This window comes from Tepidimonas fonticaldi, from assembly GCF_001675355.1.
Lineage (GTDB): Bacteria > Pseudomonadota > Gammaproteobacteria > Burkholderiales > Burkholderiaceae_C > Tepidimonas > Tepidimonas fonticaldi.
Genome location: NZ_LZDH01000023.1, coordinates 1 through 55,015 on the forward strand (window position 1 = coordinate 1; position 55,015 = coordinate 55,015).

A 55,015-nucleotide genomic window follows, 5' to 3' on the forward strand; every position below is an offset into this window, starting at 1 on the left:
ACAAAACGCTGCAGTGGGTGCACTGGTTTAACCACGAGCGATTGCTGGAACCCATCGGCCACATTCCGCCCGCCGAGGCTGAGGCAAACTACTGGCGGCAGCTCCAGCACAAGCCGGAGACCGCCTGATACTCAAACCCAATCGCCTCTCAGATTCCCGGGGCGGTTCAGTGACAGTCCATGCCGTTGAGATAGCCTTAAGAACGGCTGACATGCCAAGCGCCGCACCCAGACCGTCCAAATTGGTGCAACCCGGTCCAGATTGGGGCGTCAGGGTAAACGACGGCTTGGCCGCACCCATATTTGGTGCTCAAGGCTTGCATACAAGCCTTGTGTTCGATTGGCACGATTCTGGCTTGGACAACGTCGAGGGCCACCATGACATCCAAAGACATTGCCGACCGCATCGTTGAAGCCATCCTGGCTCAAAAGCTTGCGCCAGGTATTCGCTTGGGTGAGCAGGCTTTGTCCATGCTGTTTGATTGCAGTCGTACGCTAGTACGCGAAGCCATGATGCAGTTGGCCGCCCGCGGCATTGTCACGGTCAGCGCGCGGCGCGGTTGGTATGTCGTCCAACCCTCCCAAGTGGAGGCCAGAGAGGCTTTCGAGGCTCGCCGTGTCATCGAAACCGGTCTTATTCGGATGGCTGCGCCCATGGACAAGGTCAAGCTGGGCAAGCTCAAGCGCCACATACAGCAGGAAAAAGCAGCGCTCAAGGACCGAGACGTGGGCCGCCGCAGTTACCTCCTGGGGGACTTCCACGTCTGTCTCGCAGAATGCCTTGGCAACCAATTGCTCGCGGACACGTTGCGCGACCTCACGGCACGGACCACCTTGATTGCCATGCTCTACCAATCCACGCATGACGCAGAGCAGTCATGCCAGGACCATGTGGACATCGTAGATGCGCTGGCCCGAGGAGATATTGCAGACGCTGAGGCGCTCATGGCCAAGCACATTGGCGATGTCCAGGAGGCACTCACCCTGGACAGCGCCAAGGCCGATCCCTTGGCTGAACTGAGGCAAGCCCTTTTACCGGTCATCGGTGATGCGAAGGGCGCGAGCAGCCTTCCGTCACGCAGCCGCAAGAAGCCCGTACTACCAGATTCCCCGCAGCCAGCAACCTACCTAGGAGCTCTTCTATGAACATCGCCAAGCGTCACCTGCTCACCCTTTCTCTGGGCGCCTCCCTGATGGCCATAACCGGCGCATCACATGCCCAAACGGCACTTGAGAACATCGAAAAGACCAAGCTCATCAAGATTGCAATTCCGACCGATTTCCCGCCGTACGGATTCGTTGGCATCGACCTCAAGCCTCAAGGGCTCGATGTGGAAATGGCGAACTACCTGGCCGACAAGATGGGCGTCAAAGTGGAGCTTGTGCCCGTGACCAGTGCCAACCGCATTCCCTACTTGCAAAGCAAAAAGGCCGACCTGGTCATTTCAACCCTGGGCAAGAACCCGGAACGAGAGAAGGTGATCGACTTCACCGCCGCTTACTCGCCGTTCTTCCAGGCCATCTTCGGACCGAAGGGCGTCGAATTGAAGTCCTTTCAAGACTTGTCTGGTAAAAGCATAGCGGTCACGCGTGGCGCCATAGAAGACCAGGAACTGACCAAGGTGGCACCGGCTGGGGCGGACATCAAGCGCTTTGAGGACAACAACGCCACGGTCTCGGCTTTCGTGTCTCGCCAGACGCAGCTGATTGCAACTGGTGTGTCGGTCGCCGAGAACATGATGCAACGCAACCCACAGTTGGGCACCGAGTACAAGCTGCTGCTGAAGGACAGCCCCAACTTCATTGGTGTGGCCAAGGGTGAAGATGCCTTGCGTCAAAAGGTCAACGGCATCATCGCCCAGGCGAAGTCGAACGGCGACCTCGACAAGATGGCTATGAAGTGGCTCAAGCGGCCCGCCGGCAATCTTCCGCAATAACCGGGGCCACACGCGATGTCGATCGAACTCGACTTCTGGGCGGTGCTGGCCGAGTGGCCACTCCTGCTCAAGGGCTTGGTCTGGACGCTGGGACTGACGACCGTGTCAGCCATCGTCGGCGTGCTGGTCGGCATTGCCTGTGCGTGGGCTCGCACCGAAGGCCCGACCGTCTTGAAATGGGTGGTCGGGGCCTACGTGGAGCTCATTCGGAACACACCCTTCATCGTTCAGCTGTTTTTCATCTTTTTTGGATTGCCCGCGATGGGTGTTCGGCTCACCCCCGAGCTGGCGAGCGTGATTGCCATGGTGGTCAATCTCGGTGCGTATGCCGCTGAGATCGTGCGCGCAGGTGTTCAGGCGACGCCTCGAGGACAGATTGAAGCAGCCATCAGCTTGGCCTTGACACCATTGCAGACGTTCATCCGTGTGGTGCTGCCCCCAGCACTGCGTCGCGTCTGGCCGGCGCTGGTCTCCCAGATCATCATCGTCATGCTGGGATCGGCCGTCTGTGGACAAATTGCCACCGAAGAACTCAGTTATGCCGCCAACTTGATTCAGAGCCGGAACTTCCGCGCGTTTGAGGCTTTCATTGTCGCCACGGTTATGTACCTGTTAATGGCCATCGCGATTCGCCATGTCCTCAATCGACTTGGTGACCGTCTGCTATTTGGGGGGCGCCGTGGTTGATTTCTCTCTTTGGGACATTTTGCGCAACCTCTTGCTGGCCGCCAGATGGACTGTTGCGCTGTCGTTGATTGCGTTTGTAGGCGGCGGGCTGCTGGGATTGATCCTCTTGATTTTGAGGACGACCCACTCAGTGGCCTTGCAACGTGTGGTCGCGGGCTATGTACAACTTTTCCAGGGCACGCCGCTGCTGATGCAGTTATTCCTCGCCTATTTCGGACTCGCCTTATTCGGGGTCGAAACCTCGGCGTGGTTCGCCGCGGCGGCAGCGCTGACCTTATACAGCAGCGCGTTCCTGGTGGAAATCTGGCACGGTTGCGTTCGATCGGTGCACAAAGGTCAGTGGGAAGCTGCGCAAAGTCTGGCCTTGAGTTTTGGTGAACAACTCCGCTACGTCATCCTGCCGCAGGCGTCTCGGGTTGCCGTTGCGCCGACGGTTGGTTTTCTGGTGCAGGTGGTCAAGGGTACAGCGTTGGCCTCGGTGATCGGCTTCATCGAACTGACCAAGGCCGGCACCATGATCACCAACGCGACGTTTCAACCCTTCCTTGTCTACAGCATGGTGGCCATTCTGTACTTCGCCATCTGCTACCCCATCAGCCTGTACTCGCGTGTTCTGGAAAGAAAATTGAATGTCAAACACTGAATCAGCATCTACGCCTGCGGTCCGGATTGAGGGTTTGCGCAAGTCCTTCGGACAGAACGAAGTGCTCAAAGGAATCGACCTGGAGGTCCAACCGGGCGAGGTCATTGCCATCATCGGGAAAAGCGGATCGGGCAAGAGTACGCTGCTGCGATGCATCAACGGCCTGGAGGTCTTCCAACACGGAACGCTGCATGTGCAGGGGCAGCCGCTGGTCTACAAAGACGCAGCAGCCATGCGAGCCTTGCGTCAAAAGGTGGGCATGATCTTTCAGTCTTTTAATTTGTTTCCCCACCTCAGCGTGGGCAAGAACGTAATGCTTGCCCCAGGCCTCGTGAAACAGACTGCAACAGAAGAGTTGGAGAGAAGCGCGCATGCTTTGCTGGCACGCGTGGGCTTGTCAGACAAGTTTGCAGCCTATCCCGACCAGTTGTCTGGGGGGCAGCAACAGCGCGTTGCGATTGCGCGTGCGCTGGCCATGCAGCCCAGCATCCTTTTGTGCGACGAGATCACCTCGGCACTCGACCCGGAACTGGTGGGCGAGGTGCTTGCGGTTGTTGAAAGTCTGGCCCAGGAGGGCATGACGCTGCTGATGGTGACGCACGAAATGAACTTCGCACGCAAAGTGAGCGACCGAGTCATCTTCATGCACATGGGCCGCGTGCATGAGATGGGCCCCCCCGACCAGTTGTTCGCCCATCCGCAAACACCCGAGTTAAAGCAGTTTCTTTCCTCGATTCACTGAAGCGCAGATGCGATCAAAACGACACTTTGATCGCCGCCCGATTCGCCACGGTGTTCGCTCGGCTGGGTTCGACGCTCTGATCGGCGGACCCAGATCTGGTGGCACGGGCTATGAATGCCCACATTTCTGTTGGCGGCGATTTGCAAGACGCAAGTGTTAAGGGTATTCCATTCGGTGACCGCTTCGGGTCGATAGCTGCCTTTGACTCGGATGCAGCCTGAGGTCCGCTTTCAGCCTACCGCCGACGGTCAGGCGTTCTGCTTGGGTCAAAAAGTCAGGTCGTCCCGACAGGGAGTATTCCAAGCCCGACAGGATCTATTCCTGACGATCAATACCCCCCATCGCCCGCCGGTCACTCCACCGTCACGCTCTTGGCCAGGTTGCGCGGCTTGTCCACATCGGTACCGCGCAGGCAGGCGGTGTGGTAGGCCAGCAGCTGCAGCGGCACCGCGTGCAGGATCGGGCTCAGGTCCCCGTAGTGCTCCGGCATGCGGATGACGTGCAGGCCCTCGCCGCTGGCGATGCGCGTGTCGGCATCCGCCAGCACATAGAGCACCCCGCCGCGCGCGCGCACCTCCTGCATGTTGCTCTTGAGCTTTTCCAGCAGCGCGTCGTTGGGCGCCACCGTCACCACCGGCATCGCGCCGGTCACCAGCGCCAGCGGCCCGTGCTTGAGTTCGCCGGCCGGGTAGCCTTCGGCATGGATGTAGCTGATTTCCTTGAGCTTGAGCGCCCCCTCCAGCGCGATCGGGTAGTGCGGCCCGCGGCCGAGGAACAGCGCGTGCTCCTTGCCGGCGAAGTCCTCGGCCCAGCGGATGACCTGCGGCTCCAGCGCCAGCACCGCCTGCAGCGCCGCCGGCAGGTGGCGCAGCGCGCGCAGGTGGCGCGCCTCGTCCTCGGCCGTCAGGCGCCCCTTGGCCTGCGCCAGCACCAGCGTCAGCAGGAACAGCGCCGCCAGCTGCGTCGTGAACGCCTTGGTGCTGGCCACGCCGATTTCCGCCCCGGCGCGCGTGACGTAGGCCAGCTCGCACTCGCGCACCATGGCGCTGGTGGCGACGTTGCAGATCGCCAGCGTCTGGCGCATGCCCAGCGCCTGCGCGTGGCGCAGCGCGGCGAGCGTATCGGCGGTCTCGCCGCTTTGGCTGACCACCACCACCAGCGTGCGCGGGTCGGCCACGCTCGTGCGGTAGCGGTATTCGCTGGCGATCTCCACCACCGTCGGCACGCCGGCGATCGCCTCCAGCCAGTAGCGCGCCACGCAGCCCGCGTAGTGGCTGGTGCCGCAGGCCAGGATCAGCACGCGGTCGATCTCCGCAAACACGCGCCAGGCGGCGCGCGAGCGGATGCCGTGGTCGTCGAACAGCTCCGGCACGATGCCCGCCACGCCCTCCAGCGTATCGGCCAGCGCACGCGGCTGCTCGAAGATCTCCTTCTGCATGTAGTGGCGGTAGGGGCCCAGCGCCACGTCCTGGCTGCCCACCTGCACGGTCCTGACCGGGCGTGCGGCGCTGTCCAGGGCGCGGCCGTCCGCCCCCACGATGCGGTAGCGCCCCAGCGCCACATCGACCAGATCCCCCTCGGCCAAGAACACGATGCGGTCGGTGACGCCCGCCAGCGCCAGCGCATCGCTGGCCACGTAATGGGCCGCCGGGCCATCCGCCGCGGTGCCCAGCCCCAGCACCAGCGGCGAGCCGGCGCGTGCCCCCACCAGGCGCTGCGGCTCGTCGTGGTGCAGCACCGCAATCGCATACGCGCCGTGCAGGCGGGCCGTGGCCGCGCGCACCGCCTCCAGCAAATCGCCGTCGTACAGGCTGTCGATCAGGTGCGCGATGACCTCGGTGTCGGTCTGGCTCTCGAACACATAGCCGCGTGCCTGCAGCTCGGCGCGCAGGGCTTCGTGGTTTTCGATGATGCCGTTGTGCACCAGCGCCACGCGCGCTGGCCGCTCGCCCGCGCGCACCCCGGGCCCGTGGCTGACGTGCGGATGGGCATTGGCCGTGGTGGGCGCACCATGCGTCGCCCAGCGCGTGTGGGCAATGCCCGTGGCCGCGCGCAGCCCCTCCGCCTGCACCTGCGCGCGCAGCTCGGCCACGCGTGCCGTGCTGCGCGCGCGCGCCAGCCCGCGGGCCGCTGCCTCGACCGGAGCCATCCGCCCCGCGGCGTCGGCCAGCGGCGCCCCCTGGTGCACGGCCAGCCCGCACGAGTCATACCCCCGGTACTCCAGCCGCTGCAGGCCTTGCACCAGCACCCCCACCACGTCCGTGGTGCCCACCGCCCCGACGATTCCGCACATCGATCAGTCCTCCGCATCGTGTCATGCCAAGCCGGTAGGGTACGGATTCGGTCGAGTCACGGGTTTACATTTTTCACTCAATAGAGTAATTTTTTTGCAGTCTTTGGTCTTGATGGAATAATTTTCCATGAATAACATTTTTTCGACCAATTTTTCCATTGACGAACGGGACCTGCACCTGCTGGATGCGCTGCAAACCGACGCGGCGCAACCCCTCAACGCCCTGGCCGCGCGCTGCGGCGTCTCCGCGCCCACGGTGCTGCGGCGCGTGCGCCGGCTGGAGGCGGCGGGCCTGATCGAGCGCCGCGTCGCCATCCTGCAGCCCGAGCGGCTGGCAGCCGTGCTGGGCGAGGGCCTGACCGCCATCGTCGAAATCGGCCTGGAGCGCCAGGGCGATGAGCATCTGCGCGCCTTCGAGGCCCGCGCCGTGGCCGAGCCCGCGGTGCAACAGTGCTACCGCGTCAGCGCGGGCCCGGACTTCGTGCTGGTGGTGGCGGCGCGCGACATGGCCGACTACCATGCGCTGGTGCAGCGCCTGTTCACCGAGCAGGGCAATGTGCGCCAGGTCAAGGCCTACTTCAGCGTGCGACGCAGCAAGTTCGATCCGCGGCTGCCGCTGCCCACCGTGCCTCCCCACAGGGGGGCAGACAAGCCACCGGCCGCTGGCGTATGATTTTTTCGTCGCCCCTTCGTCACGAGAGGAACCGCCGCATGGTCCCCGTCCCCCCTGCCGTCGCGCGTGTCCTGGCGCTGCTGACTCTGGCGGCCTGCGCCCTGGGTGCCCAGGCCCAGGAGCTGGTCAGCGTGCGCAGCCCGGTGGTCAATCTGCGCGCCACCCCCAGCACCGAGGGCGAAGTCCTCTGGCAACTGCGGCGCGGCTACCCCCTGCAGGTGCTGCAGCGCCAGGGCGACTGGATCCGGGTGCGCGACTTCGAGGGCGACGAAGGCTGGGTGGCGGCGCGCGTGACCGGCGACGAGCGCCACCACGTGGTTCGGGCCCGCACCCTCAACCTGCGCAGCGGCCCGGGGCTGGAGTGGCAGGTGGTGGGCACGGCGCGCTACGGCGATGTGCTGGCCACCGTCCGGCGACAGGGCGACTGGGTGCAGTTGCGCGCACCGGACGGCAGCGGCACCGTCTGGGCCGCGAGCGATCACCTCTGGGGCTGGTGAGCCGCCAGGGGGCCCTTCACCGTTGCCCCCTTCAGTCGGCCGATTTGGTCGGCCGCCGCCAGTTGGGCACCGTCACCGCCTTGGCGCGGACCACCGTCAGCGCGCCCGCAGGCGTGTCCTTGGTCACCGTGCTGCCCGCACCCACCGTGCCACCCGCCCCCAGCGTGACCGGGGCAACCAGCACGCAATTGCTGCCGACGTGCACATCCGCCTCGATGACCGTGCGGTGTTTGCGCGCGCCGTCGTAGTTGGCGGTGATGCTGCCCGCCCCGTAGTTGACCCGCTCGCCCACCGTCGCATCGCCCAGATAGGCCAGATGGTTGGCCTTGGCGCCGGCGGCCAGGGTGGAGTTTTTCACCTCCACGAAGTTGCCGATGTGCACCTCGGGCCCCAGCCAGGCGCCCGGACGCAGCCGCGCAAACGGCCCCACCCGGGCCTGCGCCCCGACCACGACACCCGCGCCCGCGCCGTCGATGTGCGTAAAGGGCTCGATGACGGCACCCGCGTCCACCGTGGCGTGGGCGATCACGCAGTTGGCACCCACCCGCACCCCGTCGCCCAGCACGACGCGGCCCTCGAACACGCAGTTGACGTCGATCTCCACATCCTGGCCACAGACCAGCTCGCCGCGCACATCCAGCCGGGCCGGGTCCGCCAGCCGCACGCCCTGCGCCATCAGCGCCTGGGCCACGCGGTGCTGGTGGGCGCGCTCCAGCGCCGCCAATTGGGCCGGGCTGTTGACGCCCGCCACCTGCAGCGCGTCGTCGATGCGGTGCGCCACCACGGGCACGCCATCGGCCACCGCGTGGCGCACCACGTCGGTCAGGTAGAACTCGCCCTGGGCGTTGCAGTCGTCCAGGCGGGCCAGCCAGGCGCGCAGGCGCGCCGTCGGTGCGGCCAGAATGCCGCTGTACACCTCGGTGATGCGGCGCTGCGCATCGCTGGCGTCCTTTTCCTCGACGATGGCGCGCACGGCCCCCGACTCGTCGCGCACGACACGGCCATAGCCGTGCGGATCGGCCAGATCCACCGTGAGCAGCGCCAGCGCATCGGGGCCGCCCGCGCACTGGGCCGCCAGCAGTGCCGCCAGGGTGTCCGGATGCGTCAGCGGCACGTCGCCGGACAGCACCAGCGTGACGCCGTCGTCCGCCAGCAGCGGGATGGCCTGCTGCACGGCGTGCCCGGTGCCCCGTTGCGGCTCCTGCCGCACCGCCTGCCACGGCTGCCCGTCGGCCAGCGCGGGCAGGGCGGCGTCGACCGCCTCGGCCCCATGGCCGGTCACCACCACCGTGTGGCGCGCCGACAGCCCCCGCGCCATCCCCAGCACATGGGCCAGCAACGGGCGGCCGGCCAAGCGCTGCAGCACCTTGGGCAGGGCGCTCTTCATGCGTGTGCCCTTGCCAGCGGCCAGAATGACGACGTCCACGGGACAGTGCATGGGTTCCTCCTGAAGGGTCATGGGGTGTCGGGCGCCGATTATCCGCCCCCGCGGTGCTACGCTACGGGCGGCCGCCGCGCCGCGCGCAACGGCGCCCATCCCACCCATGGCCACCCGTGCGATGCCCCATGACGACCCTAGCCCCCACTGAGCCCCTTCCCCGCTTTGCCGTCTTTGGCGCCGGTGCCGTTGGCAGTTACTACGGTGCCATGCTGGCGCGCGCGGGCGTGCCGGTGGTGCTGATCGGCCGCCCGGCCCACGTCCAGGCCATGCGCGCGCACGGCCTGCGGCTGCAGACCGCCGACTTCGACGAGCGCATCGCCGTGCACGCCGACACGGACGCTGCGGCTGTGGCGGGCGCGGACGTGGTGTTGGTGTGCGTCAAATCCGGCGACACCGAAGCGGCCGGGGCCGCGCTGCACCCCCACCTGGGCCCGCAAACCGCGGTGCTCAGCCTGCAAAACGGCGTGGACAACGCCGAGCGGCTGGCGCGTGTGCTGGGGCGGCCCGTGGTGCCGGTGGTGGTGTATGTGGCCGCAGGGCTGGAAGGCCCGGGCCATGTGCGCCACCACGGCCGCGGGGATCTGGTGCTGGCGCCGTTTCCGCAGGCCGCGCGCGTGCAGGCGGCGCTGGCGCGGGCCGGGGTGCCGACCACCGTCTCCGACGCGGTACCGCAGGCGCTGTGGACCAAGCTGGTGGTCAATTGCGCCTTCAATGCCCTGTCCGCAATCACCGCGCGGCCCTATGGGTGGCTGTGGGCGCAGGCGGGCGTGCCAGAGATGCTGCGCCAAGTGGTGCGCGAATGCGTGGCGGTGGCGGCGGCCGATGGCATCGCGCTGGATGCGGCCGCCCTGGATGCGGACGTCGAGCGAATTGCGCACAGCATGGCCACCCAAATGTCGTCCACCGCGCGCGACCTGCTGCGCGGCCACCCGACCGAGGTGGACCACCTCAATGGCCATGTGGTCGCGCGTGCCCACGCCCACGGCCTGCAGGCACCGGTCAACCACGCGCTGCAAACGCTGGTGCACCTGCTGGAGCAGGGACGCGGCGCTTGAGCACCCAGGCCCGCCCGCGTGGCGACGGTGGCCAAACTGCGACAATCCGCGACCATGCAAGACACCTACGTACTCACCCTGTCCTGTCAGGACAAGCCCGGCATCGTGCACGCCGTCTCGGGCTTTCTGCTGGAGCAGGGCGGCAACATCGAGGAGGCGGCCCAGTTCAACGACCGCGACAGCGGCCGCTTTTTCATGCGCGTGCAATTCACCTGCCCGGGCCACGACGCACCCACCTTGCGCGGCGCGGTGCAGGCATTCGGCCAGCAGCACGGCATGGCGTGCAGCCTGCACCCCTGGCACGAGCCGATGCGCACCGTCATCTTCGTCAGCCAGCAGGGCCACTGCCTGAATGACCTGCTGTTCCGCTGGAAGAGCGGCCTGCTGCGGCTGGACATCCGCGCCATCGTCAGCAACCACCGCGACTTTTACCAACTGGCCGCCGGCTACAACGTGCCGTTCCACCACATCCCGGTGACGGCCGCCACCAAGGCGCAGGCCGAGGCGCGCCAGCTCGACATCATCGAGCAGGAAGGCGCCGAACTCGTCGTGCTGGCGCGCTACATGCAAATCCTGTCGGACGGCATGTGCCAGCAGCTCGCCGGCCGCGCGATCAACATCCACCACAGCTTCCTGCCCAGCTTCAAGGGCGCCAAGCCGTACTACCAGGCGCACGAGCGCGGCGTCAAGCTGATCGGCGCCACCGCGCACTACGTCACTGCCGATCTGGACGAAGGCCCGATCATCGAGCAGGACGTGGCGCGCGTGGACCATGCGATGACGGTGGAAGACCTGACCGCCATCGGCCGCGACACCGAAAGCCAAGTGCTGGCGCGCGCAGTCAAGTGGCACAGCGAGCACCGCGTGCTGCTCAACGGCCAGCGCACGGTGGTCTTCCGCTGAGCAGGCACGGGCGATGTCCACGCGCATTCCCCCCATCCAGTGCCTGCTGACCTTCGAGGCGCTGGCGCGCCTGCGCAGCGTCACGCAGGCGGCCGACGAGCTGTGCGTGACCCCCAGCGCGGTCAGCCACCGCATCCGGCAGTTGGAAGAGCAGCTCGGCGTCAAGCTGTTCGGACGGGCGGACTTCTCCCTGACCACGGAGGGCAGCGAATACCTGGCCCAGGTGCGCGAGGGGCTGACGGCGCTGCAGCGTTTCCCCAGCCGCAACGCCACCCCCGGGCGGCGCAAGCTGCGGTTGGCAGTCACGCCCACCTTCGCCCGTTCGATCGTCATGCCGCGGCTCAAGCACTTTGCCGAGGCCTATCCGGAAATCGACCTGATGCTGCAGGTCAGCATCCCGCTGCTGGACGTGGTAGCGGAGGACGCCGACCTGACCATCCGCTACGGCACCGGCCGCTACCAGGACGTGGAGTTCACCTGCATCCTGAAGGACGAGGTCACGCCCCTGGCATCGCCCGCGTTCGCGCGCGAGCACGGGCCGTTCGAGCGGCCGGAGGATCTGGAAGGCGTGCCCCTGCTGCGCAGCCCGCTGGAGCCGTGGCGCACCTGGTTTGCCGCGCACCACCTGGACTGGCCGGAGCCAACCGATGGCTCGCAGTTCAACGACATCGGGCTGATGTGCGACGGCGCCGCCGCCGGCATGGGGGTGGCGCTGGTGCGCCTGAAGCTCGGCGCGCCGTGGCTGGACAACGGCACGCTGGTGCGGCTGTATCCGCACAACGTGCCCAGCCCCCACGCGCACTATCTGTGTTGGCGCGCAGGGGCGATGGAGCGCTGGGAGTGCGCGACGTTTGCCGCCTGGCTCAAGCAGGTGGTGGCCTAACGGCCACCCCCCGCCCAGGTCCATCCAGCGACGGCCGCGCCGGGCCGCGTCACTCGATGCGGATGCGCTTGCCGGCCACCGCCGCCTTCTTCGGCAGGGTCAGCGTCAGCACGCCGTTGTCGTACTTGGCGCTGGCGGTCGACTCGTCGACATCGCCCGGCAGGGCAAAGCTGCGCGAGACGGCTCCGTAGTAGCGCTCGCTGTGCAGCACCTTGTCGCCGTCGCGCCGGGCGTCCTCTTGCTTGACCTCTGCCGCGATGGTGACCAGGTTGTTCTCGACGGACACATGGATGTTGTCCTTGCCGACACCGGGCATCTCGGCCGAGATGACGTAGGCCTGGTCGTTTTCCTTCACATCCACCTTGATCTGCTGCGGCAGCGGCTCGCCGTGCAGCGGTCGCACATAAAACGCCGGGGCCATGTCCCGGAAAAACTCGTCGAACAGGCTCATGCGGCGCGGAATCAGGTTGCTCATGCGCTGTCTCCTTGACCGTGGAGGGCTTCGACATCCATCGGGCCCGCCAGCGCCTCCACACCGCCGGCGCAAGCCCATTGCTCACACCGCCAAACATAGGGGCAGCGCGCCGGAACTTCAAGCCCCCCGCCGCAGGCCGATTCACGCGATGCTCAAGGATTTTTCAGCCGCGCCGGCGTGTCCTGACCTACACTGCGGCGACACGTTTGCCGCCCCCTGCCATGACCGCCCACGACACCCCCGAATCCCGCGCCGTCCGGCGCGCCGACCGCCAGGCCGAGGTGGTGCGCGCCCTGTCGCTGGTGCTGCCGCCCCACGCGCTGCTGTGGACCCCCGAGGACACCACGCCCTACGAGTGCGACGGCCTGACCGCCTACCGCGAGCGGCCGCTGGCGGTGGCGCTGCCCGAGACCGAGGAGCAGGTGCAGGCCGTCCTGCGCACCTGCCACCTGCTCAAAGTACCGGTGGTGGCCCGCGGCGCCGGCACCGGCCTGTCCGGCGGCGCGCTGCCCCACCCGCTGGGGGTGACCTTGTCGCTGGCCAAGTTCAACCGCATTGTGGCCATCGACCCGCTGTCGCAGACCGCGGTCGTGCAGGCGGGTGTGCGCAACCTGGCGATCAGCGAGGCCGCCGCGCCGCACGGGCTGTACTACGCCCCCGACCCGAGCAGCCAGATCGCCTGCACCATCGGCGGCAACGTGGCGGAAAACTCCGGCGGCGTGCACTGCCTCAAGTACGGCCTGACGCTGCACAACGTGCTGAAGGTGCGCGGCTACACCGTCGAGGGCGAGCCGGTCACATTTGGCGCGGATGCGCTGGACACCCCGGGGCTCGATCTGCTGCCGCTGATCGTGGGCTCGGAAGGGATGCTCGCCGTCACGCTGGAGGTAACGGTGCGGCTGACGCCGACGCCGCAACTCGCGCGCTGCATCATGGCCAGCTTCGACGACGTGCGCAAGGCCGGCGACGCGGTGGCCGCGGTGATCGCGGCCGGCATCATCCCGGCGGGGCTGGAAATGATGGACAAGCCGATGACCGCGGCGGTGGAGGACTTCGTCCACGCGGGGTATGACTTGGACGCCGAGGCCATCCTGCTGTGCGAGTCCGACGGCACGCCCGAGGAGGTGGCCGAGGAGATCGAGCGCATGAGCGCGGTGCTGCGCGAAGCCGGCGCCACCCGCATCGCCGTCAGCCGCGACGAGGCCGAGCGGCTGCGCTTCTGGAGCGGGCGCAAGAACGCCTTTCCGGCCAGCGGGCGCATCAGCCCCGACTACATGTGCATGGACTCCACCATCCCGCGCAAGCGCCTCGCGGACATCCTGGAGGCGATCGCGGCCATGGAGGACAAGTACGGGCTGCGCTGCGTCAACGTGTTCCACGCCGGCGACGGCAACCTGCACCCGCTGATCCTGTTCGACGCCAACGACCCCGACCAGCTGCGCCGCGCCGAGGCGTTCGGCGCCGACATTCTGGAGACCAGCGTCGCCATGGGCGGCACCGTGACCGGCGAGCACGGCGTCGGCGTGGAAAAGCTCAACAGCATGTGCGTGCAGTTCAGCCCCGAAGAACGCGAGCAGATGTTCGCCATCAAGCGCGCGTTCGACCCCCACGAACTGCTCAACCCCGGCAAGGTCATCCCGACCCTGCAGCGCTGCGCCGAATACGGCAAGATGCTGGTGCGCGGCGGACGGCTGTCGCATCCCGATCTGCCGCGCTTCTGAACGCGCACGGGACGGGAGCGCCCGGCATGCCCGGCCGGGCGCCCGAACGCGCTCCGGCGGCACAGGGGCTTGCGCTACAGTTCACGTCATGCAGCCGCTGCCGCGCGACCCTTGGCCCACGCACCTGCCGCCGTCGTTCTTCACGGCGCTGGCGGCCGGTTCGGCCAGCGATGCGGATGCGCACGACGAGGCCGGTACCCCGCCCCCGTCGGATGCCCTACTGCGCCTGCTGCACGCCCTGCCCGACGGCGTGCTGAGCCTGGATGCCGACCTGCGCTGCCGCCACGCCAACCCCGCCGCGCAGCCCCTGCTGCGCCCCCACCTGACCTGGGATCAGATCGACGGCCTGTCCTGGCACGAGGCCGTGGACGACGACTGGATCGACACCCTGTTGCCCTGGATGGCGCCGGCGCTGCGCGGCGAAGGTGGGCGCATCGCCGTGCAGCGCGACCGCGAGGGCAGCACCACCCACTGGGAGCTGACGCTGCTGCCCGACCACGGCGACGCGGGCGTGGTCGGCGTGTTCGTGCTGCTGCGCGACGAGACGGCGCTGCAGCGGCGTCAGGCCGCCCTGCAGGACCAGCAGCACGATCTGCAGCAGCGACTGCAGCGGCAGGACGCCCACCTGGCGCTGCAGCAGGCCCGCTGGCAGGCGCTGTCCGACGGACTGCGGGATGCGGCGATCTTCTTTTTGGATGCGCACGGCGCCATCCAGGATTGGCCGGCCAGCGCCGAGCGGCTGCTGGGCTACGCCGCCGAGGATGTGATCGGCACGCACGGCCCCGACACCCCGCAGCGGCCGCACCCCTTGCCCGCGGATGCGGCCCAGGCGCTGGAGCGCGCCAGCCTGCTGGGCCAGAGCGAATCGACCGGCTGGCAACGCCGTGCCGATGGCTCGCGGCTGTGGGCGCACATGGTATACACGACGCTCACGGGCCTGGACGGCGAGGCGCTGGGCACCGCCTGCCTGGTGCGCGACATGACCGAAATCCACCGGCTCGAAGAGTTGCTGCGCGACCTCAACCAGGCGCTGGAGCGCAAGGTGGAGGAGCGCACCCGGCAGTTGCAGGCGGCCAATCAGGACCTGGAGGCGTTTTCGTACTCGGTCTCGCACGACCTGCGCGCCCCGCTGCGGCACATCACCGCCTATGTGCAGTTGCTGCGCGAGGACCTGGGCCAGCCGCTCACCCCCGACGTGGCGGAAGACCTGCACACCATCGAGGACGCCGCCGCGCACATGGGGCGACTGATCGAGGGGCTGCTGGCCTTTGCCCGGCTGGGCCGCGCCGAGGTGCAACGGCAGCCCGTGGACATGCTCGACCTGCTGCGCAGCAGCCTCAACCGCGTGCAGCACGACCCGGCCCTGCGCCGCGCCGAGGGGGAGTGCGAGCTGCACCTGCCCGACGCACTGCCCACGGTGGAGGGCGACCCGCTGCTGCTGTCGCAGGTCTGGGACAACCTGTTGGGCAACGCCTTCAAATACAGCCGCCCGCGCCGGCCGGCCATCATCGCCATCGGTGCCGAACGGCGGCCCGGCCCGGACGGCGCCCCGGAGGCCGTGTTCTGGGTGCGCGACAACGGCGTGGGCTTCGACGCCGCGCGGGCCGAGCGGCTGTTCGGCGTCTTTCAGCGCCTGCACCGCGCGCAGGACTTCGAGGGCACGGGCATTGGCCTGGCCCTGTGCCGGCGCATCGTCGAGCGCCACGGCGGGCGCATCTGGGCCGATGGCCGCGCCGGCGAAGGGGCCACCTTCGCCTTCGCCCTGCCGCTGCAGCGCCCCGCCGCGGCCCCCGACCACGGCCCGGGAGACTCCCCTGACGCGCCAGCCACCGACACCCCGCCGGCCGCCTGATCCGCGCGCCCCCGCTAACGCTCGCCCGCCCATTCGCCGCACCATGCCCCCGCCCACCGCGCTCGACGCCGCTGCCACCGCGGCCGCGCTGCCTTACCCCGCGCTGGCCGACGCCATCAAGGCGCTGCTGCGCAATGACACCGTGACCGTGCCGCCGCGGCTGGTGCAGCCGCTGCCGGGCGGCGGCAGCCTGTTCGTCATGCCCGCCGCCGACGCGGCCGTGGCCATCACCAAGCTGATCACCTTCGTGCCGGACAACCCCGCCCACGGCCGGCCCGCCATCCAGGGCGATGTCGTCGTCTTCGACGCGCGCAGCGGCGAGCGCCGCGCCGTGCTGGACGGCCCCACCGTCACCGCGCGGCGCACGGCGGCGGTGTCGCTGCTGGCGGCGCGGCTTCTGGCGCCACGCCCGCAGGGGCCGCTGCTGATCGTCGGCGCCGGCGTGCAGGGCCGCGCGCACCTGGAGGCCTTCGCGGCGGGGCTCGGCGTGCGCGCGGTGCGCGTGGCCTCGCGCCGCGCCGCCAGCGCCGACGCGCTCGTGGCCCACGCGCGCGGGCTGGGACTGGACGCGCAGCGCGTGGACGACGCCAACGCCGCGCTGGCCGACTGCCCGCTGGTGGTCAGCTGCACCCCCGCGCAGGCGGTGGCGCTGCGCGCGCGGCCACGGGACGACGCCTTCGTCGCTGCGGTGGGTGCCTTCACCCCCCACATGGTGGAGTGGGCGCCTGACGTGTGCCGGCATCTGGCCGACACCGGTACGCTGGTGGTGGACACCCGCGACGCCGACCACGAGGCCGGCGACCTGCTGCAGGCCGGGCTGGACGTGGCGGCGCTGCCGACGCTGGCGGACGTGGTGCGCGACACGCCGGTCTGGCGGCGCACCCGCCGCACGGCCGGGCCGGTGTTGTTCAAGAGCTGCGGCTGGGCCGGCTGGGACCTGGCCGCAGCCCGCTGCGCGCTGGCCGCCGCGGCCGGCTGACCTTTCCCCCGCTTACTCAGGAGAACGCATCATGGTGCAACGCTTCGACGTCGGACCGCGCCTGTCCGAGATGGCCATCCACAACGGCACGGTCTACCTGGCCGGGCAGGTGCCCGACGACGCCACGCAGGACATCGAGGGCCAGACGCGCCAGGTGCTCGGCATGATCGACGCGCTGCTGGCGCGCGCCGGCACCGACAAGACCCGGCTGCTGATGGTGCAGATCTTCCTCGCCGATCTGGCCGACTTCGACGGCATGAACGAGGTCTGGGACGCATGGGTGCCGGCCGGCCACACACCGCCGCGCGCCACCGTGCAGGCCCGGCTGGCGCGGCCGGAGTGGAAGATCGAAATCGTTGCCACTGCCGCCGTCTGACGGACGCTCAGCGGTAGGTGCGCAGGTGGATGCTGGTCTCGGTGCTGTGGATGCCCTTGATCAGCCGGATGCGCTCCGGCTCGGACTCCGGGCGCAGCCGCACGGTATAGCCCAGAATCACCTGCGCATCCTCCAGCCGGCGCAGGCGGTTGGTCACCGTGCCGCGCGACACCTTCAGCTTGTGCGCCACATCGGCGACGCTCAGGCGCGCATTGCGCCGCAGCAAGGCTATCAGGGCCTGATCCAGTTCGTCCATCCGAGCCCCCTATCGATATGTTCATCCACCACTGACATTTCGTCAGACGTTGCCCATATCGCCAACATTTTGACGTTTTACATTGTCGCGCGCCGCGTCCACACTTCCGGCTCTCGCCATTGACATTGACCAGACCGGAGACTTGGACATGACGACTTCCCGCCGCCCCCGCACCGCCACCCGTTACCTGAGCGCGCCGACCCTGGTGCGCCTGGTGCAGACGCTGGGCGTGGAGGCCTGCCTGCGCGGCATCGCCGAGCACATCCGCGAGGACTTCTGCCGCTGGCCCGACTTCGACAAAAGCGCGCGCGTGGCCAACCATTCGCGCGACGGCGTCATCGAGCTGATGCCCATCGCGGACGACACGCTCTACAGCTTCAAATACGTCAACGGCCACCCCAAGAACACCCGCGTCGGGCTGCCCACGGTGATGGCGTTCGGCGTGCTGGCCGACGTGGACACGGGCACCCCGCTGCTGCTCAGCGAACTGACGTTGACCACCGCGCTGCGCACGGCCGCCATGTCGGCGGTCGCCGCGCAGGCCCTGGCCTGCCCGGGCAGCCGCGTCATGGCCCTGATCGGCAACGGCGCGCAGGCGGAGTTCCAGGCGCTGGCCTTTGCGCACCTGCTCGGTATTCGCGAACTGCGCCTGTTCGACACCGATCCCGCCGCGACCGACAAGCTCGTGGCCAACCTGCGCGACAGCGGCTTGACCCTGACGCGCTGCGCCAGCACCGCCGAGGCCGTGCGCGGCGCGGACATCGTGACCACCGTCACCGCCGACAAGACCAACGCCACCATCCTGACGCCCGAGATGCTCGCGCCGGGCATGCACATCAATGCGGTGGGCGGCGACTGCCCCGGCAAGACCGAGCTGCATGCGGACGTGCTGCGTGCCGCGCGCGTGTTCGTGGAGTACGAGCCCCAGACCCGCATCGAGGGCGACATCCAGCAACTGCCGGCCGACTTTCCGGTGACGGAGCTGTGGCAGGTGCTGACCGGCCAAACCCCCGGCCGCCGCGACGACGCCGAGGTGACGGTGTTCGACTCGGTCGGCTTCGCGCTGGAGGATTACGCCGCGCTGCGCTTCGTCCATGCCGCGGCCGAGCGACTGGGCCTGGGGGAGGCGCTCGACCTGATCCCGGACCTGGACGACCCCAAGAACCTGTTCGGCCTGCTGCGTCCGCGCGCCGCGTCGCTGCGCCGCGCGGCCTGATCCCCACCCGCCAGCACCACCGCCTGCCCCGTCAAAACAGGGGCAGGCGGTGGGTGTGCTTGACCTCTTCCATCACGGCGTAGGTGCGCGTCTCGCGCACCCCCGGCAGCTGCCACAGCACATCACCGGCAAAACGCCGGTAATCGGCCATGTCGGCCACGCGCGTCTTGACCAGGTAGTCAAAACCGCCGGCCACCATGTGGCACTCCAGCACCTGCGGCGCGGCCTGCACCGCGGCCTTGAACTGCTCGAACACATTGGGCGTGGTGCGGTCCAGCAGCACCTCCACGAACACCAGCAACCCGCCGCCCAGCTTGGCGGGGTTCAGCCGCGCCTCGTAGCCCAGGATGTAGCCCGCCCGCGTCAGGCGCTGCACCCGCGCCAGCACCGCCGTCGGGGACAAGGCCACCGCTTCGGCCAGCTTCAGGTTGGTGATGCGTCCATCGCGCTGCAGCACGTCGAGGATGCGCAGGTCGATGCGGTCGAGGTCGTCCATGGCCCAGTTTGTAAAACGTCATTGACGCAGATATTTTGACTATTTTTTTGAATGAAAACCGAATTTCATTTTCTTGAAAAGACCACAGACTTCGCGAATCGACATCGCTTTTGGCTGCCTGCGTCATGAACGCCCCACTCCCCACCCCCTGGCCGCCCGCCGAGGCCTCTGCCCCCACCGCCCGTGCGCCGTTTGCGGACGCTCCGCACGCGCGCACCGCCACGATGACGGCGCTGCCGGCGCTGCAGCGCGCGCCGGAGCCGGAACTGCTGCCTGCCCTGCTGGAACGGGCTCGCCTGCCGGAAGGACCACGCGCCCGTGTCGCCGCGCTGGCCCAGCGGCTGGCCGAGGCGCTGCGCCAACGCGCGCCGCAGCGTGGCCGCGAGGGGCTGGTGCAGGCGCTGCTGCAGGAGTACGCCCTGTCGTCGCAGGAGGGCGTGGCGCTGATGTGCCTAGCCGAGGCGCTGCTGCGCATTCCGGACGCCGCCACGCGCGACGCGCTGATCCGCGACAAGATCGGCCGCGGCGACTGGCGCGCCCACCTGGGCCGCAGCCCGTCGGCCTTCGTCAACGCCGCCACCTGGGGCCTGCTGCTGACCGGGCGCCTGACCGCCACCCACAGCGAGGAGGGGCTGGGCGCGGCGCTGACCGGCCTGCTGCGCAAGGGCGGCGAGCCGCTGATCCGCCGCGCGGTGGACATGGCGATGCGGCTGCTTGGCGAGCAGTTCGTCACCGGCCAGACGATCGCGGAGGCGCTCGAACGCGCCCGCGCGCGCGAGGCGCAGGGCTTTCGCTACTCCTACGACATGCTCGGCGAGGCGGCGCTGACCGAGGAGGACGCGCAGCGCTACTTCGACGCCTACCGCACCGCAATCGAGGCGATCGGCGCGGCCAACGCCGGCCGCGGCGTGATCGACGGTCCGGGCGTGTCGATCAAACTGTCGGCGCTGCACCCGCGCTACGGCCGCGCCCAGTACGCGCGCGTGATGGAGGAGCTCTACCCGCGGCTGCGCGCGCTGGCAGAGGCGGCCCGCGCAGTCGACATCGGCCTGCACATCGACGCCGAGGAGAGCGAGCGGCTGGAACTGTCGCTCGACCTGCTGGAGCGCCTGGCGCACGAGCCGTCGCTGGCCGGCTGGGCGGGCCTGGGCTTCGTCATCCAGGCGTATCAAAAGCGCGCGCCGGCGGTGGTCGACCATGTGATCGCGCTGGCGCGGCGCAGTGGGCGGCGGCTGCTGGTGCGGCTGGTCAAGGGCGCCTACTGGGACAGCGAGATCAAGCGCGCCCAGCTCGACGGGCTGGACTACCCGGTTTACACCCGCAAGGCTTACACCGACGTGTCGTACCTGGCCTGCGCGCGGCGGCTGCTGGCTGCGCCGGAGGCGGTGTTCCCGCAGTTTGCCACCCACAACGCGCAGACGCTGGCGGCGATTTACGAGATGGCCGACCCCGCCACGTGGCATCCGCATCAGTACGAGTTTCAGTGCCTGCACGGCATGGGCGAGCCGCTCTACGAACAGGTGGTGGCGCCGGTCGAAGCCGGGGGACTTGGCCGCCCCTGCCGCATCTACGCGCCGGTCGGCACGCACGAGACGCTGCTGGCCTACCTGGTGCGCCGCCTGCTGGAAAACGGCGCCAACACCTCGTTCGTACACCGCATCGCCGACGCCAGCGTGCCGCTGGAAGCGCTGGTGGAAGACCCCGTGGCCACCGTCGAGGGCTGGGCGCGCGCGGAAGGCGCGCTGGGCCTGCCGCACCCGCGCATCCCGGCCCCGGCGGCGCTGTATGGGGATGCCCGCGTCAACAGCGCCGGGCTGGATCTGACCGACGAGGGGACGCTGGCGACCCTGCAGCGCGCGCTGGAGGCGAGCCGCGCCGCGCCGCTGCACGCGGCGCCGCGGCTGGCCGAGGGCCTCGCGCCCGCCAATGGCGGCGCGACGCAGCCCATCGTCAACCCGGCTGATCATGGGGACGTGGTCGGCACGGTGGTGGAGGCCTGCCCCGACGACGTGGCCGCCGCCGTGACGGCGGCGCAGGCCGCAGCCATGCGCTGGGCCGCCACCCCGCCCGAGGCGCGCGCCGCCGTCCTACACCGCGCGGCGGATGCGCTGCAGGCGCAGCTGCCGGCGTTCGTCGCGCTGCTGATGCGCGAGGCCGGCAAGACCGCCGCCAACGCGGTGGCCGAGGTGCGCGAGGCGATCGACTTCCTGCGCTTCCACGCCGCGCAGATCACCGGCGCGCACTGGCCGCGCGCGGCCCGGCCGCTCGGGCCGGTGGCATGCATCAGCCCGTGGAACTTTCCGCTGGCCATCTTCACCGGGCAGATCGCCGCCGCGCTGGCCGCCGGCAACCCGGTGCTGGCCAAGCCGGCGGAGCAGACGCCGCTGGTGGCCGCGCGCATGACCGCGCTGCTGCACGAGGCCGGCGTGCCGCGCGACGCGCTGCAGCTGCTGCCCGGCCCCGGCGAGACGGTCGGCGCGGCGCTGGTGGCCGACGCGCGCATCGCCGGCGTGGTGTTCACCGGCTCCACCGAGGTGGCGCGGCTGCTGCAGCGGGCGCTGGCGGGCCGCACGCGCATTGGCACCGACGGCCATGCGCAGCCGGTGCCGCTGATCGCCGAGACCGGCGGCCAGAACGCCATGGTGGTGGACACCTCGGCGCTGCCGGAGCAGGTGGTGCAGGACGTGCTCGCCTCGGCCTTCGACAGCGCCGGGCAGCGCTGCTCGGCGCTGCGCGTGCTGTGCGTGCAGGAGGAGGCCGCGCCGCGGCTGCTGGCCATGCTGCGCGGCGCGATGCGCGAGCTGCGCCTGGGCGCGCCGACGCGGCTGGCCACCGACGTCGGCCCGGTGATCGACGCGGCGGCGCGCGCCGGCATCGTCGAGCACATCGAGGCGATGCGCGCGCGCGGCTGCGCCGTCTGGCAGCTGCCGCTGCCGCCGGAGGCGCAGGCCGGCACCTTCGTGCCGCCGACGCTGATCGAGCTGGACGGTCTGCGCCTGCCGGAGCGCGAGGTGTTCGGCCCCGTGCTGCACGTGGTTCGCTGGCGGCGCGAGCAGCTGCCGGCGCTGATCGAGGCCATCCACGCCACCGGCTACGGGCTGACGTTCGGCGTACACAGCCGCATCGACGAGACCATCGACGCCCTGACGCAGCGGGTGCGCGCCGGCAACCACTACGTCAACCGCAACATGATCGGTGCGGTCGTCGGCGTGCAGCCGTTCGGCGGCGAGGGGCTGTCGGGCACCGGGCCGAAGGCCGGCGGGCCGCTCTACCTCTACCGCCTGCTGGCCGACCCGCCCGCCGACGCGGTGGCGCGCGCGCGCGCCTTCGCGGGGGCGGCCGAGCCGGCGGACTGGCGCGCGCCGGTGGTGCTGCGCGGCCCCACGGGGCAGCGCGACACCTGGGCCCTGGGGCCGCGCCACCACGTGCTGTGCGTGGCGCGCGACGCCGCCAAGCGCCGCGCGATGGCCGACGTGGTGCGGGCGCTGGGCGGGCAGCCGCTGGAACTGGCCGACGGCGCCCCGGTCGAGGCGGCGCTCGCGGCCCTGCCGGCAGCGCCGGAGGTGGCGTGGTTCGACGGCGACGCCGCGCAGCTCGTGGCGCTGCAGCGGGCGCTGGCGGCCCGGCCCGGGCCGGTGGTGCCGGTCGTCACCGGCGCGCCCGACGCGGCGCAGCCGCCCGCGGGGCTGCTGACCGAGCGCAGCGTCAGCGTCAACACCGCGGCCGCCGGCGGCAACGCCACGCTGATGGTGCTGGACTAAGCCGAGGCGGCATACGCCCGCCGCCCGAAGATCGCGCTGCCCACGCGCACCAGCGTGCTGCCCTCGGCGATGGCCAGCTCCAGGTCGTCGCTCATGCCCATCGAAAGGGTATCGAAGTCCTCGGGTGCGCCGAGCTGCGCGCGCAGCTGGTGGAACAGCTGCGCGGCCTGCGCGAACACGCGCCGCATCGCCGCCGCGTCCGGCTGCGGGTCGGGGATGCACATCAGCCCCCGCAGCCGCAGCCGCGGCAGCGCCGCCACCGCCTGCGCCTGCGCCAGCGCCTCGGCCGGTGCCACGCCCGCCTTGGTCGGCGCGCCATCGACGTTGACCTGCAGGCACACCTGCAGCGGCGGCAGGTGCGCCGGGCGCTGCTCGCTCAGGCGCTGCGCGATCTTGAGCCGGTCGACCGACTGCACCCAGTCGAAGTGCTCGGCCACCAGCCGCGTCTTGTTGCTCTGCAGCGGCCCGATGCAGTGCCACTCCAGGCCGGCCACGCCGGCCTCGCGCAGCGCGGCGATCTTCTCCACGCCCTCCTGCACGTAGTTCTCGCCGAAGGCGCACTGGCCGGCCGCGGCGGCCTCGGCCACCGCCACCGGGCCGAAGGTCTTGGACACCGCCAGCAGCCGCACCGCGCCCGGGTCGCGCCCGTGGCGCGCGCACACTTGTTGGATGCGCGCACGAACGCCTTGGAGATTGTTCGCGATCGTTGCCATAATGGTCAGAAATGGACGTCACACAGCTGCTGGCCTTCGCGGTCAAGAACAAGGCTTCGGACCTGCATCTGTCGGCGGGGCTGCCGCCGATGATACGGGTGCATGGTGACGTGCGACGCATCAATGTCGAGCCACTGGACCACAAGCAGGTCCACGCGATGGTCTACGACATCATGACCGACGCGCAGCGCAAGGCGTACGAGGAGTTCCTGGAGGTGGACTTCTCGTTCGAGATTACCGGTCTGTCGCGTTTTCGCGTCAACGCCTTCACCCAGCACCGTGGGTCGGCGGCGGTGTTTCGCACCATCCCGTCCAAGGTGCTGACGCTGGAGGACCTGGCCTGCCCGCGCATCTTTGCCGACCTGGCGATGAAGCCGCGCGGGCTGGTGCTGGTCACCGGCCCCACCGGCTCGGGCAAATCCACGACGCTGGCGGCGATGGTCAACCACCGCAACGAAAACGACGCCGGGCACATCCTGACCATCGAGGACCCGATTGAGTTCGTGCACGAGTCCAAGAAGAGCCTGGTCAACCAGCGCGAGGTCGGGCCGATGACGCACTCGTTCGCCGCGGCGCTGCGCTCGGCGCTGCGCGAGGACCCGGACGTGATCCTGGTCGGCGAGATGCGGGACCTGGAGACCATTCGCCTCGCCATGACCGCGGCCGAGACCGGCCACCTGGTGTTCGGCACGCTGCACACGTCGAGTGCCGCCAAGACCATCGACCGCATCGTGGACGTCTTCCCGACCGAGGAAAAAGAGATGATCCGCGCCATGCTGTCGGAGTCGCTGGTGGCCGTGATCTCGCAGACGCTGCTCAAGACCGCCGACGGCAAAGGGCGCGTCGCCGCGCACGAGATCATGATCGGCACGCCGGCCATCCGCAACCTGATCCGCGAGAACAAGGTCGCGCAGATGTACTCCGCGATCCAGACCGGCCAGCAGTACGGCATGCAGACGCTGGACCAGTCGCTGATCGATCTGGTCCGGCGCAACGCCGTCACGGCCGCCGAGGCGCGCAGCAAGGCCAAAATCCCCGAAAACTTCCCCGTCTGACGGCGGGCTGCCCCGCAGGAGCGCGCGATGGAACGCGATCAAGCCAGCAACTTCATCCACGAGCTGCTGCGACTGCTGGTCAGCCGCAACGGCAGCGACCTGTTCCTCACCGCCGACTTTCCGCCCGCCATCAAGGTCGATGGCGTCATCACCAAGGTGTCGCCGCAGCCCTTGACCGGCCAGCACACCCAGGCGCTGGCGCGCGCGATCATGAACGACAAGCAGGCCGCCGAGTTCGAGCGCACCAAGGAGTGCAACTTCGCCATCAGTCCTGCCGGCATCGGGCGCTTCCGTGTCAACGCCTTTGTGCAGATGGGCAAAGTGGGCCTGGTGCTGCGCACCATTCCGTCCAAAATCCCCACCATCGACGAGCTGGGGCTGCCGCAGATCCTCAAGCAGTTGGCGCTGGCCAAGCGCGGCATCTGCATCGTCGTGGGCGGCACCGGCACCGGCAAGTCGACCACACTGGCCGCGATGGTGGACTGGCGCAACGAGCACACGCACGACCACATCGTCACCATCGAAGACCCGGTGGAGTTCGTGCACCAGCACAAAAACTGCATCGTCACCCAGCGCGAGGTCGGCATCGACACCGACAACTGGGAAATCGCGCTGAAAAACTCGCTGCGCCAGGCGCCCAACGTCATCCTGATGGGCGAGATCCGCGACCGCGAAACGATGGAGCACGCGATCGCCTTCTCCGAGACCGGGCACCTGTGCCTGGCCACGCTGCACGCCAACAGCGCCAACCAGGCGATGGAGCGCATCATCAACTTCTTCCCGCACGACCGGCATCCGCAGTTGCTCAAGGACGTGTCGCTCAATCTGCGCGGCATGGTCGCGCAGCGCCTGCTGCCACGCGAGGACGGCAAGGGGCGCGTGGCCATCGTCGAGGTGCTGCTCAACAGCGCGCTGATCGCCGACCTGATCATGAAGGGCGAGGTCCAGGAGATCAAGGAGGTCATGAAACGCAGCACCGAAATCGGCATGCAGACCTTCGACCAGGCGCTGTTCGACGCCTTCGAAGCGCGCCAGATCTCCTACGAAGACGCGGTGCGCAACGCCGACTCGCAAAACGACATCAAGCTGCGCATCAAACTCGAGAGCCAGCGCGCACGCAACAGCGACCTGGCCGCCGGCACCGAACACCTGCAAATCGTCTGATCCTAGAGCCCCATGCCCCAAGTCAACCCCAAAGCGTCGTACGAACCCACCTCCCCGCAGCGCGTGGCCTTTTTGGGCCTGGGCGTGATGGGCTGGCCGATGGCCGCGCACCTGGCGCTGGCCGGCCACACCGTCACCGTCTACAACCGCACCACCGCCAAGGCGCAAGCACTGGTGCAAGCCATGGCCGAGCGCGGCATCGACCGCGTGCAGGCTGCCGCCACGCCGCGCGCCGCCGCCGAGGGCGCCGCGTTCGTCATGGCCTGTGTCGGCAACGACGACGACCTGCGCAGCGTCGTGCTCGGGCCGGACGGGGCGCTGGCCGGCATGGCGGCCGATGCGGTGTTCGTCGACCACACCACCACCTCGGCCGAGGTGGCGCGCGAGCTCTACGCCGCCGCGCGGCAGCAGAGCTGCCACTTCATCGACGCGCCGGTCTCCGGCGGGCAGGCCGGTGCCGAAAACGGCCAGCTCACCATCATGTGCGGCGGCGACGAGGTGCCGTTCGCGCGCGCGCAGCCGGTGATGGCCGCCTACGCGCGCGCCGTCACCCGCCTGGGCGACAGTGGGGCCGGGCAGTTGGCCAAAATGGTCAACCAGATCTGCATCGCCGGCTTGGTGCAGGGCTTGTCGGAGGCGATCGCCTTTGGCCAGCGCGCCGGGCTGGACATGAAACTGGTGCTGGACGTGATCGGCAAGGGCGCGGCGCAGAGCTGGCAGATGGACAACCGCGGCAAGACGATGGTCGAGGACCGCTTCGACTTCGGCTTCGCGGTGGACTGGATGCGCAAGGACCTGGGCCTGGTGCTGCAGGAGGCGCGGCGCAACGGCGCGCGCCTGCCGGTGACGGCGCTGGTGGACCAGTTCTACGCCGACGTGCAGGCCATGGGCGGCGGGCGCTGGGACACCTCCAGCCTGATCCGCCGCCTGCGCTGAAGCGTCCGTCCCGGCCCGCGATGGATGGCGGCGCGGGGCCTCAGCGGCCGCCGGCCGGCGCGGCCTGATCGGACTTCGGCGGGGCCGGCTGCAGGCGCGCCAGATCCGCCTCGCTGATGATCTCGAACACGCGCACGACGCGCTGCACGCCCGGCACGGTGCGCGCGATGTCGGCGGCGCGCTGCGCCTCGCGCGCCGTCACCAGCCCCATCAGGTACACCGTGCCGCGCTCGGTGGTGACCTTGATCGCGTTGGCCGACAGGTCCTTGGCGTCGACGAAGGCGGCCTTGACGCGCGCCGTCACCAGCGCATCCGACGAGCGCGCCGTCAGCGACGGCGAGCCCATCACCGCCAGCTCGTCGACCACGCCGGCGACGTTTTCCACGCCCTGCACAATGCGCAGCACGGTCTGGCGGTCGGCCTCGGAGGCGACCTCGCCGGTCAGCAGCACCTTGCGGTTGAAACTCGTGGGGTTGACGCGCGCGCGCGCGCCGAGCTGTTCGCGCACGCGGTTCGACACCTTGAGCTCGATGGACTGGTCCTCGAGCTGGGTGCCGCTCGTGCGGCGGTCGGTGGCGACGAGCATCGTGCCGCCGACGGCCGCACCCGCCACGAGGGGGGCGCAGCCGCTCAGGGACGTCATCAGCGTGGTCGCCGCGACGGCCGTCATGACAGCCGTCACCCAGGTGGGCCGTCCAGCACGCCGGGTGCCCCGGTCGGTCAGGGAAGGGATGGGGGTCATGGTTCGATGATCTCCGTTTCGGTGTCTTCGCCCAGCAACTGCACGTCGATGGCATCGCAAATGGCATGCAGGGCGACCAATTGGGCCTCGTGCACACGCGCCGGCCGCTCGGTGGGCAAGGCGACCAGCACGTCGGTGTCCTTGAGCACGTCCGGCAGCTCGCCGGGGCGCGCGCCCGTCAGGGCCACCACCACCATCTCGCGCTCGTGCGCGGCGGCGATGGCGGCCAGCGCATCCGCCCCGGGCGGTGCGGCCGCCATGAGCAGCAGCACATCCCCCGGCAGCCCCAGCGCGCGCAACTGCCGCACCATGGGCCAGGTCGCCGCATCCAGGCCCGGCAAGGCGCCCGTGGTGATGGCGGGATTGATCCCCAGGGCCAGCGCAGCCAGCTCGGGGCGCTCGCGCTCGAAGCGGCCCACCAGTTGCGCCACGAACGACTGCGCCAGCGCAGCCGACACCCCGCTGCCCCAGACCAGCACCTTGCCGCCGCCGGTCAGCCCGGACAGCATCGCGCCGACCGCGGCCTCCAGCGCCGGCCCCACGGCCTGGGCGCACTGGTACTGCAGGTCGGCGCCATCGACGAAGTGCTGCTGAATCCGGTGCAAAAGCATGGGCGCAATCTTATCGGCTCGTCAATCCCAGGCGCCGGCCTCGAACGCGCCGCGCAGCCACTCGATCCGAGGCGGCGCTGTCGCCCCAAGTTCCCCGTCCACCACCACGGCGTCGAAACGGCAGGGCGGCACCTGCGGCAGCCGCGCCAGAAAGTGCCGCGCCGCAAACACGATGCGGCGCTGCTTGGTGCGGCCGATGCTGGCCGCCGCCCCGCCGTGCTCGCCGCGGCTGCGCTGACGCACCTCCACGAAGACGAGCGTGCCATCGGACTCCGCCATAATCAAATCGACCTCGCCACCCCCGCGCCCGGGGCTGCGCACATTGCGCCGCACCAAGCGCAGGCCACGGGCTTGCAGATACTGCAGGGCCAAGGCCTCCGCCGCGTCGCCGCGCGCCTTCGTGCCCGGCCGCGGATCGCGGGGCCCGCTCGCTTTGTCATCCATCGCCATCGTGAACACGCCTCCCTTGTCCGCCAGCGCTGCCCCTGGGGCCCCCGACGACGGGGGGCTGGCGGCACGCCTGGCCGGCGGACAGCATTATCCGGCCGGGGCGCTGTACGTCGTGGCCACCCCGATCGGCAATCTGGCCGACATCACCCTGCGCGCGCTGCATGTGCTGCGCACGGTCGATGCCGTGGCCTGCGAGGACACCCGCCACACCGCGCGGCTGTTGCAGGCCTATGGGCTGCACGCCGAGCTGCTGGCCGTGCACGAGCACAACGAAAGCCGCATGGCCCAAACCATCGTCGAGCGCCTGCGGCGCGGCGAGCGCATTGCCTGCGTCAGCGACGCCGGCACCCCTGGCATCAGCGACCCGGGCGGGCGGCTGTGCGCCGCGGTGCGGGCTGCGGGCCTGCGGCTCATCCCCGTGCCGGGGGCGAGCAGCGTCACCGCGTTGCTCAGCGTGGCCGGCATCGCCGAAGGGGCGGTCACGGTCGTGGGTTTTTTGCCCGCGCGCGGCGCGGCCCGCGAGCGGGCGTGGCAACACTGGCGCCAGGCCGACACCGGGTTGGTGCTGCTGGAGGCGCCCCACCGCATCGAGGCACTGGCGGCCGAGCTGTCGGCCCTGGGCGAGCGGCCCGTGACCCTGGGGCGGGAGCTGACCAAACAGTTCGAGGACATCGTCACCCTGCCCTGCGTGGCAGTGGCCGGCTGGCTGGCCGCCGACCCCCACCGCCGGCGCGGCGAGTTCACGCTGGTGATCCACCCCCGCCCCACCGCGCCGCCCCCCGGGGGCCCTGGCGAGGCCGCTGCGGCCGGCGACGCGCTACCCGCCGAGGCCCGGCGCGTGCTGGGCCTGCTGCTCGAGGAGCTGCCTGTCAAATCCGCGGCCCGGCTGGCCAGCGCCATCACCGGGCTGCCCAAGGGGGCGCTGTACCAGGCCGCGCTGGCCCTGTGCGCGCCGTCGCACGATTGACACCCGCCCCGGCTACACCTGCGCCATGAAACGCCTGTCCCAGTACTTTCTGCGCGGCCTGCTGGCCGTGCTGCCCACCGGCATCACGCTGTACCTGCTGTACGCGCTGGTGGTGTGGTCCGAGCAACTGGCGCTGACGCTGCTGCGGCCGCTGATCGGAGACTTCTACGTCCCCGGGCTGGGCCTGCTGCTGGCGGCGGCGCTGGTCGTGCTGGCGGGCTTTCTGGTGTCCACCCAGGCCACGGCCCGGCTGCTCAACTGGGTGGAACTGCCCTTTACCAACCTGCCGGTGGTCAAGAGCATCTACACCTCCCTCAAGAGCTTTGCCGACTACTTCGCCCCCCACCGGCGGGAGGAGACGAGCCAGCAGGTCGTCATCCTGCGCCCCCCCGGCGCCGAATGGGAGGCGGTCGGCCTGGTCACCCGCCACCACCTCGCGGGGCTGCCGCCGGGGTTTCTGCCGGGCGAGCGGGTCGCGGTCTATCTGCCCATGGGCTACATGATCGGGGGCTACACCCTCTTCGTGCCGCGCACCTGGATCACGCCCATCGACATGTCCGTGGAGGAGGCGATGCGCTCCTCCCTGATCGCCTGGATGGCCGCCGGTGCCGCCCCCCGGCCCGGCACCGGCGCCCCTGCGCCCACCCCCACCGCCACGGAGCCCCCACCGCGATGAGCATCCGCAACCTCGAATTTTTGTTCGCCCCCCGCCGTGTGGCGGTGTTCGGTGCGTCCGACCGGCCGCACAGCGTCGGCGGCACGGTCTGGCGCAACCTGTCCCGCGGTTTTCAGGGGGAGCTGTTTGCGGTCAACCCGCGCCAGCCCGACCTGGGCGTACCCGTGGCGCGCGATCTGGCCGATCTGCCGGTCGCCCCGGACCTGGCCGTCATCTGCACCCCGCCCGCCACCGTCCCTGGCCTGATCGCCCGCCTGGGCGAGCGCGGCACGCGGGCCGCGGTGGTGGTCACCGCCGGGCTGGATGCCGCGCACAAACAGGCCATGCTCGACGCCGCGCGCCGCCACACGCTGCGCATCCTGGGGTCCAACTGCATCGGCATGCTGGTGCCCCACCTGGGGCTCAACGCCAGCTTCGCCCACGCCGATGCCCAGCCCGGCAACATCGCCTTCGTCTCGCAGTCGGGCGCACTGGTCACGGCGGTGTTGGACTGGGCCAACGACCGGGGCATCGGCTTCTCGCACTTCGTCTCGCTGGGCGAGCACGCCGATGTGGACTTCGGCGACATGCTCGACTACCTGGGCAGCGACGCGCGCACCCGCGCCATTCTGATGTATGTGGAGTCGGTCACGGCGCCGCGCAAGTTCATGTCCGCGGCCCGGGCCGCGGCCCGCAACAAACCGGTGATCCTGGTCAAGGCCGGCCGCTCGGCGCAGGGCAGCCGCGCGGCCGCCTCGCATACCGGGGCGCTGGCGGGGTCCGACGACGTGTTCGATGCCGCCATCTCGCGCGCGGGCATGCTGCGCGTCAACACCCTGCACCAGCTCTTTCTGGCGGTGGAGCTGCTGGCGCGCTTCCGCGACAACCGCAGCGAGCGGCTGCTGGTGCTGACCAACGGCGGCGGCGCGGGCGTGATGGCGGCCGATGCCGCCGCGCACATGGGCGTGGAGCTGGCGAGCCTGAGCCCCGACACCGTCGCGCGGCTGGACGCCGTGCTGCCCGGCAACTGGTCGCGCGCCAACCCGGTGGACATCATCGGCGATGCGCCCGCCCAACGCTATGTGGATGCGCTGCGCATCCTGCGCGAGGACCGCGACAGCGCCATCCTGTTCATCCAGGCCCCCACCGCCATCGTCCCCAGCGACACCATCGCCGAAGCCTTGCTGCCGCTGGCCACCGAACGCCCCCCGCGCGTGCTGGGCTGCTGGCTGGGCCACGGCGCCGTGGCGGCGGCGCGGGCGCGTTTTCGCGCCGCGGGCATCCCCGACTACCCCACGCCCGAAGAGGCGGTGCGCGCCTTCTCGTTCCTGCGGCAGTACCACCGCCACCAGGCGGAGCTGATGGAAACCCCGCCCGCCCTGCCCGAGGGGCTGGCGCCCGATCTGGACGGCATCCGCCAACTGGTGCGCGAGGCGCTGGCCGCCGGCAGCGAGTGGCTGACCGAGCCCCAGGCCAAGGAGCTGCTGCGGCGCGCGGGCGTGCCCGTCACCCCGCTGCGCAGCGTCCCCGCCGACCCCCAGGCCGCCGTCGCCGCGGCCGATGCGCTCGGCTACCCGGTGGTGCTCAAAATCCTGTCCACCGACATCACCCACAAGTCCGACGTCGGCGGGGTGAGGCTCAATCTGCACGACGCGCAAGAGGTGCTCGAGGCCGCCCGCGCCATGCTCGAGCGGGTGGCCCAGCGCCGGCCCGACGCCCGCATCGAGGGCTTCACCGTGCAACCCATGGTCCGGCGGCGCCATGCGCACGAGCTGATCATCGGCGCCAGCATCGACCCGCTGTTCGGCCCGGTGATTCTGTTCGGCCAGGGCGGCACGGCCGTCGAGGTACTGGCCGACCGCGCGCTGGCGCTGCCCCCGCTCAACGTCGCGCTGGCCGAATCCCTGATCGAGCGCACCCGCGTCGCGCGGCTGCTGCGCGGCTACCGCGACGTGCCCCCGGCCCACCGGCCCTCCATCCACGCCGCGCTGCTGGCCGTCTCGCAACTGCTGGCCGACGTGCCGGAAATCGCCGAGATCGACATCAACCCGCTGGTCGTGGACGCGGACGGCGCGGTCGCGCTGGATGCCCGGGTGCGCATCAGCGCCGAGCGCCCCGCCGGCGCGGCGCGCTTTGCCATCCGCCCCTACCCGCAAGAGCTGGTCGAAACCCTGGACTGGCACGGCCAGACCCTGACCGTGCGCCCCATCCGTCCCGAGGACGAAGCCCAGCACCTGGCCTTCCTGGAGCGGGTGGACCCCGAGGACATCCGCCTGCGCATCTTCTACAGCCGGCGCAGCATCGAGCACAGCGAACTTGCCCGCCTGACCCAGATCGACTACGACCGCGAGATGGCCTTCATCGCCACCCGCGTCGGGCCCGACGGCACGCCGGAGACCATTGGCGTGGTGCGCGGCATCTGCGACCCCGACAACGACACGGCCGAATACGGCATCCTGGTGCGCTCCGACCTCAAGGGCATGGGCCTGGGGCGGCTGCTGATGGAGCGGCTGATCCGCTACCTGCGCGGCCACGGTACGCGCCGCATCGTCGGCACCGTGCTGCGCGAGAACAAGGGCATGCTCGGCCTGGTGGAGCGACTGGGCTTTGCCATCACCCCCCACCCGGAGGACCCGGACCTGCGGCATGTGGAGCTGCCGCTGCAACGGTGAGCGGTGAGCGGCGGGCGCGTCGGGTGACCGCTCGTCGCTTTTTTTGCTGCAGCGCAACAAAAACGCTTGCATTTCCGGCTCGCCCCCCTATACTAAGGGTCATGTTGCAGCGCAGCATAAACCGCCGGACACCCATCACCGGACGGACGCCCTTCAGGCAGGTTGCGCGCCATGGCCGATTGCCCATTCACCCGCTCAAAAGGAGTCCCACCATGATGACCATCGAACAAATCGTCGCCCTGCACAAGAAGAACGCCGCCACCGCGTTCGACCTGGGCGAAAAGGCGCTGGCCGGCGTCGAAAAGCTGACCGAGCTGAACCTGCAAACCGCCAAGACGCTGATGGCCGAAACGGCCGAGCACACCCAGGCCGTCCTGGGCGTGAAGGACATGCAGGATCTGGTCGCCCTGCAAAACGCCATGCTGCAGCCCGTCGGCGAAAAGGTCGCCGCCTACAACCGCCATGTGTACGACATCGCCTCCAGCCTGAGCGCCGAGTTCGCCAAGGTCGCCGAGGCCCAGGCCGCCGAAGCGCAAAAGCAGTTCGTCAGCGCGCTGGACAGCGCCGTCAAGAACGCGCCGCAGGGCAGCGAACCGGCCGTGGCCGCCGTCAAGAACGCCGTGTCCACCGCCGCCGCGGCGATGGAGTCGGTGCAAAAGGCCGTCAAGCAAGCCACCGAACTGGCCGAAGCCAACCTGAAGGCCGTGGCCACCACCGCGGTCAACGCCACCAAGTCGCCGCGCGCGGCCAAGGCCTGATCGAGACCGGGGCCCGTTCCCAAGGAACCGGCCCTTCGTCTGCGCGACACCCCGCGGCCTGCGCCGCGGGGTGTTCGTTTTGGGGCACCGCATAATCGATGCTTTGCATTCCACCCCGAGAGGAGCTATCGATATGTCCATCGACACCATCGGCATCGTCGGCGCCGGCACCATGGGCAACGGCATCGCGCAGGCTTGCGCGACCAGCGGCCTGAACGTCGTCATGATCGACGTCAGCGACGCCGCGCTGGCCAAGGGCCTGGCCACCATCGCCGGCAGCCTGGACCGCCTGATCAAGAAAGAAAAAATCACCACCGCCGACAAGGACGCGGCGCTGGCGCGCATCCGCACCTCGACCCGCTACGACGACCTCCAGGGCGCGCAGCTTGTCATCGAGGCCGCCACCGAGAACCTGGAGCTCAAGCTCAAGATCCTGCGCCAGCTCGACGGCCTGCTGGCGCCCGAGGCCATCGTCGCCACCAACACCAGCTCGATCAGCATCACGCAACTGGCCGCCGTCACCGGGCGCGCCGACCGCTTCATCGGCATGCACTTCTTCAACCCGGTGCCGATGATGGCGCTGGTGGAAATCATCCGCGGCCTGCAGACCAGCGACACCACGCACGACGCCGTGCGCGACCTGGCGCTCCAGCTCGGCAAGACGCCGATCACGGTGAAAAACTCGCCCGGCTTCGTCGTCAACCGCATCCTCGTGCCGATGATCAACGAGGCCTTCTTCGTGCTGGCCGAGGGGCTGGCCAGCCCCGAGGACATCGACGCCGGCATGAAGCTCGGCTGCAACCACCCGATCGGGCCGCTGGCGCTGGCCGACATGATCGGGCTGGACGTCTGCCTGGCGGTGATGAACGTGTACTTTGCCGAGTTCAACGACAGCAAGTACCGCCCCTGCCCGCTGCTCAAGGAGATGGTGGCCGCCGGCTACCTGGGCCGCAAGACCGGGCGCGGCGTCTACCGCTACTGACCCCCGGTGCCGGAGCCGGCCGCCACCCGCGGGCGGCCGGCTCCGGCGTGTTTGGCGTCGTACAGCGCCTCGTCCGCGGCCTGCATCAGCGCTTCCAGCGTCTGGGCCGAATCCGGATACAGCGCGATGCCCACGCTGGTCGAAACCGCCGGCTCCACGCCGGGATACGGGGCGGAGAGCGACTCGATCAGGCGCTGCGCCAAGTCCAGCGCCGCATCCACGTCGGCCGGTCCCATCAGCACCAAAAACTCGTCGCCTCCCAGGCGGGCAACGACATCGGCGCTGCGCACGCAGGACTGCAAGCGTGCCGCCACCTCGCGCAGCAACTGATCGCCGGCGGCGTGGCCGTGCGTGTCGTTGACCGCCTTGAAGTGGTCCAGATCCAGCGCCAGCAGGGCCACCCGAGCGCCGCTGCGCTGGGCCTGGGCCAGTTGTTGCTGCGCCATCTCGGTGAACAGGCGGCGGTTGGGCAGGCCGGTCAGGGCGTCGTGGTAGGCGGCGTTTTGCACCTGCCCCATGGCCTCGGCCGCGCGCGTCAGGGCCGTGGCCACCGCCTGCGCCTCGCGAAAAACGACGGGCGGCAACGCCACGGGCTGGCCTTTTTCGATGGCCTGGGCCGCGGCATTGAGCCCCTGAGCAGCGGCCAGCACGCGCCGCGTGATGCGAAAGGCCAGCCACAGTCCCACCGCCAGCACCCCGCCGCCGACGGCCAGCACGGTCGCCAACCCCCGCCGCAAGGGCTGCTCGATGACGTCGCGGTGCACCCCCACGGCCACCGTCCACCCCCAGCGGGGGATGCGGTGGTGCGATGACACCGCCGCGATACCCTCCTTGGTCACGGTCTCGATGCTGCCCTCGGGCAGGCGGTGAATCGCCTCCAAAACGGCGGGGACGGCGGGCTGCCCCATGAACTGGTCGGCCGCCCGGGAATGCGCAATGATGGTGCCTTTGCGGTCCAGCACCGCCATCAGCCACCCCGACGGCAGGGGCTGTTGCTGCAGCAGCATGTTGAGGGCGTCGGTATCCAGCCCGATGTTGAGGCTGTAGCGCACCCGGTCGTCCTGCCAAACCGGCACCCCCATGGCCAGCACGGGGCGTCGCACGACGGAACCGGTGAACAGATCGGTCAGCACCGTCTCGCCGGTACGGAACACCCGCGCGATCTCCGGCGGGGTGCCGCGCGATAGCAGGGGCGTGCCCCAGGGCACGACGGTGTTGAGCACCTGCCGCCCCTGCTCATCGGTCAGGACATAGTTGTAGACGATCTGCGTCGGCACCGCCTGACGGGCCTGGGCATGAAAGCGCGCCAAATCGCCCTGCTCGAGAAACTGCGAGGTGGACAGAATCTTGAGCCCCGACTCGATGGCCGTCAGCTCGCGGTCCAGATCGGCCGCCACCTAGCGTGCCAGCATCAGCGACTGGGCGTAGACCCGCTCGCGCTCCAGCCGGTAGTTGGCGACGGCCAGATAGGCCGCCAACCCGACGGTCGGCAACACGCACACCCACACCAGCGCGTACAGACTGGCCCGCAGCGACGGCAGGCGCACCCCCGCCGCCGGCCCTAGGGTCGGGGTTGGAGACGGCGCCTGCCCGTCAGGATGGGCTGGCATCGCGGCCCCCATCGCGTCGCAGCCGACGCCGCCACCACGCGGCCCAATCGTCCAGATAGCAGTAGATGACCGGTACCACCACCAGCGTCAGCAGCGACGAGGTCACCACACCCCCGATGACGGCCTGCCCCATGGGGGCGCGCTGCTCCGAGCCTTCCGACAGCGCAAACGCCAGCGGCACCATGCCGAACACCATGGCCAGCGTCGTCATCAGGATGGGGCGCAGCCGCACCCGTGCCGCCAGCAGCAGGGCCGCTTCGCGGTCCAGCTTCTCGCCGGCCAGCCCCTCGCCGCTGGCACCGGCACGCGCGCGGTTGGCAAAGTCCACCAGCAGGATGGCGTTCTTGGTGACCAGCCCCATCAGCATGATCACGCCGATGATGGAAAACAGGTTGAGCGTGGAGCCGAACATCAGCAGGATAAGCACCACGCCGATCAGCGTCAACGGCAGCGACGACATCAGCGCGATCGGCTGCAGGAAGCTCTTGAACTGCGAGGCCAGGATCATGTAGATGAAGATCACCGCCAGCGCCAGCGCCGACAGCGCGTAGCCAAAGGACTCCTGCATGTCCTTGGTGGAGCCGCCGAACTTGGCGCGGTAGCCGGGCGGAAAGTCGGTGCTGTCGAGCACGCGCCGGATGTCGGCCGAAACCTCGCCGAGCGAGCGGCCGGCGACGTTGGCGGTGATTTCCACCTCGCGCGCCAGATCGCGCCGGTTGATCTGGTTGGGCCCGGTCGAGGGCCGAATGTCCGCGATCTGCGCCAGCCGGATGGCGCGCGGCGTGCCGTCGGGGCCGGTGACGGTCAGCGTCAGGCGCTGCAGCGTCTCGACCGACTCGCGCGCCTGCGGCGCCAGGCGGACCTTGACGTCGTAGTTCTGGTCATCCGCCGCGCGCCAGTTGCCCACGGTCTGGCCGGCGATCAGGCCGCGCAGCGCCTGGGTGACGCTGCCCACGCTCAACCCCAGGTCGGAGGCGGCGTCGCGCCGCACCACGATGTCCACCGTGGGCTTGTTCGGCTTCATGCTGGTGTCCAGATCGACCAGCCCGGGAATGTGCCGCAGCCGCTCGGTGACCTGATCGGTCAGGCGCTGCAGCGCCTGCAAATCGGCGCCCTGCAGCGACACCGAAATCGGCTTGCTGCCCCCCACCGGGTCCAGCAGGCCCACGTGCGTGACGGTGATGCCGGGCACGCGCGCCAGCCGCTCGCGCAGCACGGCCGACATTTGGTCCACGCTGCGCTGGCGGGCCTTGCGGTCGACCAGGCGCACATAGACGGTGGCCACATTGCGCCCCTGGGCCGATCCGGTGTTGATCGTGGTCAGGGTGTATTGCACCTCCGGAAATTCGCGCAGGATGGCGTCCACCTGCCGGGCCTTGGCCTCGGTCACCTCGATGGACGAGCCGGTGGGGGTGTAGAAGCTGAGCGTCGTCTCGGAAAAATCGGCCTTGGGCACGAACTCCGTGCCCATCACCGGCACCAGCGCAAAACTCGCCACCAGACTGCCGGCGGCCACGGCCAGCGTGGTGCGCCGGTGCGCCAGCGACCAGGCCAGCAGGGCCTGGTACCCCTGCCCCAGCCGGTGGGTGAAACGCTCGACCGCCGCGGTCAGCCGCCCCAGCGTGCGGTCGTACAGGGTGCGGCGCGACGCCGGCTGCCCCTCGGCGTGGATGGCCGGGTCGTGCCAGACGCTGGAGAGCATGGGGTCGAGGGTGAAGCTGACGAACATCGAGATCAGCACCGCCGCCACGATGGTGATGCCGAACTCGTGGAAGAACTTGCCGATGATGCCGCCCATGAAGCCGATGGGCAGGAACACCGCGACGATGGACAGCGTCGTGGCCAGCACGGCCAGACCGATTTCGTGCGTGCCGTCGAGGGCGGCGCGGTGCGCGTCCTTGCCCATTTGCACATGGCGCACGATGTTCTCGCGCACGACGATGGCGTCGTCGATCAGCAGGCCCACGCACAGGCTCAGCGCCATCAGCGTGATCATGTTGATCGAGAAGCCAAACCCGTACATGAACAAGAAGGTGCCGATCAGCGCAATGGGCAGCGTCAACCCGGTGATGACCGTCGAGCGCCACGAGTTGAGAAACAAAAACACGATGGCCACCGTGAGCACCGCGCCCTCGATGAGCGTCTGGCGCACGTTGGTGACCGCCACGCGGATGGGGCGGGCGTTGTCGCGCACCACGTCGATGGCCATCCCGGCGGGCAGTTCGGCGCGCAGTTGCGACGCCACGCGGTCGAGGCCGTCCACCACGTCGATGGTGTTTTCGCCCTGGGCCTTTTGCACATCCAGCGCCAGCGTGCGGCGGCCGTCGAACAGCGCCAGGCTCTCCACCTCCTGCGGGCCATCGACGACATCGGCAATCTGCCCCAGCCGCACCGGCACCGTGCTGCCGCCCGTCCCCCGGCGCGCCACGATCAGGTCGCGAAAGGCCTCGGGCTCGGGCAAGCGCCCCTTGACCTGCACCACCCGTTCCGCCTCGCGAGAGTGCAGCGAGCCGGCGGGCAGGTCCTGGTTTTCGGTGCGCACGGCCTGCAGCACCTGCTCCACGCCAATGCCGTAGGCCTCCATCGCCTCGGGCTTGAGGTAGAGGTTGATCTCGCGCGCCACCCCGCCCACCAGCGTCACCGAGCCCACGCCGCGCACATTCTCCAGCCGCTTCTTGACCACCTGGTCGGCGTAGGTGGTCAGCTCCACCGGGCTGCGGCTGCCGTCGGGCGAGGTCAGCGCCAGCGTGTAGATCGGCCGCGAGGCCGGGTCGAAGCGCAGCACCCGCGGCTCGCGGACCTCGTCGCGCAACTGGGCGCGGATGCCGGCCACCTTTTCGCGCACATCCTCGGCGGCCTGGCGGCCGTTGACGTCCAGATTGAACTGCACGATCACGACCGACTGGCTGTCGTAGCTGCGCGAGAAAAGCTGGTTGATGCCCGCGATCGAGTTGACCGCCTCCTCGATCTTCTTGGTGACTTCGGTCTCGACGATCTCGGGCGAGGCACCGGGATACTCGACCTGCACCACGACGACGGGAAACTCCACGTCCGGGAACTGATCGACCTTGAGCCGCTGCAGCGAAAACAGCCCCAGCACCACGAAGGCCAGCATGACCATCGTGGCCAACACCGGGTTGGCGATGGAGACGCGGGTGAACCACATGGACGCGCGCCCTCACTGGCCGGCGGGGGCCGCACTCAGGCGCACGGCCGTGCCATCGCGCACGCCCCCGATGGTGCCCGCCAGCACCCGGTCACCGTCGGCCAGCCCGCTGCGGATGATGCGCACCGGCTCCCCATCGGCTTCGGCGCTGGCCTCCACCTCGACCGTGCGGCGCACCAGGCGATCCGTCTGCAGCAGCCACACATAGGGCTGGGGCGCATCCAGCCGGACGGCCGACTCGGGCAGCGCCAGGGCCGTCTCGCGCGCCACCTCGATGCGGCCGGTGGCAAACAGCCCGTGGCGCAGGCCGTCGCGCGCCTGGAGCGCCAGATAGACCGGCACCGCCCGGGTGCCCGCCTGCACGCTGGGGTTGAGGCGCACCACGCGCGCGGGCACCGGCTCGGGCAGACCGTCCACCCGCAGCGTCGCGGGGGCGCCCACGCGCACCGCCCCCACCTGTTCGGGCGGCAACACGGCGCGCAGTTCCAGCGCGCTCAGGTCCACGATTTCCAGCACCCGCGCATCCACCGCCACGCGCTCGCCGGGCTGCACGAAGCGCTGCGACACCCAGCCGTCGATGGGCGCGCGCAGCACCGTGTCGTCCAGCGCCTTGCGCGCCACGTCCGCCGCGGCCTCGGCCGCCAGCAGGCCGGCGCGCGCCCCGGCCGCATTCGACACCGCCGTGTCCAGCGCGTTGCGCGAGATGAAGCCCTGCTCCACCAAGGCCCGGTTGTTCTGCAGCGTGCGCTCGGCAATCTCCAGCTGGGCGCGGGCCGACTCCGCCTGCTGCCGCGCCTGGCGCACGCGGGCCTCGAACTCGGTGGCATCCAGCCGCCCAAGCACCTGCCCCGCCCGCACGGCCTGGCCTTCGCGCACCGTCAGCTCGCGCAGCTCCGCCGCCACCTTGGCCTTGACCAGGGCGGTGCGCACCGCCTCCACCGTGCCGCTGACCGGCAGCGTGCGCAGCACCGGCCGGCGCTGCGCCGTCACCAGATCGGCAGGGGCCAGCTCCAGCGCCGCAGGGGCGGTGGACACCGCCACCTCGGTCGATGCGCGGCGCTGCATCACCCCCCGCACGGACAGGCCCACGATCAGCGCCACCACGGCCAGCGGCAGGCCCCATCGGACGATTCGCTTCATCCTGCAACCCTCATCGGACGGTCCGCCACAGCCATCACCGGTTGACGAAGGAGCCGGACTTGCCGCCGTGCTTTTCCAGCAGGCGAACGTCCGTGATCACCATGCCCCGATCGGCCGCCTTGCACATGTCGTAAATGGTCAGCAGCGCCACCTGCACGGCGGTCAGGGCCTCCATCTCCACCCCGGTCGGTCCGACGGTCTCCGCCGTGGCCTGCACGCGCACGGCGGCGGTGTCGGGCTCGACGGCGAACTCGAGCGCCACGCGCGTCAGCGCGATCGGATGGCACAGCGGAATCAGATCGCTGGTGCGCTTGGCCGCCATGATGCCCGCGATGCGCGCCACCCCCAACACGTCGCCCTTCTTGGCGCTGCCTTGCTGGATGAGGGCCAGCGTCGCCGGCTGCATGCGGATGCGCCCCTCGGCCACGGCCGTGCGGTGGGTGGCGGCTTTGGCGCCGACGTCCACCATGTGGGCCTGGCCCTGGGCGTCGAAATGGGTGAGTGGCGAAGCGGTCTCGGGGGCGAGGGAGGAGGCGGTCATGGCTGGCAGGGAATTCACGGCACCGACGCGGCATCATACGGGGATGAGCGAGTCCCTTCACCGCACGACGCCAGCCATGCCCGATGACGACGCTCCGCCGCGCCTGGCGCCGCTGGGTTGCCGGCGACGCGACTGGCTGGCGGGTGCCCTGCGGGGCGCATTTGCCGGGGCCACCGCCCGCGCGCTGCTGCCCTGGCTGGGCGTGGCCGGCGCGGCCGTACCGGTGGGCGCTGGTGCAGCCACGGGTCTGCCGGCGCTGGGCGATGGCGGGGATCTGACGCTGTCGGAGGAGCGGCGCATCGGCGACCAGATCGCGCGAGCCATCTACCGCGACCCCGCCTACCTGGACGACCCGGTGTTGGGCGACTACCTGCAGCGCATCTGGGGGCCGCTGTTCCAGGCCGCGCGGCGCCGGGGCGAGCTGTCGGACGAGTTGGCCGAGCGCTACGCCTGGCAATTGCTGCTGGCCCGCGACCGCACGGTCAACGCCTTTGCACTGCCCGGGGGCTACCTGGGCGTGCACCTGGGGCTGATCGGCGTGACCGGCAGCGCGGACGAGCTGGCCTCGGTCCTCGCGCACGAGCTGTGCCACGTCACGCAGCGCCACATCGCCCGGCTGCTGAGCCGGCAAAGCCAGCAGGCCCCCCTGGTGCTGGCGGCGATGGTGCTGGGGGCGCTGGCCGCCAGCGCGGCCCGCAACGCCGACATCGCCAGCGCGGCGATCGCGGGCGGCCAGGCGGTGGCGATGCAGGGACAGCTCAACTTCTCGCGCGACATGGAGCGCGAGGCCGACCGCATCGGCCTGACCGTGTTGCAGGCGGCGGGCTTCGACGGCCACGGCTTCATCGGCATGTTCGACCGGCTGCAACAGTCGGCCCGCCTGAACGACGACGGCAGCTACCCCTACTTGCGCAGCCACCCGCTGACCACCGAGCGCGTGGCCGACATGCGGGCACGCCTGCCGTTGGAGGCGGCGGCCCGCACGCCGGGTGCGGCGGCCGGCCCCGTGTCGCCCACCGGCCACGCCTTCATGGCGGCGCGCGCGCGGGTGCTGGCCGATCCGGCCCCAGACCGGCTGCAGGCACACGCGAGCGCAGCGCTCGATGGACACGACGGACGCGCGGCACGCGACCCCGGGCGCTTGTATGCCGGCGCGCTGGCCTGCGCCTGGCTGCGCGACGCCCCCGGCGCGCTGCGCCTGCTGCCCGCCGTGCGCGAGGCGGCGGATGCGGACGATGCCCGGCTGGCGGCCGATCTGCTGCGCCTGGAGCTGCTGTCGATGCTGCGCACCGACCCGCGCCTGCCGTCCGCCGAAGGGCAGGCCCTGCCCACCTGGGCGGAGCGGGGGCTGGATACGGGGGGCCGCGCCGGGCTGCTGCTGGCGGCCGGGGCGGCGACCGCGCTGCCCGGCCCCGTGGCCCAACGGGCCGTGACCCGGCTGCAGGCGTGGTGCGTGGAGCATCCGCAGGACGCCGGGGCCTGGAGCGCCCTGGCAGCGGTGCAGCATGCGCTGGGCCAGCCCGTGCGCGCCACCCGCGCCGAGGGCGAAGCGCGGCTGGCCTGGCTGGACCCGGCGGGTGCGTTGGACCGCTTCCGCGCCGCCCAGCGGCTGGCGCGCGAGCGCGGGGTGGACGATCTGATGGAACTGTCCGTGCTGGACGCCCGCGCCCGCTACGCCGAGGGCCTGCTGCGCGAGCAGCTGGCCGAGCAGGCGCCACGCCGCTGACGCACGCGCGCCGCTGCGGCTAAGATCATTGCCCCGATTCCGGGCAGCCCCCGTTTTTGGCATTCACCCCGTACATTCGCATGGCCGGCATTCACATCACCGACATCGAGGCCGCGATCAACCACTGGCGCGCGCGCCAGCCTTCGCCCGACGGCGTGACCCTGGGGCCCGAGCTGCGCGCGCTGGCCGAGGTCTACGCGCTGATGGTCTATTACCGCACCGACGAAGCCGACGAACGCACCATGCCGCGCGCCGCCTGGGCGGCCTGGAAGGCGTGGTACGACACCACGCCGGACACGCCGTGCATCGCCATCTGCTCCACCAACCAGGGCGATGCGGTCTGCAAGGGCTGCGGCCGCACGCACGACGAGGTGACGCACTGGCCGGCGATGACGCCCGGCGAGAAGCGCGCCGTCTGGCGCCGCATCACGCGCGACGGCAGCGCCTGGCGCTTCAACGTCTACGCCGAGCGGGCGGTCGAGCGCCGGGGCGCGACCGCGCCGGACGCGTCCCACGCCGGCGCTCCTTCAACGGAAGCCCGGCCGGCACCGTGACGCCCGTGCCGCCGCCCGGCGGCGGCTGCGGGGCGTGCGGTCAGATCCGCCGCGCCAGCTCGGTGGCCTTGCCGGTGTAGCCGGCGGGGGTGAGCGCGCGCAGGCGCGCCTTTTCCGCGTCGGGAATCGGCAGGCCGTCGATCAGCGCGTGCAGCGCCTCGCGCGTGACCTGCTGGCCGCGCGTGGCGGCCTTCAGCCGCTCGTAGGCGCCCGGCACGCCGTAGCGGCGCATGACGGTCTGGATGGGCTCGGCCAGCACCTCCCACGCGGCGTCCAGGTCGGCCGCCAGGGCCGCGGCGTTGAGCTCCAGCTTGCCCAGGCCCGTCAGCAGCGACTGCTGCGCCAGCACCGCGTAGCCCAGCGCCACGCCCATGTTGCGAAGCACGGTGGAGTCGGTCAGGTCACGCTGCCAGCGGCTGACCGGCAGCTTCTCGCTCAGGTGGCGCAGCAGCGCGTTGGCCAGCCCCAGGTTGCCCTCGGCGTTCTCGAAGTCGATCGGGTTGACCTTGTGCGGCATCGTGGAGGAGCCGATCTCGCCGGCCTTGAGCTTCTGCTTGAAGTAGCCCAGGCTGATGTAGCCCCAGACATCGCGCGCCAGATCGACGAGGATGGTGTTGCTGCGCGCCACGGCGTCGAACAGCTCGGCCATGTAGTCGTGCGGCTCGATCTGGATGCTGTAGGGCTGAAACGTCAGCCCGAGGCCAACCGGCGCCTCCGGCGGCGTGTCCGGCCCCGGCGCCGGCGTCTCCACCACGCTGCGGGCGAACGCCTCCCAGTCCACCTCCGGGTAGGCCGCCAGGTGCGCGTTGTAGTTGCCGACCGCCCCGTTCATCTTGGCGCGCAGCGGCACCGCGGCGATGCGCTCGCGCGCCGCCTCGAGCCGCGCCACCACGTTGGCCAGCTCCTTGCCGACGGTGGTGGGGCTGGCGGTCTGGCCGTGCGTGCGCGACAGCATCGGCGCCTCGGCCCACGCGTGCGCCAGCTCGCGCAGCCGCGCGAGGATCGCCTCCAGCCCCTGCAGCAGCGCCGCGCGCCCCGCCTGCAGCTGCAAAGCGTGGCTGGTGTTGTTGATGTCTTCGCTCGTGCAGGCGAAATGCACGAACTCGCCGGCGCGCTGCAGCTCCGGCCAGCCGGCGAACACCCCCGGCACGCCCAGCTCGGCGTGGCCGCGGATCCAGTATTCCACCGCCTTGACGTCGTGGTTGGTGGTCTTCTCGATCGCCTTGATCGCCGCCGCATCCGCCGGCGCAAAGTCGCGCACCACGCGCCGCAGGTGCGCGCGCGCTGCCGCCGACAGCGGGGGGAATTCCGGCAGACCCAGGTCGCTCAGGCGCTCGAACCACGTCAGCTCCACCTGCACGCGCCGGTGCATGAAGCCGTATTCGCTGAAGATCGGCCGCAGCGCGGCGACCTTGGCGGCGTAGCGGCCGTCCAGCGGCGACAGCGCGGTCAGCGCGGCGTCCGGCGTGGCAAGGGAGGCGTCAGCGTGGGCTTGCATAGTGGCCCCGATTGTAGGCGCCCGGCCTCTCTACAATCGGCACCCCGGCGCCGGGGCCCCATGGGGGCGACGGCACCGCCACGACCCGCTCCTCATGACCATGAAACTCAAGCTCATCGGCAGCCTCACCAGCCCCTACGTGCGCAAGGTGCGCATCGTCATGGCCGAGAAGAAGCTCGACTTCCAGTTCGAGCAGGCCGACCCCTGGGCCGCCGACAGCTCGGTGCCGGACGCCAACCCGCTGGGCAAAGTGCCCTGTCTGGTGATGGAAGGCGGCGAGGCGGTGTTCGACTCGCGCGTCATCGTGGAGTATCTGGACACGCTGTCGCCCGTGGGCAAGCTGATCCCGGCCAGCGGGCGCGAGCGCGCCGAGGTCAAAACCTGGGAGGCCCTGGCCGACGGCGTGCTGGATGCGGCGGTGAGCGCGCGCATGGAGCAGGTGTGGAGCGGCCGCGCGCCGCACGAGCGCAGCCAAGCCTGGGTGGATCGGCAAATGGCCGCGGCGCAGCGCGCACTCAAGGCCATGAGCCTGGGGTTGGGCGACCGGGCGCACTGCCACGGCATCCACCTGACGCTGGCCGACATCGCGGTCGGCGTGGCCTTGGGGTATTTGGACTTTCGCTTCCCCGCCGTGGATTGGCGCAGCGCCTACCCCAATTTGGCCCGGTTGCACGAGCGGCTGTCGCAGCGCCCCAGCTTTCAGGACACCTTGCCGCCCGCGTAACGGAATAAAAAAGTACCGCGAAGCACTCCCCGAGACAACAGGAGGAGGGAGGGAGGAGGAGAACCGCCTCGGCGAGTTTTCCAGCCAACACGGGCAACCACCGCATCGACCGGGCTTCGCGGCACACAGAAACCATTGCGTGCTTGCCACAGTAGAGCGCAGCCCGCAAAAAAAGTTCCCGACACCGTTCAGGGGGCGCACACAGGGCACGGCGCCCGGCCTCAGGCGTCCGACACCGCTGGTAGCTCCAGCGCCGCGCGCAGGCCACCCAGCGGCGCGCGCGCCAGTGTCAGCGTGCCGCCATAGAGCGCGGCCACCTCGCGCACGATGTCCAGACCCAGGCCGCTGCCGGGCACGCGCTCGTCGGCCCGCACCCCGCGCGCCAGCACCTGCCGGCACTGCTCGGGCGTCAGGCCCGGGCCGTCGTCGTCCACGGTCAGCTGCAGCCGGTCGCCGGCACGGCGCACCGTGACCTGCACGCGCCGGCGCGCCCATTTGCAGGCGTTGTCCAGCAGGTTGCCGGCCATCTCCTGCAGGTCCTGCGCCTCGCCGGCGAACGCCGCCGCCGGTTCGCCCTGCAAGTCCAGCTCCAGCGCCCCGGCGCCGTCGGCGCGCGCCGCGTGCACCTTGCGCATCACGCGCAGCAGCCCCTCCAGCACCGGCTGCACCGGCGTGTGGCGCGCCGGGTGGGCGGCACTGGCCGCCCGGGCGCGGCGCAGGTGCCAGTCCACCTGCTCGCGCAGGCGCTGCACCTGCTCCTGCAGCGCGGTGGCGATGGCCGGCTCGCGCGGCTGCAACTCCTCGGCCAGCGTGCCGATCACCGCCAGCGGGGTCTTGATCGCGTGCGCCAGGTTGCCGGCCAGCCGCCGCGCGCGCTCCACGCCCTGCTCGTCGTGCGCCAGCACGCGGTTGAAGTCGTCCACCAGCGGCTGCACCTCGGCCGCGAACGCCCCCTGCAGCCGCGTCTGGCGGCCGGTGCGCACCGCCTGCAGCGCCTGCTGCAGCGCGCGCAGCGGCCGCAGGCCCAGCCACAGCTGCGCCGCCACCGCCGCCAGCAGCGCCGCGCCCAGCCCGGTCAGCGACAGCGCCAGCGCGCCGTGGAAGGCGCCCAGCGCCTGCTCCAGCTCGCGCGTGTCGGCCGCGACGACGACGCGCCAGCGCGGCCCGTGCTCGCCCCACTGCACGGCACGCTCCAGCGCCCGCAGCCGCTGCCCGGCCGGCCCGGGCAGCGCATGCCGGTGCAGCGCGCCATCCGGCAGCGTGTCGTCCGCCAGCGGCAGCCGCTCGTCCCACAGCGAGCGCGAGCGCAGCGCCGGCTCGGCTGCCGCGCGCCCCACCGCCTGCACCTGCCAGTACAGGCCGCCATAGGGGCGCTGCCAGCGCGGGTCGGCCAGCGGCCGCGCCAGCACCGGCTGCCCGTCGGCGTCCGGCTCCAGCGCCGCCAGCAGTTGCGTCAGCTGGTCCTGCAGCCGCAGGTCGAACTGCTGCGTGACATGACGCTCGAACAGCCGCGTGATCGCCACCCCGGCCAGCACCAGCGCCAGCGACACCGCCAGCAGCGCCGCCAGCAGCAGGCGCCAGCGCAGCGAGGCGGCCCAGCGCCTCATCCGCCGGCGGCCTCCAGCCGGTAGCCCAGGCCCCGCACCGTCTCGATGCTGCCGGGCGGCAGCTTGCGCCGCAGCCGGGCCACGAACACCTCGATGGTGTTGGAGTCGCGCTCGGCGTCGCTGCCGTACAGGTGCTCGGCCAGCTCGGTGCGCGGCACCACCTGGCCGGCGCGGTGCATCAGGTACGACAGCACGCGCAGCTCCTGCGCCGTCAGCACGAGGGGCTGGCCCGCCACGCTGGCGCGCTGCTGGCGCGTGTCCAGCTCCAGCGCGCCGCAGCGCAGCACCGGGTGCGCGGCGCCGTGCGCGCGGCGGATCAGCGCGCGCACGCGCGCCAGCAGCTCCTCGGTGTGGAACGGCTTGGTCAGGTAGTCGTCCGCCCCGGCGTCGATGCCGGCCACCTTGTCCTGCCAGGCGTCGCGCGCGGTCAGGATCAGCACCGGCGCCGTCACCCCCTCCGCGCGCCAGCGCTGCAGCACCGTCAGGCCGTCCAGTTGCGGCAGCCCCAGGTCCAGCACGATGGCGTCATAGGGCTCCACGCCGCCCAGCTCCCACGCGCGGCGGCCGTCGGCGGCCACGTCCACCGTGTAGCCGGCCGCGCGCAGGCTGGCCGCCAGCCGCTGCGCCAGCGCCGCCTCGTCTTCCACCAGCAGCACCCTCACCGCTTGCCTTTCTTCACTTCGGTCTTGAGCACGCTGCCGTCGCGCGCATCCACATACCACTCGACCAGCCGCCCGTCGGGGCGCAGCACCTTGAATTCGTACACCCAGCGGCCGTGCTCGCGCTCCAGTTCGGTGGCGATGACCTCGCCGCCCAACTGCGGCTGCACCCGCTGCAGGATCTCGCCCAGCGGCCGAATCTCGCCGGCCAGCACGGCTTCGCGCGCGCGCCGCTGATCGCCCCCCCCATCGGCGTGGCCGGGCGGCGCCCAGCCGATCACGCATGCCAGCACCAGGGCCGGCGCCCACGCCGCGCCGCGCCGCGGCCGACGAGGCGCGCCGCGCCCCTCACCGCGAGAGCTCGGACGTTCTGCCATGCCGAGGATGGTAGGGGCGCCGTCCTGAACCCCGCATGAATGGCCTGCCGTGCGCGTCGCGTCCCCGCGACACTCCGGACGCCACCCTGGCGGAGCCCCCACCGCGCCGCGGGTCAGCCGAACTTGACGAACAGCCGCGCGTACGACGCCTTCAGGCCACCCAGCGCCTTGCGCACCGCGTCGGCGTCACCCTGCCGCACAGCCTCGCGCAGGGCCTGCACCGAGGCCGACGACCGCCCCGTGCCCTGGCCCCGCGGCCGGTTGGCCGCTAGGCTGCACCCGCCAGCTTAACCGCCGATGAACGCCGCGTTCACGCTGGCGACGGCCCCCTGCCCGCATCCTGCACGCATCCGAACTGCGATACCCGGAGCCGACCATGACCCTCCCGATCCGATGCCCCCGACCGACCCGCCAGGCCGCCGCGCGCGCGGCGCTGGCGGCCATCCTGACCGTCACCGCCGTGCTGGCCCGCGCCGGCGACACCACGCCGGCGGCGGAGCTGGCCCGCTTCGAGGCCGAGGCCGGCCGCGCCGGGGACGCCGCCGCCGGCCAGCGCCTGTTCACGCAGCGCCACGGCGGCGAGTGGTCGTGCAGCAGCTGCCACGGCGAGCCGCCGACCCGCGCCGGCCGCCACGCCAGCACCGGCAAGACGATCCCGCCGCTGGCCCCCGCCGCCAACCCGGACGCGCTGACCGAGCGCGCCAAGGTCGACAAGTGGCTGCGGCGCAACTGCGGCGACGTGCTCGGCCGCGCCTGCACCGCCGCCGAGAAGGCCGACGTGCTGGCCTGGCTGACCCGCCTGCGCTGACCCCGCCCGGACGCCCGAAGGAGCCCCGACGATGACCACCCCCTCGACACGATCGCGCGCGCGGCGCCTCGCCGCCGCCCTGCTGACCGCCCTGCCAGCGTGGCCGGCGCTGGCCGACGGCGTGCGCCTGCCGGCCCAGGTGCCCCCGGCCTACCGCAGCGAGTGCGGCGCCTGCCACGTCGCCTACCCGCCCGGGCTGCTGCCGGCGGCGTCGTGGCAGCGGCTGATGGGCAGCCTCGAGCGCCACTACGGCACCGACGCCTCGCTCGACCTCGCCACGGTGCGGCAGCTTGCCACCTGGCTGCAGGCGCACGCCGGAACGGGCAAGCGCGTCGGCCCCGAGCCGCCCCCGCAGGACCGCATCACGCGCAGCGCCTGGTTCGAGCGCAAGCACCGCCAGCTCGACGAGGCCGTCTGGCGCCTGCCGAGCGTCAAGAGCGCGGCCAACTGCGCCGCCTGCCACGGCGGCGCCGAGCAGGGCCGCTTCGACGAACACGACCTGCGCATGCCCGCCGGCCTGCCGGCGCGCTACCGCCACGCCTTCCTGGACGACTGATCCCTTTTTGCCGGAGCCGACACCATGTTCGCCACCACCCGACCCGACGTGCCCGAGCGCGCCCCCGGCGCCGCCGCGGCCACCCCCCCGACCCCCGGCCGGCGCGTCACCGACGCGCCGACGCGCGCCTTCCACTGGCTGTTCGCGCTCAGCTTCGTCGGCGCCTACCTCACCGCCGACGGTGAGCGCTGGCGGCTGGTGCACGTCGTGCTCGGCTACACGATGGCCGGGCTGCTGGGCTGGCGCGTGCTGTACGGCCTCGTCGGCCCGCGCCACGTGCGGCTGGCGGCGCTGGCGCGCAAGCTCGCCGCCGCCCCCGGGTGGGCGCGCGCCACGCTGCAGGCGCTGCGCACGGGGGACTGGAACGCGCTGGCCGGCGCTGGCCGGCAGGGCCAGAACCTGGCGCTGGCCGGCGTCATCGCCGCGCTGCTGCTGGCGGTGCCGCCGCTGGTGGCCAGCGGCGTGGCCACCTTCCACGACTGGGGCGGCGAGTGGCTGGAGGAAGTGCACGAGTTTTTCGGCAACGGGATGCTGGCGCTGGTGCTGGCGCACCTAGGGCTGCTCGCCGCGCTGAGCGTGTGGCGGCGGCAGAACCTGGCGCGGCCGATGCTGACCGGCCGCACCCCGGGCCGTGGCCCGGATCTGGTCACGCGCAACCACGGCGCGCTGGCGCTGCTGCTGGTGCTGGCGGTGCTGGCCTACTGGGCGTGGGAGTGGTCCAACGCCCCAACCCGCACGGCGCCGGGGGGCACTGCCACGTCGGGCTGGACGCTCGCGGCGCCGGGGGCATCGGCCAAGGGCCGGCACCACGACGACGAGGACGAGGACGACTGACACCGGGCCGGTGCGTCACGCACCAATGGCGCCACGGATCAGCGGGGCGGGATCGGCACCGGGCAGCGCACGGCCTCTGCGCTGCCGCGCGCCCAGCACCACCCGGGCCGATCGGCCTGGGGATGTGGCGCCCCGTGGCGGTCCAGGCGCACGTCCATCGCCGTCCAGCGAACGGCACCCTGGCGATCGACGGTCAGGCGCACCAGCCAGCCGGTCGTCGTCTCCGGGGCACGAAAGCCGTCGAACACGAAATTGCCCAGGCCGTAGATGATCGGGCGACCTTGGTAGACCTCGGTGTCCTGGGCCACATGGGGATGCCCCCCCGATCACGGCATCGGCGCCGACATCGATCATCCACCGGGCCAGAGCGCGCTGGCGGGCGCTCGCCCGCGGTTCGTATTCCCAACCCCAGTGCATCACGGGGATGACCACATCGGCCCCGTACACCTGCCGCGCACGCCGATCAGCCGAGCACCGCGCGCGCCACCTGGGTGTACAGCGGGATACCGATCAGGATGTTGAACGGAAACGTCACCCCCAGGCTCAGCCCGAAGTACAGCGCCGGGTTGGCCTCCGGGATCGCGTAGCGCAGCACCGCCGGCACCACGATGTACGAGGCGCTGGCCGACAGCACCATCAGCAGCACCGCGTCGCCCACCGGCATGCCCAGCACGGTGGCCAACCCCAGCGCGATGCTGGCGTGCACCAGAGGCGCCAGCCCCGCATAGGCCAGCAGCACCGGCGACGCCTTGCGCGCCTCGCGGAAGTTGCGCGCCACCATCAGGCCCATGTCCAGCAAAAAGAACGCCAGCATGCCCTTGAACAGATCGCCCGAGAACGGCTGCATCACCGCCTTGCCGGTCTCGCCGCTCAGGTAGCCGATCACCATCGACCCCAGCAGCAGCATCTGTGCGCCGTCGGTGAAGGATTCGTGCAGGATGTGCCCGATGCGCAGATCGGGCGAGCCGTCCACCCCGCGCTCCTTGCGGATGGCGTTGGCCAGCAGCACGGCGACGATGATGGCCGGCGACTCCATCAGCACCATCGCCACGGTCATGTGGCCGCCGGGGGCCAGCCCGGCGCTGGTCAAAAACTGCGTCGCCGTGACGAACGTCACCGCGCTGACCGACCCGTAGCACGCCGCCACGGCCGCCGCGTCCAGGCGCGAGACGTGGCGGCGCAAAAACGCGTAACCCATCAACGGCACGATCACCGCCATGGCCATGGCCGCGCCGATGCCCAGCAGGATCTCGGGGTTGAAGCCCGCCTGCGCCAGCGCGAACCCGCCCTTGAGCCCCAGCGCCATCAACAGGTACAGCGACAGGAACTTGGCGATGGCCGGCGGGATCTCCAGATTGGAGCGTACCGCGCCGGCCAGCACACCAAAAACGAAGAACAGGATGGCGGGATCGAGCAGACTTTGCATGCGGACCTTCAGTCAAACGACGTCAAACGTTCAACTGTAGCCGCGCTCAGGCATGCGGTTCCATCGATTTTTTTGGTGGAAACCATCGATGGAAGACGATGATTTACGACCCATCAACCCCGTCACGCCCGTGATGGGCGGATACCCGACTCGTACCATCCCTTGCTGCGGTTGACGATCGACACCACCGCCAGCATGACCGGCACTTCGATCAGCACCCCCACCACGGTGGCCAAGGCGGCACCGGACTCGAAGCCGAACAGGCTGATCGCCGCCGCCACGGCCAGCTCGAAGAAATTGGACGCACCGATCAACGCCGACGGGCATGCGACGGCGTGCGACTCGCCCACGCGCCGGTTGAGCCAATACGCCAGCGACGAGTTGAACGCCACCTGGATGAGGATGGGCACCGCCAGCAGAGCGATCACGAGCGGCTGCCGCAGAATCTGCTCGCCCTGAAAGGCGAACAGCAGCACCAGCGTCGCCAGCAGCGCCGCGATGGACCACGGCCCCGTGCGGCGCATGGTGGCATCCAGAACCTGCGGTCCGCGCGCGAGCAGCCGGCGCCGCCACGCCTGGGCCAGCAGCACGGGCACCACGATGTACAGCCCCACCGACACGAGCAAGGTGTCCCACGGCACGGTGATCGCCGACAAGCCCAGCAAAAAGGCCACCAGCGGCGCGAAGGCAAACACCATGATCGTGTCGTTGAGGGCCACCTGCGACAGCGTGAACAGCGGGTCGCCGCCGGTCAGACGGCTCCAGACGAACACCATCGCCGTGCACGGCGCGGCCGCCAGCAAGATCAGGCCGGCCACATAGCTGTCGATCTGCTCCGTGGGCAACCAGGGCGCAAACCACTGGCGCACGAACAACCAGGCCAGAAACGCCATCAAAAACGGCTTGACCAGCCAGTTGACGAACAGCGTCACCCCGATGCCGCGCACATGGCGGCGCACCTGTCCCAGCGCGCCAAAGTCCACCTTCACCAGCATCGGGATGATCATCACCCAGATGAGCAGGCCCACCGGCAGGTTGACGCGCGCCACCTCCAGCCGCCCGATGGCCTGAAACAGGCCCGGCAACCATTGCCCGAGGGCGATGCCCACCACGATGCAAACCGCCACCCAGAGCGTCAGGTAACGCTCGAACGCGCTCATGGGCGCGCCAGCCGCCTGCTTGGCGGCAATGTCACACTGCGCGCTCACGGCCTCAGCTCCCGGCCAGGGCGCGCGCGCTGTCCTGCAGCAGGGCGCGCGCCAGCTTCTCGGGTGGCAATTGCGTCAGCATCTCCAGCCGGCGCTTCATCAGCTGCATGGTGCGGCGGAAGGCCTCGTGCTTGACCTCGCCCGGCTCGTCACCCGCGGACGGATCGGCGTAGCCCCAGTGGGCCGTGGCCGGGTGTCCGGGCCACACGGGGCAGACCTCGCCCGCCGCGTTGTCACAAACGGTGATGATCAGATCCATCTCGGGCGCGTCGGGGCCGGCAAACTCATCCCAGCTTTTGCTGCGCAGCCCATCGGTGGCAATGCCCGCCTCGCGCAGCACGGCCAGCGCCAGGGGGTGGGGCTGCTGGTTCGGGCGCGGGCTGCTGCCCGCCGAATAGGCCCGAAAACGCCCGCGGCCCAGGTCGTTGAGCAGCGCCTCGGCCAGGATGCTGCGGGCGGAGTTGTGGGTGCACAAAAACAGCACGTTCAGGGGGCGGGAGGTCATGGCCTCATCCTCAGCAGCAGGCCGCCGCGCAGCAAGCGCCGGAGGCGGCATCCGCCTCGCGGAAGACGGCAATGTCGCCCAGGGTGTGGAAATGCTCCCAGGCGATGCCCTGGGGGTCGGTCACCCAATGCTTTTCGCTGCGGGCGTAGCAGCAGGTGGTGGCCCCTTCGTCGAGCAGGGCCATGTCCGCGGCCTGGGCGCGGGCCTTGAGCTCGCCCAGCTCCGACGCCTCGTCCACCTGAAAGCCCAGGTGGTCCACCCCCGGTGCCGCGCCGCGCGTGGAGATCGCGAAGTTCAGCCGCGGATCGTCGAGCATCCACTTGGCGTAATCACGCTCAATGCGCACCGGCGCAGCCGCGAACAGGCGCGAGTAAAACGCAATGCTCTGGTCCAGATCCTGGACATGCAGATGGACGTGGAAGCGCTTCACGGAGTTCTCCTTCGGACGGGTAGGGATCAACAATCGCAGGCCAGGGCGTCCGGGGCGATGCAGGCGTCGCCCCGGCAGCAGTTTTCGGTGAGGTAGGCGAGCAGCGCCTGCATCGCATCGAACGCGGCTCGGTAAATCAGATGCCGGCCCTGCCGCTCCTGCGTCACCAGGCCGGCATGCAGCAATTCCTTGAGGTGAAAAGACAGCGCGCTGGGGGCGACTCCCAGCGCCTCGGCCAGGGTGCCCGGGGTCAACCCATCAGGGCCCGCCACCACCAGCGCGCGAAACGCGCGCAGCCGCACGGGCTGGGCCAGGGCGGCCAGGGCTTGGACGGTTTGGGCTTCGGTCAGCATGAAAGCCATCATAAAACATTTCAATAAATATTCAACTATTGAATTGATGGCATCTCCTATCCCCAACACCGCGGCCGCCTTGTGCTCACAGCCGCAGGGCGCCCCCGTAGCCGGTCAGCTCCAGATACCCGCGTCCCACGCGGCGACCATCCAGGGTGCGCAGCTCGCACAAGCCCTCCCAGTAGAGGGCGCCGGTGCTGGCCCGGCTGTCCAGCTCCTGGTCGTCCGCCAGGGCGTGCACCTCGAACACCCCTGCGGGGGTATGCACGCGCCATTGCACCGGGTAGCGCACGGCAGTGCGCGGGCTGGTCCAGTGCCGCAACGGCTCGAAAGTCACCTCCCCCGGGGCGAAGGCCCGCGTTGCCAGCGGTGGCTGGGCGGCAGGCCCCGTCCGCATGGAGCCGCCCGCCCACAGCGCGCGGCCGTCCGCGCGGCGCAGCCGGAACGCGGTCAGGCTGCCGCCGTCGTCCAGGTTCATGCCCATCCAGTCCCACCCCACGGCGTCGGGGTGCAGCAGCGCCTCGCTCCATTCGTGGTCCAGCCAGCCCCGCCCGGTCACCTCGGCGGTGCGGCCGGCCAGCGCCAGCCGGCCGGTCATGCGCAACTGCGGCTGGCTGTAATAGAAGCTCGCCTGATGGGGCTCGGGCCCCTTGCGGGACCACCCGGCCTCGCCCTGCAGCAGCAGGGGCTGGGTGGGCACTAC

The 55,015-nt window shown here is 70.5% G+C and carries 55 protein-coding genes and 2 pseudogenes (1 of these 57 cut by a window edge); 31 read left to right on the forward strand and 26 right to left on the reverse strand.

Features of this window, described 5'->3' with window-relative positions:
• From A9O67_RS13380 to A9O67_RS02990, 6 genes and pseudogenes are all read left to right on the forward strand, one after another.
• Positions 1-128 (forward strand): annotated as a pseudogene (locus A9O67_RS13380) (IS3 family transposase); the annotation flags it as partial.
• 249 nt (positions 129-377) lie between these two features.
• The gene (locus A9O67_RS02970) at positions 378-1,145 is read left to right on the forward strand and encodes a GntR family transcriptional regulator (RefSeq protein ID WP_068607217.1); all 768 of its coding nucleotides are present in this window, start codon (positions 378-380) and stop codon (positions 1,143-1,145) included.
• On the forward strand, positions 1,142-1,936 hold the full coding sequence (locus tag A9O67_RS02975; protein WP_068607219.1) for a transporter substrate-binding domain-containing protein: 795 nt from the start codon (positions 1,142-1,144) through the stop codon (positions 1,934-1,936). Before A9O67_RS02970 ends, A9O67_RS02975 begins: the two co-directional genes overlap by 4 nt.
• Positions 1,937-1,951: 15 nt before the next feature.
• The gene (locus A9O67_RS02980; RefSeq protein WP_068607221.1) at positions 1,952-2,623 is read left to right on the forward strand and encodes an amino acid ABC transporter permease; all 672 of its coding nucleotides are present in this window, start codon (positions 1,952-1,954) and stop codon (positions 2,621-2,623) included.
• Complete coding sequence (locus tag A9O67_RS02985; RefSeq protein WP_068607373.1) at positions 2,616-3,266, forward strand: amino acid ABC transporter permease; 651 nt, start codon at positions 2,616-2,618, stop codon at positions 3,264-3,266. The genes A9O67_RS02980 and A9O67_RS02985 overlap by 8 nt, the downstream gene beginning before the upstream one ends.
• The gene (locus tag A9O67_RS02990) at positions 3,253-4,008 is read left to right on the forward strand and encodes an amino acid ABC transporter ATP-binding protein (protein ID WP_068607223.1); all 756 of its coding nucleotides are present in this window, start codon (positions 3,253-3,255) and stop codon (positions 4,006-4,008) included. The genes A9O67_RS02985 and A9O67_RS02990 overlap by 14 nt, the downstream gene beginning before the upstream one ends.
• A 352-nt stretch (positions 4,009-4,360) precedes the next feature.
• Here the strand turns inward: A9O67_RS02990 and glmS are convergent, their stop codons facing one another.
• Entirely contained in the window at positions 4,361-6,301 is a 1,941-nt protein-coding gene (glmS, locus tag A9O67_RS02995) for a glutamine--fructose-6-phosphate transaminase (isomerizing) (RefSeq protein ID WP_068607224.1), read from the reverse strand.
• 127 nt (positions 6,302-6,428) lie between these two features.
• Here glmS and A9O67_RS03000 point away from each other — a divergent pair, with 127 nt between their 5' ends.
• Together A9O67_RS03000 and A9O67_RS03005 are read left to right on the forward strand one after the other, a co-directional pair.
• Positions 6,429-6,974, forward strand: coding sequence for an Lrp/AsnC family transcriptional regulator (locus A9O67_RS03000; protein ID WP_068607226.1), 546 nt, complete (start codon positions 6,429-6,431; stop codon positions 6,972-6,974).
• Positions 6,975-7,012: 38 nt separating this feature from the next.
• Positions 7,013-7,471: an SH3 domain-containing protein gene (locus tag A9O67_RS03005; protein WP_068607228.1), complete on the forward strand. Its 459-nt coding sequence runs from the start codon at positions 7,013-7,015 to the stop codon at positions 7,469-7,471.
• A gap of 31 nt (positions 7,472-7,502) precedes the next feature.
• On the opposite strand, the gene glmU is transcribed toward A9O67_RS03005, so the two are convergent.
• A complete protein-coding gene (gene glmU, locus A9O67_RS03010; RefSeq protein ID WP_068607230.1) occupies positions 7,503-8,909 on the reverse strand; it encodes a bifunctional UDP-N-acetylglucosamine diphosphorylase/glucosamine-1-phosphate N-acetyltransferase GlmU in 1,407 nt (468 codons plus the stop codon).
• 128 nt (positions 8,910-9,037) lie between these two features.
• Between glmU and A9O67_RS03015 the strand changes: the two genes are divergently transcribed.
• Genes A9O67_RS03015 through A9O67_RS03025 form a run of 3 tightly spaced genes read left to right on the forward strand, consistent with a single transcriptional unit; the run spans position 9,038 to position 11,753 of the window.
• A complete protein-coding gene (locus tag A9O67_RS03015; protein WP_068607233.1) occupies positions 9,038-9,967 on the forward strand; it encodes a ketopantoate reductase family protein in 930 nt (309 codons plus the stop codon).
• A 54-nt stretch (positions 9,968-10,021) separates the two neighbouring features.
• Entirely contained in the window at positions 10,022-10,870 is an 849-nt protein-coding gene (purU, locus tag A9O67_RS03020; RefSeq protein ID WP_068607235.1) for a formyltetrahydrofolate deformylase, read from the forward strand.
• A gap of 13 nt (positions 10,871-10,883) precedes the next feature.
• Positions 10,884-11,753: a LysR substrate-binding domain-containing protein gene (locus tag A9O67_RS03025; RefSeq protein ID WP_068607237.1), complete on the forward strand. Its 870-nt coding sequence runs from the start codon at positions 10,884-10,886 to the stop codon at positions 11,751-11,753.
• 49 nt (positions 11,754-11,802) lie between these two features.
• Here the strand turns inward: A9O67_RS03025 and A9O67_RS03030 are convergent, their stop codons facing one another.
• Entirely contained in the window at positions 11,803-12,228 is a 426-nt protein-coding gene (locus A9O67_RS03030) for an Hsp20/alpha crystallin family protein (RefSeq protein ID WP_068607240.1), read from the reverse strand.
• A 221-nt stretch (positions 12,229-12,449) separates the two neighbouring features.
• On the opposite strand from A9O67_RS03030, the gene A9O67_RS03035 reads away from it, so the two are divergent.
• The 4 genes from A9O67_RS03035 to A9O67_RS03050 all read left to right on the forward strand — a co-directional run bounded on the left by A9O67_RS03035 (position 12,450) and on the right by A9O67_RS03050 (position 17,156).
• Entirely contained in the window at positions 12,450-13,949 is a 1,500-nt protein-coding gene (locus A9O67_RS03035) for an FAD-linked oxidase C-terminal domain-containing protein (RefSeq protein WP_068607241.1), read from the forward strand.
• Positions 13,950-14,037: 88 nt separating this feature from the next.
• On the forward strand, positions 14,038-15,801 hold the full coding sequence (locus tag A9O67_RS03040) for a sensor histidine kinase (protein ID WP_068607243.1): 1,764 nt from the start codon (positions 14,038-14,040) through the stop codon (positions 15,799-15,801).
• 43 nt (positions 15,802-15,844) lie between these two features.
• Positions 15,845-16,780: a delta(1)-pyrroline-2-carboxylate reductase family protein gene (locus tag A9O67_RS03045; RefSeq protein WP_068607245.1), complete on the forward strand. Its 936-nt coding sequence runs from the start codon at positions 15,845-15,847 to the stop codon at positions 16,778-16,780.
• Positions 16,781-16,811: 31 nt separating this feature from the next.
• The gene (locus A9O67_RS03050) at positions 16,812-17,156 is read left to right on the forward strand and encodes a RidA family protein (RefSeq protein ID WP_068607247.1); all 345 of its coding nucleotides are present in this window, start codon (positions 16,812-16,814) and stop codon (positions 17,154-17,156) included.
• Positions 17,157-17,163: 7 nt separating this feature from the next.
• Here A9O67_RS03050 and A9O67_RS03055 read toward each other — a convergent pair whose 3' ends face one another.
• Positions 17,164-17,412, reverse strand: coding sequence for an Lrp/AsnC family transcriptional regulator (locus A9O67_RS03055; RefSeq protein WP_068607249.1), 249 nt, complete (start codon positions 17,410-17,412; stop codon positions 17,164-17,166).
• A 148-nt stretch (positions 17,413-17,560) separates the two neighbouring features.
• On the opposite strand from A9O67_RS03055, the gene A9O67_RS03060 reads away from it, so the two are divergent.
• Complete coding sequence (locus tag A9O67_RS03060) at positions 17,561-18,628, forward strand: ornithine cyclodeaminase (RefSeq protein WP_068607250.1); 1,068 nt, start codon at positions 17,561-17,563, stop codon at positions 18,626-18,628.
• Positions 18,629-18,659: 31 nt separating this feature from the next.
• Here the strand turns inward: A9O67_RS03060 and A9O67_RS03065 are convergent, their stop codons facing one another.
• Positions 18,660-19,124 carry an Lrp/AsnC ligand binding domain-containing protein gene (locus A9O67_RS03065; protein ID WP_068607252.1) on the reverse strand — a complete coding sequence of 155 codons (465 nt, stop codon included), beginning with the start codon at positions 19,122-19,124 and terminating at the stop codon, positions 18,660-18,662.
• A 125-nt stretch (positions 19,125-19,249) separates the two neighbouring features.
• On the opposite strand from A9O67_RS03065, the gene putA reads away from it, so the two are divergent.
• Positions 19,250-22,885, forward strand: a complete 3,636-nt coding sequence (putA, locus tag A9O67_RS03070; protein WP_068607254.1) for a bifunctional proline dehydrogenase/L-glutamate gamma-semialdehyde dehydrogenase PutA — start codon at positions 19,250-19,252, stop codon at positions 22,883-22,885.
• Here the strand turns inward: putA and A9O67_RS03075 are convergent.
• Positions 22,882-23,598: a YggS family pyridoxal phosphate-dependent enzyme gene (locus A9O67_RS03075; RefSeq protein WP_068607257.1), complete on the reverse strand. Its 717-nt coding sequence runs from the start codon at positions 23,596-23,598 to the stop codon at positions 22,882-22,884. The genes putA and A9O67_RS03075 overlap by 4 nt on opposite strands.
• A gap of 11 nt (positions 23,599-23,609) precedes the next feature.
• On the opposite strand from A9O67_RS03075, the gene A9O67_RS03080 reads away from it, so the two are divergent.
• From A9O67_RS03080 to A9O67_RS03090, 3 genes are read left to right on the forward strand one after another with little or no spacing between them, the layout of a single operon-like run.
• Positions 23,610-24,653 carry a type IV pilus twitching motility protein PilT gene (locus A9O67_RS03080; RefSeq protein ID WP_068607259.1) on the forward strand — a complete coding sequence of 348 codons (1,044 nt, stop codon included), beginning with the start codon at positions 23,610-23,612 and terminating at the stop codon, positions 24,651-24,653.
• Between the two features lie 27 nt (positions 24,654-24,680).
• Positions 24,681-25,817, forward strand: coding sequence for a PilT/PilU family type 4a pilus ATPase (locus A9O67_RS03085; RefSeq protein WP_068607261.1), 1,137 nt, complete (start codon positions 24,681-24,683; stop codon positions 25,815-25,817).
• Between the two features lie 12 nt (positions 25,818-25,829).
• Entirely contained in the window at positions 25,830-26,753 is a 924-nt protein-coding gene (locus A9O67_RS03090; RefSeq protein ID WP_068607263.1) for an NAD(P)-dependent oxidoreductase, read from the forward strand.
• Positions 26,754-26,793: 40 nt separating this feature from the next.
• On the opposite strand, the gene A9O67_RS03095 is transcribed toward A9O67_RS03090, so the two are convergent.
• The 3 genes from A9O67_RS03095 to A9O67_RS03105 all read right to left on the reverse strand — a co-directional run bounded on the left by A9O67_RS03095 (position 26,794) and on the right by A9O67_RS03105 (position 28,550).
• Positions 26,794-27,423 (reverse strand): BON domain-containing protein, encoded by a 630-nt coding sequence (locus A9O67_RS03095; protein ID WP_068607267.1) that lies wholly within the window; start codon positions 27,421-27,423, stop codon positions 26,794-26,796.
• A 68-nt stretch (positions 27,424-27,491) separates the two neighbouring features.
• Positions 27,492-28,106, reverse strand: coding sequence for an SIS domain-containing protein (locus A9O67_RS03100; RefSeq protein WP_068607269.1), 615 nt, complete (start codon positions 28,104-28,106; stop codon positions 27,492-27,494).
• Positions 28,107-28,127: 21 nt separating this feature from the next.
• Complete coding sequence (locus A9O67_RS03105; RefSeq protein WP_231960183.1) at positions 28,128-28,550, reverse strand: YraN family protein; 423 nt, start codon at positions 28,548-28,550, stop codon at positions 28,128-28,130.
• 4 nt (positions 28,551-28,554) lie between these two features.
• Between A9O67_RS03105 and rsmI the strand changes: the two genes are divergently transcribed.
• The 5 genes from rsmI to A9O67_RS03130 all read left to right on the forward strand — a co-directional run bounded on the left by rsmI (position 28,555) and on the right by A9O67_RS03130 (position 34,590).
• Positions 28,555-29,523, forward strand: coding sequence for a 16S rRNA (cytidine(1402)-2'-O)-methyltransferase (rsmI, locus tag A9O67_RS03110; RefSeq protein ID WP_408033406.1), 969 nt, complete (start codon positions 28,555-28,557; stop codon positions 29,521-29,523).
• 25 nt (positions 29,524-29,548) lie between these two features.
• Positions 29,549-30,199 carry a DUF502 domain-containing protein gene (locus A9O67_RS03115; protein WP_068607272.1) on the forward strand — a complete coding sequence of 217 codons (651 nt, stop codon included), beginning with the start codon at positions 29,549-29,551 and terminating at the stop codon, positions 30,197-30,199.
• Complete coding sequence (locus A9O67_RS03120; protein ID WP_068607274.1) at positions 30,196-32,850, forward strand: bifunctional acetate--CoA ligase family protein/GNAT family N-acetyltransferase; 2,655 nt, start codon at positions 30,196-30,198, stop codon at positions 32,848-32,850. The genes A9O67_RS03115 and A9O67_RS03120 overlap by 4 nt, the downstream gene beginning before the upstream one ends.
• 212 nt (positions 32,851-33,062) lie before the next feature.
• Positions 33,063-33,608, forward strand: a complete 546-nt coding sequence (locus A9O67_RS03125) for a phasin family protein (protein WP_068607276.1) — start codon at positions 33,063-33,065, stop codon at positions 33,606-33,608.
• Between the two features lie 133 nt (positions 33,609-33,741).
• Positions 33,742-34,590 carry a 3-hydroxybutyryl-CoA dehydrogenase gene (locus A9O67_RS03130; RefSeq protein ID WP_068607278.1) on the forward strand — a complete coding sequence of 283 codons (849 nt, stop codon included), beginning with the start codon at positions 33,742-33,744 and terminating at the stop codon, positions 34,588-34,590.
• On the opposite strand, the gene A9O67_RS03135 is transcribed toward A9O67_RS03130, so the two are convergent.
• From A9O67_RS03135 to moaC, 5 genes are read right to left on the reverse strand one after another with little or no spacing between them, the layout of a single operon-like run.
• Positions 34,584-35,987: a GGDEF domain-containing protein gene (locus A9O67_RS03135; protein WP_082955313.1), complete on the reverse strand. Its 1,404-nt coding sequence runs from the start codon at positions 35,985-35,987 to the stop codon at positions 34,584-34,586. The genes A9O67_RS03130 and A9O67_RS03135 overlap by 7 nt on opposite strands.
• On the reverse strand, positions 35,988-36,200 hold the full coding sequence (locus A9O67_RS13385; RefSeq protein ID WP_156682236.1) for a hypothetical protein: 213 nt from the start codon (positions 36,198-36,200) through the stop codon (positions 35,988-35,990).
• The gene (locus tag A9O67_RS03140; RefSeq protein ID WP_068607280.1) at positions 36,184-39,366 is read right to left on the reverse strand and encodes an efflux RND transporter permease subunit; all 3,183 of its coding nucleotides are present in this window, start codon (positions 39,364-39,366) and stop codon (positions 36,184-36,186) included. Before A9O67_RS03140 ends, A9O67_RS13385 begins: the two co-directional genes overlap by 17 nt.
• Before the next feature lie 12 nt (positions 39,367-39,378).
• Entirely contained in the window at positions 39,379-40,506 is a 1,128-nt protein-coding gene (locus A9O67_RS03145) for an efflux RND transporter periplasmic adaptor subunit (RefSeq protein ID WP_068607281.1), read from the reverse strand.
• Between the two features lie 34 nt (positions 40,507-40,540).
• The gene (moaC, locus tag A9O67_RS03150; RefSeq protein ID WP_068607283.1) at positions 40,541-41,047 is read right to left on the reverse strand and encodes a cyclic pyranopterin monophosphate synthase MoaC; all 507 of its coding nucleotides are present in this window, start codon (positions 41,045-41,047) and stop codon (positions 40,541-40,543) included.
• 43 nt (positions 41,048-41,090) lie between these two features.
• Here moaC and A9O67_RS03155 point away from each other — a divergent pair, with 43 nt between their 5' ends.
• Positions 41,091-42,773, forward strand: a complete 1,683-nt coding sequence (locus A9O67_RS03155; protein ID WP_231960184.1) for a M48 family metalloprotease — start codon at positions 41,091-41,093, stop codon at positions 42,771-42,773.
• An 80-nt stretch (positions 42,774-42,853) separates the two neighbouring features.
• Positions 42,854-43,327: a DUF3717 domain-containing protein gene (locus A9O67_RS03160; RefSeq protein WP_068607285.1), complete on the forward strand. Its 474-nt coding sequence runs from the start codon at positions 42,854-42,856 to the stop codon at positions 43,325-43,327.
• A 40-nt stretch (positions 43,328-43,367) separates the two neighbouring features.
• Here A9O67_RS03160 and purB read toward each other — a convergent pair whose 3' ends face one another.
• On the reverse strand, positions 43,368-44,825 hold the full coding sequence (purB, locus tag A9O67_RS03165; RefSeq protein WP_068607287.1) for an adenylosuccinate lyase: 1,458 nt from the start codon (positions 44,823-44,825) through the stop codon (positions 43,368-43,370).
• 94 nt (positions 44,826-44,919) lie between these two features.
• Between purB and A9O67_RS03170 the strand changes: the two genes are divergently transcribed.
• Positions 44,920-45,549, forward strand: coding sequence for a glutathione S-transferase N-terminal domain-containing protein (locus A9O67_RS03170; RefSeq protein ID WP_231960186.1), 630 nt, complete (start codon positions 44,920-44,922; stop codon positions 45,547-45,549).
• 221 nt (positions 45,550-45,770) lie between these two features.
• On the opposite strand, the gene A9O67_RS03175 is transcribed toward A9O67_RS03170, so the two are convergent.
• Genes A9O67_RS03175 through A9O67_RS03185 form a run of 3 tightly spaced genes read right to left on the reverse strand, consistent with a single transcriptional unit; the run spans position 45,771 to position 48,192 of the window.
• Complete coding sequence (locus A9O67_RS03175) at positions 45,771-47,156, reverse strand: sensor histidine kinase (protein WP_068607289.1); 1,386 nt, start codon at positions 47,154-47,156, stop codon at positions 45,771-45,773.
• Entirely contained in the window at positions 47,153-47,818 is a 666-nt protein-coding gene (locus A9O67_RS03180; RefSeq protein ID WP_068607291.1) for a response regulator, read from the reverse strand. Before A9O67_RS03180 ends, A9O67_RS03175 begins: the two co-directional genes overlap by 4 nt.
• A complete protein-coding gene (locus A9O67_RS03185; RefSeq protein ID WP_082955315.1) occupies positions 47,815-48,192 on the reverse strand; it encodes a PepSY domain-containing protein in 378 nt (125 codons plus the stop codon). Before A9O67_RS03185 ends, A9O67_RS03180 begins: the two co-directional genes overlap by 4 nt.
• 376 nt (positions 48,193-48,568) lie before the next feature.
• On the opposite strand from A9O67_RS03185, the gene A9O67_RS03190 reads away from it, so the two are divergent.
• From A9O67_RS03190 to A9O67_RS03200, 3 genes are read left to right on the forward strand one after another with little or no spacing between them, the layout of a single operon-like run.
• Complete coding sequence (locus A9O67_RS03190) at positions 48,569-49,000, forward strand: DUF1924 domain-containing protein (RefSeq protein WP_068607293.1); 432 nt, start codon at positions 48,569-48,571, stop codon at positions 48,998-49,000.
• A gap of 31 nt (positions 49,001-49,031) precedes the next feature.
• Positions 49,032-49,556 carry a diheme cytochrome c gene (locus A9O67_RS03195; RefSeq protein WP_068607294.1) on the forward strand — a complete coding sequence of 175 codons (525 nt, stop codon included), beginning with the start codon at positions 49,032-49,034 and terminating at the stop codon, positions 49,554-49,556.
• A gap of 24 nt (positions 49,557-49,580) precedes the next feature.
• Positions 49,581-50,390 carry a cytochrome b/b6 domain-containing protein gene (locus tag A9O67_RS03200; protein ID WP_068607296.1) on the forward strand — a complete coding sequence of 270 codons (810 nt, stop codon included), beginning with the start codon at positions 49,581-49,583 and terminating at the stop codon, positions 50,388-50,390.
• Between the two features lie 38 nt (positions 50,391-50,428).
• Here A9O67_RS03200 and A9O67_RS03205 read toward each other — a convergent pair whose 3' ends face one another.
• From A9O67_RS03205 to A9O67_RS03235, 8 genes and pseudogenes are all read right to left on the reverse strand, one after another.
• Positions 50,429-50,698 (reverse strand): CapA family protein, encoded by a 270-nt coding sequence (locus tag A9O67_RS03205; protein WP_068607298.1) that lies wholly within the window; start codon positions 50,696-50,698, stop codon positions 50,429-50,431.
• A gap of 16 nt (positions 50,699-50,714) precedes the next feature.
• A pseudogene (locus A9O67_RS14015) lies at positions 50,715-50,843 on the reverse strand (CapA family protein); the annotation flags it as partial.
• Positions 50,844-50,853: 10 nt separating this feature from the next.
• Entirely contained in the window at positions 50,854-51,816 is a 963-nt protein-coding gene (locus A9O67_RS03210) for a sodium-dependent bicarbonate transport family permease (RefSeq protein WP_068607299.1), read from the reverse strand.
• Between the two features lie 122 nt (positions 51,817-51,938).
• Positions 51,939-53,024 (reverse strand): ACR3 family arsenite efflux transporter, encoded by a 1,086-nt coding sequence (gene arsB / locus A9O67_RS03215; RefSeq protein WP_185971189.1) that lies wholly within the window; start codon positions 53,022-53,024, stop codon positions 51,939-51,941.
• Between the two features lie 4 nt (positions 53,025-53,028).
• On the reverse strand, positions 53,029-53,529 hold the full coding sequence (locus tag A9O67_RS03220; protein WP_068607303.1) for an arsenate reductase ArsC: 501 nt from the start codon (positions 53,527-53,529) through the stop codon (positions 53,029-53,031).
• A 10-nt stretch (positions 53,530-53,539) separates the two neighbouring features.
• Complete coding sequence (locus A9O67_RS03225; RefSeq protein ID WP_068607304.1) at positions 53,540-53,959, reverse strand: ArsI/CadI family heavy metal resistance metalloenzyme; 420 nt, start codon at positions 53,957-53,959, stop codon at positions 53,540-53,542.
• 26 nt (positions 53,960-53,985) lie between these two features.
• Positions 53,986-54,312 carry an ArsR/SmtB family transcription factor gene (locus tag A9O67_RS03230; protein ID WP_231960187.1) on the reverse strand — a complete coding sequence of 109 codons (327 nt, stop codon included), beginning with the start codon at positions 54,310-54,312 and terminating at the stop codon, positions 53,986-53,988.
• Positions 54,313-54,397: 85 nt separating this feature from the next.
• Positions 54,398-55,015, reverse strand: partial view of a lipocalin-like domain-containing protein gene (locus A9O67_RS03235; protein WP_068607305.1) — the 3' portion only. The gene runs 546 nt beyond the window's last position; only the last 618 of its 1,164 coding nucleotides appear in the window; the start codon falls outside the window, past its right edge; it ends in the stop codon at positions 54,398-54,400.

Bases quoted from the DNA above. Each gene is read 5' to 3' on its own strand.
- A9O67_RS02970 (WP_068607217.1), top strand. From the start codon at position 378: ATGACATCCAAAGACATTGCCGACCGCATCGTTGAAGCCATCCTGGCT.
- A9O67_RS02975 (WP_068607219.1), top strand. From the start codon at position 1,142: ATGAACATCGCCAAGCGTCACCTGCTCACCCTTTCTCTGGGCGCCTCC.
- A9O67_RS02980 (WP_068607221.1), top strand. From the start codon at position 1,952: ATGTCGATCGAACTCGACTTCTGGGCGGTGCTGGCCGAGTGGCCACTC.
- A9O67_RS02990 (WP_068607223.1), top strand. From the start codon at position 3,253: ATGTCAAACACTGAATCAGCATCTACGCCTGCGGTCCGGATTGAGGGT.
- glmS (WP_068607224.1), bottom strand. From the start codon at position 6,301: ATGTGCGGAATCGTCGGGGCGGTGGGCACCACGGACGTGGTGGGGGTG.
- A9O67_RS03000 (WP_068607226.1), top strand. From the start codon at position 6,429: ATGAATAACATTTTTTCGACCAATTTTTCCATTGACGAACGGGACCTG.
- A9O67_RS03005 (WP_068607228.1), top strand. From the start codon at position 7,013: ATGGTCCCCGTCCCCCCTGCCGTCGCGCGTGTCCTGGCGCTGCTGACT.
- glmU (WP_068607230.1), bottom strand. From the start codon at position 8,909: ATGCACTGTCCCGTGGACGTCGTCATTCTGGCCGCTGGCAAGGGCACA.
- A9O67_RS03015 (WP_068607233.1), top strand. From the start codon at position 9,038: ATGACGACCCTAGCCCCCACTGAGCCCCTTCCCCGCTTTGCCGTCTTT.
- purU (WP_068607235.1), top strand. From the start codon at position 10,022: ATGCAAGACACCTACGTACTCACCCTGTCCTGTCAGGACAAGCCCGGC.
- A9O67_RS03025 (WP_068607237.1), top strand. From the start codon at position 10,884: ATGTCCACGCGCATTCCCCCCATCCAGTGCCTGCTGACCTTCGAGGCG.
- A9O67_RS03030 (WP_068607240.1), bottom strand. From the start codon at position 12,228: ATGAGCAACCTGATTCCGCGCCGCATGAGCCTGTTCGACGAGTTTTTC.
- A9O67_RS03035 (WP_068607241.1), top strand. From the start codon at position 12,450: ATGACCGCCCACGACACCCCCGAATCCCGCGCCGTCCGGCGCGCCGAC.
- A9O67_RS03040 (WP_068607243.1), top strand. From the start codon at position 14,038: ATGCAGCCGCTGCCGCGCGACCCTTGGCCCACGCACCTGCCGCCGTCG.
- A9O67_RS03045 (WP_068607245.1), top strand. From the start codon at position 15,845: ATGCCCCCGCCCACCGCGCTCGACGCCGCTGCCACCGCGGCCGCGCTG.
- A9O67_RS03050 (WP_068607247.1), top strand. From the start codon at position 16,812: ATGGTGCAACGCTTCGACGTCGGACCGCGCCTGTCCGAGATGGCCATC.
- A9O67_RS03055 (WP_068607249.1), bottom strand. From the start codon at position 17,412: ATGGACGAACTGGATCAGGCCCTGATAGCCTTGCTGCGGCGCAATGCG.
- A9O67_RS03060 (WP_068607250.1), top strand. From the start codon at position 17,561: ATGACGACTTCCCGCCGCCCCCGCACCGCCACCCGTTACCTGAGCGCG.
- A9O67_RS03065 (WP_068607252.1), bottom strand. From the start codon at position 19,124: ATGGACGACCTCGACCGCATCGACCTGCGCATCCTCGACGTGCTGCAG.
- putA (WP_068607254.1), top strand. From the start codon at position 19,250: ATGAACGCCCCACTCCCCACCCCCTGGCCGCCCGCCGAGGCCTCTGCC.
- A9O67_RS03075 (WP_068607257.1), bottom strand. From the start codon at position 23,598: ATGGCAACGATCGCGAACAATCTCCAAGGCGTTCGTGCGCGCATCCAA.
- A9O67_RS03080 (WP_068607259.1), top strand. From the start codon at position 23,610: ATGGACGTCACACAGCTGCTGGCCTTCGCGGTCAAGAACAAGGCTTCG.
- A9O67_RS03085 (WP_068607261.1), top strand. From the start codon at position 24,681: ATGGAACGCGATCAAGCCAGCAACTTCATCCACGAGCTGCTGCGACTG.
- A9O67_RS03090 (WP_068607263.1), top strand. From the start codon at position 25,830: ATGCCCCAAGTCAACCCCAAAGCGTCGTACGAACCCACCTCCCCGCAG.
- A9O67_RS03095 (WP_068607267.1), bottom strand. From the start codon at position 27,423: ATGACGGCCGTCGCGGCGACCACGCTGATGACGTCCCTGAGCGGCTGC.
- A9O67_RS03100 (WP_068607269.1), bottom strand. From the start codon at position 28,106: ATGCTTTTGCACCGGATTCAGCAGCACTTCGTCGATGGCGCCGACCTG.
- A9O67_RS03105 (WP_231960183.1), bottom strand. From the start codon at position 28,550: ATGGATGACAAAGCGAGCGGGCCCCGCGATCCGCGGCCGGGCACGAAG.
- A9O67_RS03115 (WP_068607272.1), top strand. From the start codon at position 29,549: ATGAAACGCCTGTCCCAGTACTTTCTGCGCGGCCTGCTGGCCGTGCTG.
- A9O67_RS03120 (WP_068607274.1), top strand. From the start codon at position 30,196: ATGAGCATCCGCAACCTCGAATTTTTGTTCGCCCCCCGCCGTGTGGCG.
- A9O67_RS03125 (WP_068607276.1), top strand. From the start codon at position 33,063: ATGATGACCATCGAACAAATCGTCGCCCTGCACAAGAAGAACGCCGCC.
- A9O67_RS03130 (WP_068607278.1), top strand. From the start codon at position 33,742: ATGTCCATCGACACCATCGGCATCGTCGGCGCCGGCACCATGGGCAAC.
- A9O67_RS13385 (WP_156682236.1), bottom strand. From the start codon at position 36,200: ATGCCAGCCCATCCTGACGGGCAGGCGCCGTCTCCAACCCCGACCCTA.
- A9O67_RS03140 (WP_068607280.1), bottom strand. From the start codon at position 39,366: ATGTGGTTCACCCGCGTCTCCATCGCCAACCCGGTGTTGGCCACGATG.
- A9O67_RS03145 (WP_068607281.1), bottom strand. From the start codon at position 40,506: ATGAAGCGAATCGTCCGATGGGGCCTGCCGCTGGCCGTGGTGGCGCTG.
- moaC (WP_068607283.1), bottom strand. From the start codon at position 41,047: ATGACCGCCTCCTCCCTCGCCCCCGAGACCGCTTCGCCACTCACCCAT.
- A9O67_RS03155 (WP_231960184.1), top strand. From the start codon at position 41,091: ATGAGCGAGTCCCTTCACCGCACGACGCCAGCCATGCCCGATGACGAC.
- A9O67_RS03160 (WP_068607285.1), top strand. From the start codon at position 42,854: ATGGCCGGCATTCACATCACCGACATCGAGGCCGCGATCAACCACTGG.
- purB (WP_068607287.1), bottom strand. From the start codon at position 44,825: ATGCAAGCCCACGCTGACGCCTCCCTTGCCACGCCGGACGCCGCGCTG.
- A9O67_RS03170 (WP_231960186.1), top strand. From the start codon at position 44,920: ATGACCATGAAACTCAAGCTCATCGGCAGCCTCACCAGCCCCTACGTG.
- A9O67_RS03175 (WP_068607289.1), bottom strand. From the start codon at position 47,156: ATGAGGCGCTGGGCCGCCTCGCTGCGCTGGCGCCTGCTGCTGGCGGCG.
- A9O67_RS03185 (WP_082955315.1), bottom strand. From the start codon at position 48,192: ATGGCAGAACGTCCGAGCTCTCGCGGTGAGGGGCGCGGCGCGCCTCGT.
- A9O67_RS03190 (WP_068607293.1), top strand. From the start codon at position 48,569: ATGACCCTCCCGATCCGATGCCCCCGACCGACCCGCCAGGCCGCCGCG.
- A9O67_RS03195 (WP_068607294.1), top strand. From the start codon at position 49,032: ATGACCACCCCCTCGACACGATCGCGCGCGCGGCGCCTCGCCGCCGCC.
- A9O67_RS03200 (WP_068607296.1), top strand. From the start codon at position 49,581: ATGTTCGCCACCACCCGACCCGACGTGCCCGAGCGCGCCCCCGGCGCC.
- A9O67_RS03210 (WP_068607299.1), bottom strand. From the start codon at position 51,816: ATGCAAAGTCTGCTCGATCCCGCCATCCTGTTCTTCGTTTTTGGTGTG.
- A9O67_RS03220 (WP_068607303.1), bottom strand. From the start codon at position 53,529: ATGACCTCCCGCCCCCTGAACGTGCTGTTTTTGTGCACCCACAACTCC.
- A9O67_RS03230 (WP_231960187.1), bottom strand. From the start codon at position 54,312: ATGCTGACCGAAGCCCAAACCGTCCAAGCCCTGGCCGCCCTGGCCCAG.